Below are 56,279 nucleotides of genomic sequence, written 5' to 3' on the forward strand. Positions count from 1 at the left end.
GAGAACAACCATGATCACGAACGCCTGCGGGCCCCTTGCGTCCAGGGCACCGGAACCACCACGCCGTCACGCAACGTCACAACCGTGCGTGCCGCCTACGCGATTGCCCGGTTAAATTCGAAGACCCTCTATCGCGGCCCGGGCAACGGGGACGCGCACCGGAGGGCCAGCGGGCCCTCGGAAGATTCGATGACCCAAGAAGGAGCCCTCGTCGTCATGAATCGCCACGGTATGGTTTCGCTCATGTTGGCTGGCGCGTTGGCATCGGCCATGACTCTGGTGGTCGGTTCGCCGGCCAGTGCAAGCGCACCCCCTTCCTACCAGATCCCCAACGCTGCAACGGGGCTGTGTCTTGAGCCGGAGCAAGGGTCGATGGACCAAGGCGCAGCGATCGTGGCAGCCACTTGTGACATCAACTACGCCGGCCAGCGCTGGGCGTTCGTCTCCCTTGGCGGTACGAGATTTCAGTTCCGGAATCAACTGAACGGTCTGTGCCTGGACGCTCGGGGCGGCGCCGCCAACGGAACGCCGATTCAGCAGTGGACCTGCAACAGCATCAGCAATGAGATCTGGGACAGCGGTCACGCACCGTTGCCTCTTCCCGGACCCTTCGGCGGCAACCTCCCTCTGGTCTCCAGGGTGTCCGGCAGCAGTAGCCACTGCCTCGACGGAAATGTGCCGCTCAGCGGTTCGCCCGTGTATCTGTACCGCTGCAATTCGAGCCTCTACCAGCAGTGGCACTTCTGACAGCCCCTCAGAACGATGCCCGTATCGGTCAGCGGCGGGGTCGGCGCCCCTCGGCACAGCACCGGCATCCGGTCCTACGGCGGATCAGCTTGTGCTCTATGTCCTGAGCCGCTCGCGTTCGGTGATCGTCTCTGGGAGTTTGATGGTTTTGCCCACGTCATAGCGGGGTGCCGGTCGCCGGTTCTTCGAGCCGGGTGGCCGCCCTGGGCCCGGACGGCTCGGTTTCGGAGCACGGGCCGGGCAAGGCAGGTGAGCGCGGAGGTTCCTGCAACCCGCGGCGGACGCGGGCCGGGGTGAGCTACCGGGACCTGATCGTCGCAGCGCACAATCAGCTCAAGACCCCCGTGGTCTGGGTCTGGGACAATCTCAACGTCCACCTGGTCGACGAGCTCGCACTGTTCTTCGTGGAGAACGAGGAGTGGCTGACGGTGTTCCAGTTGCCGTCGTACGCTCCTGAGCTCAATCCGCAGGAGGGCGTCTGGTCGCTGGTCAAGCGCGGCCTGGCTGACTTCGCCGCCGCCAGCCTCGACCACCTGTCCCGCATCGTGAAGCGCAAGCTCAAGAAGGTCCAGTACTGCCCGGAACTGATCGACGGCTGCCTCACCGAGTCCGGGCTGATCATGAGTGCGGAATGATCGCCGGGCCCGCCACTGCGAGTTCAACCGCAGTAGACGTCGAGGATGAGTCGTACATGGCACGGAGCACTCCCGGTGTAGTGCCCGTTGGATCAGCCAGCCATCGCCACGCCTGCGGCGGACCTCTCCCCACCCTTCCTCCCTTTTCCGCCTGCGGGTGCGAGCGCACGCGCATGCACGTCGGCCCGCAACGGGGCGGGCAGGGGTGGAGTGGACCTGAGGGGGACGGGGCCGGAGGGGTGGGGGTTCGAAATGCTGCCGAGCTATTCGATGGGCCTCCTGGAACGTGAAGAGGCGATTTCGAACCGCCGCCCCGGAGGACCCGGCCCCCGCACCCCCCCCGCCGGCAGGCGTCACGCGCCGAGCGCGTCCGCCAGTGCGTTCAGCAGGTCCACCACACCCGCCGGCCCGTCGACGACGATGTCGGAGCGGGCCACGAGTTCGGCAGGGACCTCGCCGGAGGCGGTGCCGCTGCAGACGCGGACGCCCGGGAGCCCTTCGCCCCGTAGCCGTTCGACGGCGTCGAAGGCGGCGAGGTCGCCGAGGTCGTCACCGCCGTACAGCACGGAGCCGGCGCCGACCTCGCGGAGGTAGGTCGCGAGGGCGACGCCCTTGTCCATGCCCGGGGGCCGCATTTCCAGGACGAGGCGGCCCGGCTCGACGATGAGGCCGTGGCGGGCGGCCAGCTCGTCCAGGGGTCCGCGCAGGGCCTCGAACGCGGCTTCGGGATCGTCCGTGCGGCGGGTGTGGACGGCGACCGCGCGTCCCTTGTCCTCTATCCACGTGCCGCGCCAGGCACCGAACCGGTCGAGGAAACCGGGCAGTTCCGCCCGGAGCGCGTCGACCCCCGAATGGTCGCCGGCGGACCGTACCTCGCCGCTGGCCGCGTCCCAGCGTTCGGCGCCGTAGTGGCCGAGGACGACGAGCCGTTCCAGTCCGGTGACCCCGGCGAAGCCGCCGTACCGGACGGCGACGCCTGCCGGGCGGCCGGTGATCACGGCGACCGCTCCGAGCCGTGGAGCGAGCCGCGCGAGCGCGGGCACCGCCCCCGGGTGGGCGCGGGCGCTTTCCGGGTCCGGCACGATCGGCGCGAGCGTGCCGTCGAAGTCGAGAGCGACCACGGCACGTTCGGGCCTCGCGAGAATCGCCGCGAGGCCTTCCTTGCCGTCGGATGTGGTGGACGTCAGCAGGTGACTGCTCATGACACCGACCCTACCGAGGCGGCACCGGGGCACGACAGGCACACGGAAGCACGCGCGGCATTCAACCCACCGCCACTCCGAGCAGCGCCACTCCGAGCAGCGCCACTCCGGACAACGCCGGCACGAGCGGACCCGCGCTAGCGCCCATCCAACCCACCGCCACTCCGAACAACGCCACCCCGAACAACGCCCGCGCGAGCGGACCCGCGCTAGCGCGATTCGCGGCGGGCGTCGCGCGCGCGGCGCAGCCGGTTGACGGTGACCGGGTCGTGGACGAGCGCCCGCGGGTCGTCCAGCAGGGCGTTCAGGAGCTGGTAGTAGCGGGTGGGCGACATGCCCAGCCCCTCCCTGATGGCTCGCTCCTTCGCCCCGGGCCCGGCCCAGGTGCGGGCGGCCAGGTCGAGGACCGCCCGGTCCTGAGACGTCAGGCTCTCGCTCTCCACCCCGACCTCTCCATCCCGAACCCGACCTCCCCGCTGCCCGGTGCCCGCCGCCCGGTACCCGCTACTTGACCTTCTCGGACGCGTCCTGGTTCTCCGCGAACCGCTGCAGATCGCTGAGGACCGTCTTCGGGTCGCCGTGCACCGCGTTGCCGATGACCTTCTTCATCTGGTCGCTGACCGGTCCCCACGAGGTCTTGTTCACCGGGTAGAACTGGGCGGACGGCAGCAGGTCGATGAACTTGACCAGGTCCTTGTACTTGGGGTCCTTGCGCATCTTCTGCATCGCCGAGTTGGTCACCGGCAGCAGCCCGTACTCGTCGAGGAACTTGACCGAGTTCTCCGGGCTGTAGGAGAACTGCAGGAACTTGCCGATCTCGCCGCGGTGGCCGTTCTGCTTGAAGGCCATCATCCAGTCGGCGACGCCGAGCGTCTCGGCGATCCGGCCGCCCTGGCCGGGGATCTGCACGGCCTTGACCTTGATGCCCTTGGCCAGGGCCTGCTTGAGCAGCGTCGGGTGGCCGTTGATCATGCCGGCCTTGCCGGCCAGGAAGGCGTCGAAGACATCGCGGCGGTTCATCTTGGCCGGGTCGCTGCCGGTGAGACCGGGCTCGACCAGATTGCTCTTGAGCCACTGGAAGGCTTCGACGTTCGGCGCGGAGTCGAGGGTGTAGCTGCCGACGGTGTCGGTGTAGGAGCCCTGGTTGCCCAGCATCCACATCAGGGATTCGGCCTGCGCCTCCTCGGGACCGAGCGGCAGCCCGAACGGCATCTTGACGCCGAGGTCCTTCAGCTTCACCGCGTCGGCCCTGACATCGGACCAGGTCTTGGGGGCTTCCTTGATGCCGGCGTCGTCGAAGAGCGTCTGGTTGTAGAAGAACATCCGCGAGCTGGAGACGAAGGGGATGCCGTACTGGGTCCGGTTCATCTCACCCGCGGTGGAGAGCGAGGGGATGAAGTCGGCCTGGGTGCTGATCGGGAACAGCTCGTCGGCAGCGTAGAGCTGGCCCTTGGCCGCGTAGGCGGCGTAGGAGCCGATCTGGGCTATGTCGGGGGCCTGGCCGGCCTTGACCATCTCGGCGACCTTGGTGTCGACGTGGTCCCAGTCGACGACCTGGATGTCCATCTTGATGCCGGGGTTCTTGGCCTCGAAGGCGCGGCCGAGGTCGTCCCAGTACTTCTTGGAACTGGTGGCCGCGTCGGTCCCGTAGTCGGCCGCGACCATGTGCAGCGTGACATCGCCGCCGAGGGCGGCACTGCTGCCGCATCCACTGAGTGTCGTCAGAGCCAGCGCTGCCGCGATACCCGCTGCCGCCGTGCCCAGGAGTCGTCGCCGGTGCACCGTTGTCCTACCGCCTTCATCCGCCCGTCCCCGCGCGTTCCCGGGGACGTCAAGTGCCCGAGTCTGCCCGCGCTGCCCACCCAAGGTCTACACCACGGCTGTCTCGCTTCGGCAACGCCCTTCCCCTTCAGGCGGGACAGAAGGTACGGACCCCCGCACTCCCGGCGTTTCACCGGCCCATGAAGGGTGATCTTCATGACGTAAGTGGACTAGACCTTTCGAGGGGTAAAGGGGGAGACTGTCATCCGTGAGACACGTCATCGCGCTCGATGTAGGCGGCACCGGAATGAAGGCCGCCCTGGTCGGGGAGGACGGCACGCTTCTGCACGAAGCCCGCCGCCCGACCGGACGGGAACGCGGCCCCGAGGCCGTGGTCGCCGCCATCCTCGGTTTCGCCGCCGACCTGAGGGACCACGGAATCCGCGAGTACGGGGAGCCGGCCGCCGCGGCCGGCGTCGCCGTGCCCGGAATCGTGGACGATGTGGGCGGCATCGCCGTCTACGCCGCCAACCTCGGCTGGCGCGACATACCGCTGCGGGCCCTGGTCTCCGAACGGCTGGGCGGCATTCCCGTCGCCCTCGGGCACGATGTGCGCACCGGCGGCCTCGCCGAGGGCCGCATCGGCGCGGGCAAGGGCGCCGACCGGTTCTTCTTCCTCCCACTGGGCACCGGCATCGCGGGAGCCATCGGCATCGACGGCCGCATCGAGGCCGGCGCGCACGGCTACGCGGGCGAGATCGGTCACATCGTCGTCCGCCCCGGCGGACCGCTCTGCGGCTGCGGCCAGCACGGCTGCCTGGAGACCCTCGCCTCCGCCTCCGCCGTCTCCCGCGCCTGGGCCGCCGCCAGCGGCGACTCCGGGGCCGACGCCGCCGACTGCGCCAAGGCTGTCGAATCCGGCGACCCGCGGGCGCTGGCCGTCTGGCACAACGCGATCGCCGCGCTCGCCGACGGCCTGGTCACCGGCCTCACCCTTCTGGACCCGCGCGTCCTCATCATCGGCGGCGGTCTCGCCGAAGCAGGGGACACGCTCTTCGCTCCGCTGCGCGCGGCGGTCGAGGAACGCATCACTTTCCAGAAACTCCCGCTCATCGTCCCGGCAGCCCTCGGGGACACCGCCGGATGCCTGGGCGCGGGTCTGCTCGCCTGGGATCTTCTCTCCGTGGAGGTAACCGCCTGATGGCCCCCGTATCGACAACGCAGCGCACGGTACTGTCCGGTGCCCGTGTGGTGCTGCCGTCAGGCGTGGTGGAGAACGGCCGGGTGACCGTCGACGGCGGCCGTATCGCGGCCGGTGGGACCACAGAGGCCGCGGGCACCGCGGAGACCGGCACCTTTGATCTCAGCGGCCATACGGTCGTCCCCGGCTTCGTCGACATCCACAACCACGGTGGCGGCGGCGCGTCCTTCACCTCCGGGACCCCCGAGGAGATCCTCAAGGGCGTCAGGACCCACCGCGAGCACGGCACGACCACCGTCGTGGCGTCGACGGTCACCGGCGAGATGGACGTACTGGCCCAGCGCGCGGCGCTGCTGTCCGAGCTCGTCGAGCAGGGCGACCTGGCCGGCATCCACTTCGAGGGCCCGTTCATCTCGCCGTGCCGCAAGGGCGCGCACATGGAGTCGCTGCTGCGCGACCCCGACCCGGCCGAGGTCCGCAAGCTGATCGACGCCGCCCGCGGCACCGCCAGGATGGTCACCCTCGCCACCGAACTGCCCGGCGGCCTCGACTCCGTACGGCTGCTCGTCGAGCACGGCGTGATCGCCGCCATCGGCCACACCGACGCGACGTACGAGCAGACGATCGAGGCCATCGACGCGGGGGCCACGGTCGCCACCCATCTCTTCAACGCCATGCCCGGCCTCCAGCACCGCACGCCCGGCCCGATCGCGGCGCTGCTGGAGGACGAGCGGATCACGGTCGAGCTGATCAACGACGGCACCCACCTCCACCCGGCCGTCCTGGAGCTCGCCTTCGGCAGCGCGGGCGCGGACCGCGTGGCCTTCATCACCGACGCGATGGACGCGGCCGGTTTCGGTGACGGCCACTACGAGTTGGGCCCGATGAAGGTCGAGGTCAAGGACGGCGTGGCCCGGCTGGTCGAGAACGGATCGATCGCCGGTTCCACCCTCACCCTAGACACCGCCTTCAAGCGCGCCGTCACCATCGACCGGCTGTCGCTCGAGGACACCGTCCAGGCGATCTCGGTCAATCCGGCCCGGCTGCTCGGCCAGTACGACCGCATCGGCTCCCTGGAGCCCGGCAAGGACGCGGACCTCGTGGTGCTCAACGCGGCGTACGACCTGGTCGGCGTGATGCGCAAGGGCGAATGGATCATCCGGCCGTTCTGAGATGGATCACCGCCCGTCCTGAGGCCGGGTCGCTCGTGCGCAACGGCGGCCGGCCCGGGACTGGGCGGGCCGCCGTTCCTTTGCCATCATCGACGCGTGATCATCACCGTCACGCCGAACGCCGCACTGGACATCACCTACCGCGTTCCGCGCCTGCGCCCGCACACCACCCACCGGGTCTCCGAGCCCGTCGAGCGGCCCGGCGGCAAGGGGCTCAACGTGGCCCGCGTGCTCGCCGCCCTCGGCCACCGCACCGTCGCGACGGGCTTCGCGGGCGGATCCACCGGTGACGTCCTGCGCGAACGGCTCGCCGAGCTCGGCGCAGGCGGAACGGCTACTGGGGCGGGCACCGGCACCCGCGCCGACACCCGCGCCGGCTCCGTGGAGGACGCGCTCGTGCCGATCGCGGGCACCACCCGCCGCACCATCGGCATCGTCGACGACGCGACCGGCGACACCACCATGTTCAACGAGGCCGGTCCCACCGTCACCGCGGGCGAGTGGGCCGCGTTCCTCACCGGCTACCGCAAGCTGCTGGCCGGGGCCTCCGCCGTCGCGCTGTGCGGCAGCCTGCCGCCGGGCCTGCCCGTGGGCTCGTTCGCGGAGCTGATCCGTGAGGCCCGTACCGCGGGCGTCCCCGTCCTGCTGGACACCAGCGGCGAACCGCTGCGCCGCGGCCTCGCCGCCCGCCCGGATCTCATCAAGCCCAACCTCGACGAGCTCACGCAGCTCACCGGGTCCACGCAGCCCGCACAGGCCGCCGAGGAGGCCCGTAGGCGCGGTGCTCGCGCCGTGGCCGCCTCACTGGGCCCCGAGGGCATCCTGGCGGTGACGGAGGACGGCTGCTGGCAGGCCCTGCCCCCGGCCCGTCTTTCGGGCAATCCGACGGGCGCGGGTGACTCGGCCGTCGCCGGGCTGCTCTCCGGCCTCGTCGAGGGACTGGACTGGCCGGGGCGGCTGGCTCGCGCGATCGCCCTGTCCGCCGCGACCGTACTGGCGCCCGCGGCGGGCGAGTTCGACCGGGCGGCCTACGAGGAGCTGCTCGGGCAGGTCCGGGTGACCGCCGTCCCGCGGACCGCTTCCCGGCCCGCCACCACTTCCTGACCCGCTACTACCCGACCCGTTACTTCTTGACCTGGCCTTCCTTCAGCCACACCTGGTCGAGGTTGACGCCGCACTTGTTGCCCGGCGCGCAGGTGAGCGCGAGGGTGTTGGAACCCTTCTTGAGGTCCACCCACGCGTACGTGGTGTTCCCCCATGCCTTCGACCAGTCGGTGTAGCTGCCGTAATTGCGCATCTTCATCGGATTGGTGCGGGCCTTGCCGTTCTCACTGAGGGTGAGGCCGGCGTCCTCGCCCGCGTTGCCGTAGCTGACGAAGTACGTGTACGTACCGTCCTTGGGCACGTCGAAGGTCCAGGTGACGGACGCGCCGACGGTGGTCATGCCGCCCGCGTACGCGCCACCCGACGCCTTGGCGCCCGGCTGCTCGGTGCTCTTCACGGCCCCGCCGGACAGCCCGAGCGAAGCGGCGTCCACGACCTGGGAGGAGAACGTGGTGGGAGCGGTGGCGGACTGGCTCGGCGAGGCGGAGGCGCTCGTGGACGCCGAGGGAGTCGGGTTGTTCTTCGCCTCGTCCTGCTTCCCCGATCCACCCGTCATCGCATAGCCGATACCGACGGCTACGGCCACGACCACGGCGATCGCGCCGATCATCAGCCCCTTGCGGTTCGGACCCGGCGCGGGCCCGTCCCCGCCGCCGCGCGGTCCCGGCCCGTCCGGCGGACGCGGCCCGTAATGCGTCTGGGACTGCTGTGGCTGCTGGGACTGCTGTGGCACGTAGCCCTGGCCCTGACCCTGGTTCTGGCCCTGGTCGTAGCCGGACTGCTGCTGCGGGTAGCCGTAGCCGCCCTGCTGCGGACGGCGCTCGCCGACCCGCTGGACCTGGTTGTACGAGGTACGGGGCACGCCCGGCTGTGCCACCGTCGCGCCCTCTGGAGCTGCCGCCCCGGGAACCTCGCCCTCGCCGCCCTCCGAGCGGTACAAGTACGCGAAGGGGTCGTCGTTCTCAGAGGCGCCGTTATTGCCGGCCGTCATCCGCTGTTCACTCCCTAATTGCACATGCCCATCGAGGCGCGGGTGCACCCATGGCTCATGATCGATTAGTCCGCGGCGCGGTCACAAGGCCTGCGCTCTCGCTTCCGCAGCGTCGCGGGCGGACATGTTTGACCCACGGAACCCTACCCGGGTCGAGGGACTGCCCGCTCTGGCCTTCGACGCATCACCCGGTCGTTCCGGTTCCCCTGTGACAGGACGCACGTCCTACGGTGGTCCCGTGATCGACGACGACGGCTCCGGATGGACCGGCTGGCGGAACGCCACAGAACGCGCCCTCTACGGCCCCGGGGGCTTCTTCGTGCGGGAACGGCCCGCCGCGCACTTCCGTACCTCCGTGCACGCCTCCCCGCTCTTCGCACGGGCCGTCGCAGAACTGCTGCTCCGTGTGGACCGGGCCCTGTCCCGGCCGGACGAGCTGGCGCTCGTCGACATCGGCGCGGGGGCCGGCGAGCTCCTGACCGGCGTCCTGGGCGCCCTGCCGGACGACGTGGCCGCCCGGGTCAGGCCGCACGCCGTCGAGCGGGCCGCGCGCCCCGCCGGTCTCGACGACCGCGTCAGCTGGACCTCCGCTCCCCCGCGGGGCGTACGCGGGCTGCTGTTCGCCAACGAATGGCTCGACAACATCCCCGTCGACATCGCCGAGACCGACGAGGCCGGCGAACCCCGCTACGTCCTCGTACTCCCCGCCGACGGCCAGGAGCGCCTCGGCGGGCCGCTGCGTGACGAGGACGCGGCCTGGCTGCGGCGCTGGTGGCCGATCGCGGGAGCGCCCGGCGCCCGCGCCGAGATCGGGCAACCCCGCGACGCCGCCTGGGCGGCGGCGGCCGGGTCGCTGGACGCCGGGCTGGCCGTCGCCGTCGACTACGCCCATGAACGGGACGCGCGGCCCCCGTACGGCACCCTCACCGGCTTCCGCGACGGCCGCGAGGTGCCCCCGGTGCCGGACGGCTCCTGCGATCTCACCTCGCACGTCGCCCTCGACGCCGTCGCCTCCTGCGCCCCGCCGATCACCCCGGGTGTGACCTCGCCCACCACCGCGCTGATCACCCAGCGCGCCGCCCTCCGCGCTCTCGGCGTCTCCGGGGCCCGCCCGCCCCTCGCCCTCGCCTCCACCGACCCCCGCGGCTACCTCCGCGGCCTCGCCGCCGCCGGCGAGGCCGCGGAACTCACCGACCCCGGCGGCCTCGGCGCCTTCCGCTGGCTCGCCACCCCGGTCGGCGGCGCCTGCCACGGCCTGCTGACCGATGGGCCCTCCTGACCGACGAGCCCTGATCGACGCGGCCCCGACCGGTGGGCCGGCCGACGATCGGGAGGGACAGCCCGCCCGCAAGCGGGGCCGGAGGGCGGGCTGACAGAATGCCCCCCATGACGGAGACCACGATCGGCATCGGTGGCGCGGCCGAAGGCACCGACATGGTGCTGAACATCGGCCCCCAGCACCCCTCCACGCACGGAGTGCTCCGATTGCGCATCGTTCTGGACGGCGAGCGGATCATCACCGCCGAGCCGGTCGTCGGTTATATGCACCGCGGCGCGGAGAAGCTGTTCGAGGCGCGGGACTACCGCCAGATCATCATGCTGGCCAACCGCCACGACTGGCTGTCGGCGTTCTCCAACGAGCTGGGCGTCGTGATGGCCGTCGAGCGGATGCTCGGCATGGAGGTCCCGGAGCGCGCGGTGTGGACGCGCACGCTCCTCGCCGAGCTGAACCGGGTACTCAACCATCTGATGTTCCTCGGCTCATACCCCCTCGAACTGGGCGGTATCACCGCCGTGTTCTACGCGTTCCGGGAGCGCGAGGAACTGCAGAACGTCATGGAGGAGATCTCCGGCGGCCGGATGCACTACATGTTCAACCGGGTCGGCGGTCTCAAGGAGGATCTGCCGAACGGCTGGCTCGGCCGGGCCCGGCACGCGATCGCGCAGGTCCGGTCGCGGATGAGCCGCTTCGACGACCTGGTCCTGGGCAACGAGATCTTCCGGGGCCGTACCCGCGGCGTGGGCACGCTGTCGGCCGAGGCGGTGCACGGCTTCGGCGTGAGCGGGCCGATCGCCCGCGCCTCGGGCGTGGACTTCGACCTGCGCCGTGACGAGCCGTATCTGGCGTATGCGGAGCTGCAGGACACGCTGAAGGTGGTGACCCGCACCGAGGGCGACTGCCTGGCCCGCTTCGAGGTGCTGCTCGCCCAGACGCACAACGCCCTGGACCTGGCGGACGCGTGCCTGGACCGGATCGGCGAGCTGCCGCAGGGGCCGATCAACCAGCGGCTGCCCAAGGTGCTGAAGGCCCCGGAGGGCCACACGTACGCATGGACCGAGAACCCGCTGGGGCTGAACGGCTACTACCTGGTCTCGAAGGGCGAGAAGACCCCGTACCGGCTCAAGCTGCGCTCGGCGTCGTACAACAACATCCAGGCGCTGACGGTGCTGCTGCCGGGCACGCTGATCGCGGACATGGTGGCGATCCTGGGCTCGATGTTCTTCGTCGTGGGAGACGTCGACAAGTAGACCGGCGGCCGGGCGTACGCCCGGCCGTTACGACGTGGCCCGCAGCTCGCTGACGTCGATCTGCTCGGTCTCGTCGTGCACGGTGAGATCGATGACCTCGCCCGCGACCTGCGCCTCGTGTTCCGCGTAGGCCTCCTCGCCGACCACGTCGGCGAGGTCCTGCGCGGCGGCGGACTTCTGGGCGTTCTGGGTGCCGAAGAAGTCGAAGCCGCCGAGCGCGCGGCTGGCGGATCCGGAGCGGTGGGGGTGCGAGTAAGGCAGTACGGCGGCCGCCACAGCCGGTACGAGGCGGTGCTCACGGACCGGCAACGAGGCGGAGGCGCCCGTCCGCTCGGAGCGCGAGTGCACCGTGGACGGCTCCGCCGCCGCGTGCCGCCCCTGGGGCTCGTCGTCACCGCCGGCACCGTCCGAGCCGCCGGAGGCCGCGGCGTCGCGGCGCCTGGCCTCCTCGACGGTGCGCAGGGCCTGCTGACGGGCGGCGTTGCGGCCGAGGTTGAGCAGGGCCTCGTCCGCCTTGAGGAACGCGGCCGGGCTGATGGCCGAGGAGGCGATGGCCAGCGGTGCCTTGGCTGCTTCCAGCGCGAGCTGGCGGCGGCCTTCGAGGGCGCGGGCGCGCTCGCTCTCGGCGGTGGCGTAGCGGCGGAGCAGGGCGGCGTGTTCGGTGCGCAGCCGGCCCAGCTCGCCGCGCTTGGCGCTGAGCTTGGTGTCGAGGCGGACGCGCAGCTCCCGGGACTCGTCGAGGTCCATCTCGAGCTCGGCTATGCGTTCATCGGCGCGCCACTCGTCGCGGGCGCGTGCCGTGGTGAGGTCGGCGACCCGCCGTCCCGCCGCCCGGTCCCACGAGCGGGCCATGACCGCACCGCCGCAGGCGGCCGCCGCCGCTGCCGCGACGATCGCGCGGAGCACGACCGGATCGGCGCTCAGCCAGGCCGCGGCGACGCAGGCCACCGCGGACCCGGCGAACGTCAGCGGGGGCAGCAGCCGGTGCAGCGGGGGGGAATGGCGGTGGCGTCCACGTGGCATGGCTCGAAACTAGCGTGCGAATGGGACGCGTGGGACCCCGGAGTCCGATTTACCGCCGTGTCACCCACAACGGATGGGGCGACGAATACGGAGGGTATCCGGACCAACACCATGTGTTTCCGTCAATGCCCCCCGTGATCCGCCGCGTCCGGTTATGGATCTTGCCGTTCCGGAGCCTGTTCCGGGCCGGTCGCGCCGGCCGGGCCGGGTGCGTCAGCTCTTGATCAGATTCTTGGACTTCAGGTACGCGGCGGCGACGTCGGCCGGCTTCTGGCGCTCCGCGTCCACCTTCTTGTTGAGGTCGGTCAGATCGGCGGTGGTCAGCGCCGCGGTCAGCTTTCCGAGCACCGTGGCGATGTCGGCCGAGCCGGCGCCCTTGGCATTCACCACGGGAAGCAGGTTGTCCGCGTTCTGCAGCTTCTTGTCGTCCTCGAGGAGCACCAGGTTGAACTGGTCGAGCGTGGCGTCCGTGGTCGTGGTCAGCACCAGCTGGTCGGTCCCGTCCTTGACGGCCTGCTTGGCCTGCGGGGTGCCGACGCCCTTGGGGTCGATGCCGGTGATGTCGATGCCGTACTTGCTCTTCAGGCCCGGCGAGCAGAAGGGGCGGTCGGGGCATTCGTCCCCCGCGGCCAGCTTGACCTTGATCTTGGATGCCCCGAGATCGGAAAGGGTCTTGAGCTTGTGCTGGGCGGCGAAGTCCTTGTTGACGGCGAAAGCGTTCTGGTCGACGGCGGAACCGGCTTCGAGCACCTTCAGGCCCTTGGGCTCGGCGAACGTGCTGAGCGCCTTCACGGTGGACGTCACATCGGCGGAGGCGACCGGGGTGGCCTTGGGGCCGTTCTGCTTGGTGTTGAAGAATTCGGCGAGCGTCGCCGCGTACTCCGGCACGATGTCGATCTGGCCCTTTTCCAGCGCCGGTTCATAGAGCTCGCGGTTCTTGAGCGTCTGTACCGAGGTGGAGTAGCCGGCGTCCTTGAGGATCTGCGCGTAGAGCTCGGCGAGCACCGCGCTCTCGGTGAATCCGGCGGAGCCGATCACCAGCGAGCCCTTCTTGTCCCCGGACGGGGAGGACGTGCTGGAGCCGGACTTCTTCTCCAGGGTGTCGCCACCGCAGCCCGTAACTCCGGTGAGCAGCAGTGCGGCGGCAGCGGCCACCATGGTGACGCGCAGCGTCGGGTTCATCGGTTCTCCATCCAAAGGGCCCCGGTCGGGGTGGGTCTGGTCACGGTCACGGTCACGTCGAGCTGGGGAGAACGGCGGCCACCCGGGTGGGGTGACGGCGTCGCATCGGGTCGAGCAGCCACTGGAGTGCGATGAAGATGCCCTCGATCAGCAGGGCCAGTCCCGCCACGAGTACCGCTCCGGCCACCACCTGCGGGGTGATCTGGCGGTTGAAGCCCGCCGTGATGATCCGGCCGAGACCGCCGCCGCCCGCCATGGCGGCGATGGTCGCGGTGGCCACCACCTGGACCGCAGCGGACCGTACACCCGTCCAGATCAGCGGAAAGGCCAGCGGCAGCTCGACACTGAACAGCAGCTGACTGCCCGTCATCCCCATACCACGGGCGGCCTCGACGACATCGCGGTCGGCCTCGCGCATGCCGACGTAGGCGTTGGTCATCAGCGGCGGCACGGCGAACAGCACCAGCGCGATGATCGTCGGCCAGTCGCTGCCCGAGCCCATCGCGAACATCAGCAGCACCAGGATCGCGAACGTGGGCACCGCGCGGCCCACGTTGGAGATGTTCACCGCGATGGCCCCGCCCTTGCCGAGGTGGCCGAGGACGATGGCGATCGGCAGCGCGATCAGGCAGGCCAGCGCCAGGCACACGACCGTGAAGTACACATGCTCGCCGAGCCGGTGCCACACCCCGTCCGTGCCATGCCAGTTGGCGCTGTCGTTCAGCCAGTCCCAGGCTCCGGAGACCGCGTTCATCAGGCCGCCTTCCTGCTCCGCGCCCACGGGGTGAGCAGCCACTGCACACCCAGCAGCAGCACATCGGCCGCGATCGCGATGGCCACGCAGATCACCGAGGCGGTGAGCACCTGCGCCTTGAAGATGGTGTCGATCCCGGTGTAGATGAGATTGCCGAGACCGCCGTAGTTGATGATCGCCCCGACCGTGGTCAGCGCCACCGTCGAGACGGTCGCGATCCGCAGGCCGGCCATCAGCGCGGGCAGCGACAACGGCAGTTCCACCGCGAACAGCAGCCGCAGCGGCCCGTAGCCCATGCCGCGGGCGGCTTCCCGTACGTCCTCGGGTACGGATTCCAGGCCGGCGATGATGTTGCGCACCAGAATCGTCAGGGAGTAGAGCACCAGGCCGGTGATGACGACCGCCGGGGAGATGCCGAAGACGGGCAGCAGCAGCGAGAACATGGCCAGCGAGGGCACCGTGTACAGAACGGTCGCCAGTCCCAGCACCGGGCCCGCCAGCGGCTTCCAGCGCCGCGCGATCAGCGCGACCGGGAACGCGATGAGCAGCCCGAGGGCCACCGACACCGCCGTGAGCCACAAGTGCTGGACGGTCGCATCAGTCAGCTCATGGCTTCGCGTGCGCAGATATTCACCGCAGATCCAGTCGTTCGCCACCAGGCAGCTCTGCTTCGCCATGCCCCTCACCTCCCCGCTCCGGTCCGTACATCCGTCCGTACATCCGTCCGTATATTTGTCCCCAGGCAGCCCTGCGGCCGCCGCGTGGACCGACCCTATCCGGCGGCTGTGACAATCCGGCCAGTCCGCCATGCAGCTGCAATACTCCCGACACTTTTCCGGGCCGGAACCCGGGAAGAGTACGGTCTTGAGAACCCGTCAGTGAGGATTCCAGGCGCCGATGATCCGATTCGAGAACGTCACCAAGCGATACCCGGACGGCACGACCGCCGTCGACGACCTGTCGTTCGAGGTCGCGGAAGGCGAGCTGGTCACGCTGGTGGGACCGTCCGGCTGTGGCAAGACGACCACGATGAAGATGGTCAACCGGCTCATCGAGCCCACCTCCGGCCGGATTCTGGTGGAGGGAGAGGACATCGCCTCCATCGACCCCGTAAAGCTGCGCCGCCGGATCGGCTACGTCATCCAGCAGGTTGGCCTGTTCCCGCACAAGAGCGTGCTGGAGAACACCGCGACGGTGCCCGCGCTGCTCGGCTGGAAGCGTGCCAAGGCCCGTGAGCGCGCGGCCGAGCTGCTGGACCTGGTCGGCCTCGACCCGTCCGTGTACGGCGACCGGTACCCCGATCAGCTGTCCGGCGGGCAGCGGCAGCGGGTCGGGGTGGCGCGCGCGCTGGCCGCGGACCCGCCGGTGCTGCTGATGGACGAACCGTTCGGCGCCGTCGACCCCGTGGTGCGCGAGCGGCTGCAGTCGGAGTTCCTGAAGCTGCAGGCCACCGTCCGCAAGACCGTGCTCTTCGTGACGCACGACATCGAGGAGGCGGTCAGGCTCGGTGACCGGATCGCCGTGTACGGCAGCGGCCGCGTCGAGCAGTTCGACACCCCCGCCACGGTGCTGGGCGCTCCCGCCACTCCGTACGTCGCCGATTTCGTCGGTGCCGACCGCGGGCTCAAGCGGCTGTCCGTGACCGAGATCCAGCTCGCCGACCTGGAACAGCCGCCCACCGTACGGCTCGACGACCCGGTCGGGACCGCCGCCGCGCGGATGCGCGCGGAGGGCTCGCGCTGGGCGGTCGTCCTCGGCGCCGACGGCGCGCTGCACGGCTGGATCACCGTCGACGCGCTGCTCGGCAAGGGCTCCACGGTGCGTGACCACGCCCGTCGCATGGAGGCGTGGGTGCCCATCGGCGCGACGCTCAAGCGGGCGTTCAGCGCCATGCTGCAGTACGACGCGGGGTGGATCGCTGTCGTCGACGGCGATCACTTCCTCGGCGTACTGACGCCGGCCCGGCTGCACGAGGCACTGCGCCGCTCGATCGACGCGGACGCCCACGGCGCGGACCGCGCCGACGTCACGATCGAGACGATCGAACGGGCCGGCTAGGTCCTGTCCGGCCCTAGGCCGGCGGGATCACCGGCAGCCCCGCGGCGCGCCACGCCTGGAATCCCCCGTTCAGGTCCGTGGCGTGGTCCAGCCCCAGTTGCTGCAAGGAAACGGCGGCGAGGCTGGAGGCGTAGCCCTCGTTGCAGATCACCACGATCGTCAGATCGTGGCCGGTCGCCTCCGGGAGCCGGTGGTCGCCGAGCGGGTCCAGCCGCCATTCCAGTTCATTGCGCTCCACGACCAGCGCACCCGGGATGAGCCCGTCCCGGTCGCGCAGCGCCGCGTAGCGGATGTCGACCAGGACGGCGCCGTTCGCGGCGGCGTCGGCGGCGCCCTGCGCGTCGAGGCGCCGCAGCTTGGTCCTGACCCGGGCCAGGTGGTCGTCGATGCTCCGGGCGTGTTCGGGGACGGTCACCAGGTCTCCGGGTGTTCCACGACGTCGAGCCGCAGCGTACGGCCGTCACGGACGTAGCGGCGGATCAGCGGCAAAGGCGGGTAGTAGACGTGCACCGAGATCGCGTGCCGCTCGGCCGAGCGGTTGGCGACCTGGTGCACATGGTTGCGTCCGAAGGCCCGGCCCTTGCCGGCCGGCAGAGCGCGGGTCCTGTCCAGCCCCTCGGCCAGTTCCAGCGAGTGCCAGCCCTCGGACGGCAGGGGCACGGCCAGGGATTCCTCGGTCAGCTCGCCGCCCGCGGTCACGAAGGCGCCGTACGATCCCCCGTGGTCGTGCCAGCCGGTCTCGGTGCCGGGCGGCCAGCCGAGCAGCCAGGCCTCGGCGCCGCCGGGCCCTTCCAGCCGGATCCAGCTGCGGTCCAGGGGGTCGAGCGCGAGCTGGGCGACCTTTTCCGGGTCGGAGGCGATGGAGCGGACGAAATCGAGCAGTTCGGCCGCCGTGGGGGCCGATACGCGCGCGGGAGCGGATGCCGGCTCAGAGAAAGCCGCAGGAGCTGAAGGAGCGGCAGGAGCCGGGGAAACGAAGACAGACGCCGGTGCGGACAACGGAACCACCCTGGAAGGAGGCGTCGGCGCGGCACGGCGCCGTCCGGGAAACGGACGGCGGCGGCAGGCTACGACGCGAAGGTGAGCGGGGAGGCGGGGTTCAGCGTGAACCCGGACACACGCAGCCCGCGTACCGGACGAGGTCCAGGTGCACTCGCCGGTGAAGTCGCCGACCGATACCACTCACAGGAGGGACTGAATCACGCCGGCCGCAAGGCGGTCAACATTTCGTCTCAGATCCCGGTCGAGGCCTCGTCCGGATCCTCCGGCAGTTTGCAGACCCGCTCCAGGAAGATCGCGGCGGCGACGACCGCGAGGCCGGCCAGCACCGCGAGGCCCGCGTAGATCGCCTGGTCCCGGCGCGGCGGAATGTCGAACTGGTACATCAGCAGGAAGACGCCGGCGCCGCCGTACATCCCGGCGACCAGTGCGGCCACCAGTGCGCTCGCCTGTCCGAAGACCACCGCCCGCGCCGCCAGCAGCGGGTCGACGCCCTTGGCGTCCGGAAGGCGGTCGCGCTGGGCGCGCAGCCGGTTCCGCAGGGACAGCGCGGTCGCGGCGAGCACGGCCGCGATCAGCGCGAGCACGATGGACGCGGCCACCGGGATGCTCGGCAGGGTGCCGAGCGAGTCCCACAGCTTGGCTCCGGCCCAGGACAGCACCCCCGCCACCACGAACAGCCCCAGCAGCGTTCTGATGCGCAGCGCCTTCACCGAGTGTTCGCCCCTCACATGGTCCGTCTGTGGTCCGTCTGCTGTTGTCGTCGTGCCGGACGTGCCGGTAGGACCCGTCGTGCCGGTGGTGCTCGTCGCACCCGACCGCTTAACGCTTATTCGGGCAGCCTGAGTTCCACATCGACGCGAGCCTGTACGCCTTCGCGGCCGACGGCTGCCAGCAACTCTCCCACCTCGCCGTGGCCCGGGAGCTCCGCGGCGGGGTCGATGTCGTACCAGGGCGCGAGGACGAAGGCCCGCTGGTGTGCGCGCGGGTGCGGCAGCGTCAGCTCCGGATCGGCGGAGACGACGTCCTGGTAGGCGACGATGTCCACATCGATGGTGCGCGCGCCCCACCGCTCGTTGCGCACCCGCAGGAACGCCTCCTCGATCGCGTGGCCGCGCTCCAGCAGGGAGGACGGCGGCAGCGTGGTCTTCACCAGCACCACCGCGTTGAAGTAGTTGGCCTGGCTGCCGGGCTCGACGCCCCACGGCTCGGTCTCGTAGACCGGGGAGATCGCCTTGACGCGGACGCCCGGGGTGTCCTCCAGCGCGTCGATGGCGCCCTGCAGCGTCTCCAGCCGGTTGCCGAGGTTGCTGCCCAGCGCGATCACGGCCCGCTGGGGGTTGTGCAGCGTGGTGTCGGCGGCATCGACCTGCGCCACCACGGACGCCGGTACGGGCTGCACGGTGGGGTCGGAACTCACGGGCGCCTCCGGGTGATGGTGATGGTCACGTCGTCGAAGGGAACGGTGATCGGGGCGTCCGGCTTGTGCACCGTCACCTCGACCTCCTGGACCGCTTCGTGCTTGAGGCACTGGTCGGCGATGCGCTGGGCGAGGGTCTCGATCAGGTCGACCGGCTCGCCCTTGACGACGTCCACGACCTCCTCGGCCACCACGCCGTAGTGGACGGTCTTGGTCAGGTCGTCCGAGGCCGCGGCAGGAGCCGTGTCCAGGCCGAGCACCAGGTCCACGACGAATGTCTGGCCCTGTTCGCGCTCCCTGGGAAACACGCCGTGGTTACCGCGGGCCTTGAGGCCACGCAGCGCGACACGATCCACGAGATCACTCCTGCTGGTTGTGTAGGACAGACGGGCTGGGTCCCGCCATGTGTACGGGCTTGCCCGGAATCGAATCTACCCGCGACCACCGACAGCGCGTGCCGACGGGTCGTCCTGGGCCTGTCCTGCCCAGGTCAGGGCGGGCGGACTCCGGCCCTCTACCCACCCGTCGGGAAGCTACCCGTGCCGCGGCGAATACTTGGCGCGAACGAGTGACTGAACGGGGCAAGTGGGCCGAATGGCGGGCGCGCGGAGGGGTTGGCGGGGCGCGTTCAGGACGCGGCGCCCGGGCCCTCGCCGTCCTCGTCGTCCTCGTCGTCGCTGTCCGCCAGCACCGGCGACCCGTGGTGCACCCACAGCCGCCAGCCCTCCGATGTGCGCCGGAACACATTGGTGGCCACCACCAGGGCGCCGACCAGCGTCCCCGCCGAGCCGTCCTCCTCGGCCGGTCCCCCGGTCAGGATGTTCTCGGTGCAGGTCACCAGGGCGGTGTCGCCTTCGACCGCCACCTCGACATCGGTCAGGAAGAACTGGATGTACTCGGTGTTCGCCATGATCAGCGCGTACGAGCGCATCACCTCGCCGCGCCCGCGGAGCACCGGCCATCCCGGGTGCACCACCGAGACCGTCTCGGCCAGCGGCCCGGTCAGCACGATCTCTTCCAGCGCGTCCAGGTCGGAGGTCTCCACCGCGTCGTAGAACGCCTGGTTCGCCTCCTCGACCTGCGCGGCCTCCGCGGTACGAGGCGTCACGCGGCACCCACCGGGCGCGCGGCGCCCGCCGCGCCCGCGGTACCCGCCGCGCCTTCGATGGCCCGCGAGACGCGCACCGCGTCCGCGCTCGCGTGCACCTCGTGCACCCGCACCGCCCAGGCGCCCTCGCGCGCCGCGATCGCCGAGACCGCGGCCGTCGCCGCGTCCCGTTCCCTGGCCGGCGGCGGATCACCGGCCGACCCGGCCAGCACCCGCCCCAGGAACCGCTTCCGGGACGCGGCGACCAGCAGCGGGCGGCCCAGGGCGCGCAGCTGCCCGAGATGTGCCATCAGGGCGAGGTCGTGCTCGGCGTTCTTCGCGAAGCCCAGTCCCGGGTCCAGGATGATCCGGGCCGGGTCGATACCGCCGGCCACGGCCCGCTCGCAGCCTTCCCGCAGCTCCGCGACGACCTCTGCGACCACGTCCCCGTACACCGCCCGGTTGTTCATGTCGATGCTCTGCCCGCGCCAGTGCATGACCACGAACGGCACTCCTGCGTCGGCGACCACCGGGATCATCGCGGGGTCGGCCCCGCCGCCGCTCACATCGTTGACCAGCCGCGCCCCGGCCGCGACCGCCTGCTCGGCGACCGCCGCCCGCATCGTGTCCACGCTGACCAGGGCCCCCGCGGCGGCCAGCTCCCGCACCACCGGGATCACCCGGCGCAGCTCCTCGGCCTCCGCGACCCGCGCCGCTCCCGGCCGCGTCGACTCCCCGCCGACGTCGACGATGTCCGCGCCGGACGCGATGAGATCCAGGCCGTGTTTCACGGCCAGCTCCGGGTCGAACCACTGGCCGCCGTCGGAGAAGGAGTCCGGCGTGACGTTCACCACGCCCATGACCGCGCAGCGGTCCCACTCAGGAAGACCGTCCACGAAGCCCCGCAGCGTATTCATGGCCCAAGCGTAGGCCGTGTTGCGGACGTAGCGGGCCGGTCGGCTACTGGTCGCTCAGCCGGCCGCTCAGCCACTCCAGGGCGGGCGGGATCTCCCGCGCCCAGGTGTTGAAGTTGTGGCCGCCGCTGTCCAGGATGATCGACGACATCTTGGTCGGCGCCTTCGCGGCGTCGATGAACTTCAGCGTCTCCTGGTAGTTCGGCTCACCCTGCTTGCTGCTGGTCACCAGGAGGTTCACCGACGGGTGCGGGAGGTTCTTGAACCGCCAGGACAGGTTGTTCTGGCGTTCGAGCGTCTTGTCGCCGCCGAACAGGTCGCCGGTCGTCGGGTCGTGCGGCGCCTTGTAGTACGGGGACAGACCGACGGCGGTGGAGTACGCGTCGGGGTGCCGCATGGCGAATTTGAGGGCGCAGTAGCCGCCGGTGGAATCGCCCATGATCCCCCAGTTCCGGGCGTTGCCGCCGATCCGGTAGCGGCTGGACATGGCGGCACGCAGGTCCTTGGTGAAGAACGTCTCCGTCTGGGGGCCGCCGGGGATGTCCATGCACTCGGTGTCCCGCGGCGGGGCGACGGTGGGCCGCATCATGATCAGGATGGTCGGCTTGGCCTTGTGGTCCTTGACCTGCTGGTTCGCGATCGACGGGTACTTCATCTTCTTGAAGAGCGCCTCAGCCGTGCCCGGGTAACCGGTGAGGATCACCGATGCGGGGAAGGCGCGCTTGGCGTCCTGGAAGTACTCGGGGGGCAGATAGACGTACGCCGGGGTCGCGATCTTCGAGGCACCGCCCTGGAACTCCACCTTCTGGATCTGGCCCCCCACCCTCGGGACCGAGCCGCCGGGCACATTCACGTACAAGTTGTCGATCACCTGGAGCTGGTTGGCGGCGCCCCCCGCGTGGTTGACGACGACGCCCGGCTGCGACTCCTGGCCGAAGAGGTCGGCCCAGGAGGCGTAAAAACCGAAGGAGTAGTTTGCGGCCAGCCCCAGAGCTGCGATCATCGAGAACTGAGTGAAGAGCAGCATGCCGATCCGTCCCAGCACAGCTGGAATACTGCGCTTGGCCAGGCGCGGCCACAGCCAGACCGTGACCGCGAACAGCACTACGGCGGCTATGACCGCCAGGAGCAGGACCTTCTTACTGGTGAGACCCATGTCGAGTGACGTACTTTCCTGTCTGCGTCCCGGTTCCGGCTCGTTTTGACGGAACCCCGGGGCTGTTCTTCACGTCCTAGAGGGCGCAAATTGTTCATAACGAGAGCTGTTTGCGGAACATATCCCGCAATGTTGGGGCTTGGTGACCCATGTCTGTACAGGTAGATGGAGAACTCGGCTTCCGGGTTCCCTGGGCAGGTGCCCGTGTCTACTGATCGCGCTACCGCCGGAACCCGGCGACCGCGGCTTCTCCGTTCCTCCTCCGTCCCCGCGGTCGTCGGTACCGCCGGGGCAGTGGTGGGACTGCTCGACGTCGTCTCCGGCGTGTTCCCCGGCTTCCGCAATGGCCGGATGCACCACATGGCGATGGTGTTTCCCGGCACCATGAGCTCGCTCGCGGCCGCGGGGTCGGTGGTCACCGGCATCCTGCTGCTGATGCTGGCTCATGGCCTCAAGCGTGGCAAGGTACGCGCCTGGTGGGCCGCGGTGCTGCTGCTGCCCACGGGCGCGGCGACTCAGCTGATCTACCGGCACTCGATCTTCGGGACGGCGGTCTCGCTGGGGCTGCTGGCGCTGCTGATCGTCCACCGGGCCGAGTTCACGGCCCTGTCCGATCCGCGTACCCGCTGGCGGGCCGCGGCCAACTTCGTGCTGCTCAGCATCGTCGGCCTCGGACTCGGACTGCTGATCGTCAGTGCCCACCCCAGGGTCGAGATGGGCAACCCGAGCCTGATCGAGCGACTGCAGCACGTGCTGTACGGGCTCTTCGGCTTCGAGGGGCCGGTGAGCTATACGGGTGACCGGGCGTCCGATGTTGTCGCGTACTCCCTCGGTGGGCTCGGCTTCCTGATCGCCGGCACCACCGCGTATCTGATCCTGCGGCCGGCCCGGCCGGTCGCGGAGCTCAGCGGCGCCGACGAGGACCAGCTGCGCGAGCTGCTGGCCAAGCACGGCGCCCGCGACTCCCTCGGGCACTTCGCACTGCGCCGCGACAAGAGCGTGGTGTTCTCCCCGAGCGGCAAGGCCGCCGTCTGCTACCGGGTGGTGTCCGGCGTGATGCTCGCCAGCGGCGACCCCATCGGGGACGTGGAGGCCTGGCCGGGCGCCATCGAGCGCTATATGGAGCTGGCCAGGGCGCACGCCTGGATCCCGGCGGTCGTGGGCTGCAGCGAGACCGGCGGCGAGGTCTGGACCCGTGAGACCGGCCTCGACGCACTGGAGCTGGGCGACGAGGCCATCGTCCGCACCAGCGCCTTCACGATGCAGGGCCGTGCGATGCGCAACGTACGGCAGATGGTCAAACGCATCGAGCGGTCCGGCTACGTCTGCAAGGTGCGCCGGGTCCGCGAGCTGTCGGACGCCGAGCGCGAGCAGGTCCGGCTGGCCGCCGACGCCTGGCGCGGCACGGACACCGAGCGCGGCTTCTCCATGGCGCTCGGCCGCTTCGGCGATGTCGAGGACGGCGACTGCGTGGTCGTCACCGCCCACAAGGAGCGCGAGGACGGCGTCGAGTCGCCGCTGGGCGACCTGCGGGCCGTGCTGCACTTCGTGCCCTGGGGCAAGGACGGCATGTCCCTGGAGCTCATGCGGCGCGACCGCAGCGCCGACCCGGGGCTCAACGAGCTGCTGATCGTCGAGGCCCTGCAGCACGCGCCGGAGCTGGGCGTCGAGAATGTCTCGCTCAACTTCGCGATGTTCCGCTCGGCGCTCGCCCGCGGTGAGCGGATCGGCGCGGGACCGGTGCTGCGCGGCTGGCGGGGACTGCTGGTCTTCTTCTCGCGCTGGTTCCAGATCGAGTCGCTGTACAAGTTCAACGCGAAGTTCCAGCCGGAGTGGGTGCCGCGGTTCCTGGTGTTCCGCAACTCCCGCGATCTCCCGCGGATCGGCTTCGCCACCATGCAGGCGGAAGGCTTCGTGACGCTGTCGCTGCCCTTGCCGGACGCGCTCCAGCGCTTCCTGCCGGGCCGCGCCAAGCGGGCCGCGCACAGCGCGCCCAGCTACGCCAACGCCTCGGAACCGGAGAAGGCCGTCAAGATCGTCGCCTGACGCGGTTACCGACGTCACATCGCACGGACAGCGCCGGCCGGCGGCTGTGCGGCTCAGCGGCTCAGCGGCTCAGCGGCTCAGCGGCTCAGCGGCTCAGCGGCTCAGCGGCTCAGCGGCCGATGATCAGGCTCATCGCCTCGGAGCGGGTCGCGGAGTCGCGCAGCTGGCCCCTTACCGCCGACGTGATGGTCTTCGCGCCCTGCTTGCGCACCCCGCGCATCGTCATGCACATGTGCTCGCACTCGATGACGACGATCACGCCGCGCGGCTCCAGGATGCGCATCAGCGAGTCGGCGATCTGCGTGGTGAGCCGCTCCTGGACCTGCGGTCGGCGGGCGAAGACATCGACCAGCCGAGCGAGCTTCGACAGCCCGGTGATCTTGCCGCTGGAAGCCGGGATGTAGCCGACGTGCGCGACGCCGACGAACGGCACCAGGTGGTGCTCACAGCTGGACATCACCTCGATGTCCTTCACCAGCACCATCTCGTCGTGGCCGAGATCGAACGTCGTGGTCAGAACGTCCTCCGGCTCCTGCCAGAGGCCGGCGAATATCTCCTTGTACGCGCGGGCCACCCGGCTCGGCGTCTCCCGCAGGCCCTCCCGGTCCGGATCCTCGCCGACCGCGATGAGAAGCTCGCGCACAGCGGCCTCGGCGCGCTTCTCGTCGAATACGCCGATGGTCCCCTCACCATCCAGCGTCACCGGATCGGTCATCTGTGCCTCGTTCCTCGTACCGGCCTGCGGAAGCGCAGGAAGTTCAGGGTCTGCAACAGCGGAAGGCCGCGCCCCCAAGGTTAAAACCTTGGGAACGCGGCCTGCATTCCGGGATCAGCTTTCGATGATCAGCTTTCCGTGCCGCTGCCCGAGTCCTTGGGGAGTTCCACCGTCTCGGTGGGCTTCCCCATGACGACGGGGGTGGTCGCCGTGCTGCCGTTGGCGGGCTGGCTGCCGTTGGTCAGCGCCAGCTCCTTGGGCGAGAGCACCGGCGGGCGGGTCGACGGCGTACGGCGCGAGGACCCGGTCCAGGCCGGACGCGGCGGACGCCTGACGATGGCCTTGAAGATCTCGGCGATCTCCTCCTTGTTCAGCGTCTCCCTCTCCAGGAGCGCCAGAACCAGGTTGTCGAGAACGTCGCGGTTCTCGACCAGGATCTCCCACGCCTCGTTGTGCGCGGTCTCGATGAGCTTCTTGACCTCTTCGTCGACCAGCCCGGCGACCTCTTCCGAGTAGTCGCGCTGGTGACCCATGTCACGGCCCAGGAACGGCTCGGCGTTGTCCGAGCCGAACTTGATCGCGCCGAGCCGCTCGGTCATCCCGTACTGGGTGACCATCGCGCGGGCCGTCGCGGTCGCCTTCTCGATGTCGTTCGAGGCGCCGGTGGTCGGGTCGTGGAAGACCAGTTCCTCCGCCGCCCGGCCGCCCATCATGTAGGCGAGCTGGTCGAGCATCTCGTTGCGGGTCGTCGAGTACTTGTCCTCGTCCGGTAGGACCATCGTGTAACCGAGGGCCCGGCCGCGGGAGAGGATCGTGATCTTGTGCACCGGGTCGCTGTTCGGAGAAGCCGCCGCGACCAGGGCGTGTCCGCCCTCGTGGTACGCGGTGATCTTCTTCTCCTTCTCGGACATGATCCGGGTCCGCTTCTGCGGGCCGGCCACGACACGGTCGATCGCCTCGTCGAGGGTCTCGTTGTCGAGCAGCTTCCGGTCCCCGCGGGCCGTCAGCAGCGCGGCCTCGTTGAGCACGTTGGCCAGGTCCGCGCCGGTGAAGCCGGGGGTGCGGCGAGCGACGGCCCGGAGATCGACGTTCGGAGCGACCGGCTTGCCCTTGGCGTGGACGTTGAGGATCTCCAGCCGGCCCATCAGGTCGGGACGGTCGACCGCGATCTGCCGGTCGAAACGGCCCGGACGCAGCAGCGCCGGGTCGAGGATGTCCGGCCGGTTGGTGGCGGCGATCAGGATGACGCCGCCCTTCACGTCGAAGCCGTCCATCTCGACGAGCAGCTGGTTGAGCGTCTGCTCGCGCTCGTCGTGACCGCCGCCCATACCGGCACCGCGGTGCCGGCCCACGGCGTCGATCTCGTCGACGAAGACGATCGCCGGAGCGTTCGCCTTGGCCTGCTCGAACAGGTCACGGACACGCGAGGCGCCGACACCCACGAACATCTCGACGAAGTCGGAGCCCGAGATCGAGTAGAAGGGGACGCCCGCCTCACCCGCGACAGCGCGGGCCAGCAGGGTCTTACCAGTACCCGGCGGGCCGTACAGCAGCACGCCCTTGGGGATCTTGGCACCGACGGCCTGGAACTTCGCCGGCTCCTGCAGGAACTCCTTGATCTCGTGGAGCTCCTCGACCGCCTCGTCCGCCCCCGCCACGTCCGCGAACGTGGTCTTGGGGGTGTCCTTGGTGATCAGCTTGGCCTTGGACTTCCCGAACTGCATGACGCGGGATCCGCCGCCCTGCATCTGGTTCATCAGGAAGAGGAAGACCACGACGATCAGGACGAACGGCAGGAGCGACAGCAGAATGCTGACGAACGCGTTCTGCTTGGACGGCGAGACGGTGTAACCGTCGGGCAGCTTGCCGCCCGCGTCCGGCTTGGCGTCGACCTTGTCCTGGAGCGACGCGGCGATGGCAGTGCTCTGCTCGGCGCTGACATAGCTGGCCTTGAGCTTGGTGCCCAGGTCCTTGCCGCCGACCTTCGCACCGTCGACGAGCTCGACCTTGATCGTCTGCTCATCGCCGGTGGTGATCTCGGCGGACTTGAGAATGTTGTCCTTGCTGTGGATCGCTTGCACGACCTGGCCGGTGTCCACCGTCTTGTAGCCGCCGGAGGAGCCGACGACCTGCATGAGGACGACCACGGCGATGACAGCCAGTACGATCCACATGACTGGCCCACGGAAATAGCGCTTGACGTCCATCCATGCGGGGCGCGGACGCCCCGTCCCTCCTGCCACAGTGAGGCAGCGCGGCTCGATGGCCACGCGTGCATCCGGTGTATGACCCGACCTTCGGACGGTACCTCAGCATTGTCCACCGAGGCGGCCGCCGACCGTTAACAATCCCGGCTTCCCCTGCTTCAACGGCGGGAGACGGTACGGGGTTCCCCGTTGTCGGCACGGGCTGCGCCGAACGGGGACATCCTCGGATGAAAGGGGCGTCAGCCGCCGTATACGTGCGGGGCGAGCGTCCCGACAAACGGGAGATTGCGGTACTTCTCGGCGAAATCGAGTCCGTAGCCGACGACGAATTCATTCGGAATATCGAAGCCGGTGTACTTCACATCGATCTCGACCTTCGCCGCCTCCGGCTTGCGCAGCAGCGTGCAGACCTCCAGGGAGGCCGGGCCGCGCGAGCCGAGGTTGCTGATCAGCCAGGACAGCGTCAGACCGGAGTCGATGATGTCCTCGACGATCAGCACATCGCGGCCGGCGATGTCAGTGTCGAGATCCTTGAGGATGCGGACGACGCCCGAGGACTTCGTGCCGGCGCCGTAGGAGGAGACCGCCATCCAGTCCATCGTGACGTTGGTGGACAGCGCACGCGCCAGGTCCGCCATGACCATCACCGCGCCCTTGAGCACGCCGACGATCAGCAGGTCCTTCCCGGCGTAGTCCTTGTCGATCTTCGCGGCAAGCTCGGCCAGCTTGGCGTCGATCTCTTCCTTGGTGATGAGCACCTTTTCGAGGTCGGCGCCCATGTCGTTCTCGTTCACCTGTGTTGGTTCCTCAAGGTCTACGACGGCGAGAAGAACAGTCTGCCATTGCGCCGCCGGGCCTCGACGCCGCCCGGCAGGTTGAGGCCCTTCTGCCCCCGCCAGTCGGTGACCAGCCGGTCGACCTCCTCGATGTGGCGGGCGAAGAGGAAGCCGGGCGGGGAGCCCGCGGCGATGACCGCGCGGCGCAGTACGCGGCGGCGGACGGCGGCGGGAAGAACGTAGAGCCGGTCCGCGTCCAGGGTGCCGTCGCCGTCGGCGACGTCGCGCTCGGCGGTGGCCGCCCACTGGTCCAGGGCGTCGGCGTCGTCACGGGAGAGCTGGGCGGTGCGGGCGAGCGCCTCGATGACGCCCTTGCCGAGGGACTTCTCCAGCACCGGCAGCGCCTCGTGGCGGACCCGGGAGCGGGTGTACGCCGGGTCGTGGTTGTGCGGGTCCTCCCACACGTCGATGCCCTGGGCCAGGCAGCCCTTGCGCACCGTGTCGCGGTCGAGCAGCAGGAACGGGCGGCGGTAGCGGCCCCCGGCGCCCGACACGGCGGCCATTCCGGACAGCGAGCGAGTGCCGGAGCCGCGGGCGAGGCCGAGCAGCACCGTTTCAGCCTGGTCGTCCCGGGTGTGGCCGAGCAGGACGGCGGCAGCGCCGCGGGCGTCGGCGGTCGCGTCCAGGGCGCCGTAGCGCGCATCGCGCGCGGCGGCTTCGGGGCCGCCCTGGCGGCCGACGGTGACGCCGACGACGTCGACGGGGTCGAGCCCGAGGCCGCGCAGGCGCGCGGCGACTTCGAGGGCCCGGCCGGCCGAGCCGGACTGCAGCCCGTGGTCGACGGTGACGGCTCCGGCGCGCACGCCGAGCTTGGGTGCCTCGAAGGCGAGCGCGGCGGCGAGGGCCATCGAGTCGGCGCCTCCGCTGGCGGCGGCGAGGATGAGTGGGTTCGGGGTCGGGGTGGCGGTGAGGACGTCGTGAAGTACGCGGCGGACCGCCAGGCGTATCGCGGCGACCGTGGGGTGGGGACCCATGTCCGGTTCCCTCCTGGGGAGGTTCTGAGGGGTGATAACGCAGGGTAGCTAGATGGTGACAGAAGCTGGGGCAGTACCCGAGCATCGCACGCCTTACCCTGCGCTTACGGTCCCTCGGACGGGTGAACCAGGAGGCGTTGGGTGGTCACGGTTCGCTACGGCGGTGCACCCTTGCGACCCAGTCGGCCGGTTTGGCGATCTCCAGCTTGGTGGGGAGCGTGTTCGGTGACGTCCAGATCCGGTTGAAGCCGTCCATGCCGACCTCGTCGACGACGGACCGCACGAAGCGCTCGCCGTCCTTGTACTGGCGCAGCTTCGCGTCCAGGCCCAGCACCTTGCGCAGCACCTGGTCCAGCCGCCCGGCGCCGCTGGCCCGGCGCTGCTGGAACTTCTCGCGGATCTCCGCGACGGTCGCCACGACATCGGGGCCGACGCCGTCCATCACATAGTCCGCGTGTCCTTCGAGCAGCGACATGACGGCGGTGAGGCGCGCGAGGATCTCCCGCTGGGCGGGGGTCTGCACGAGGTCGACCAGGCTGCGGCCCTCGTCGGGCTCTTCCTCCTCCTTGGCGCCACCGCCGCCGGCGAAGGACTGCGCCGCCTCCCTGATCCGTTCGATCACGGTGGAGGCGTCCATGTCGGTCTCACCGAGGAATGACTGGATCTCGCCCTCGATGTGGTCGCGCAACCACGGCACGGCGCTGAACTGGGTGCGGTGGGTCTCCTCGTGGAGGCACACCCACAGCCGGAAGTCGTGGGGGTCCACGTCCAGTTCGCGCTCGACGTGCACGATGTTCGGCGCGACCAGCAGCAGCCGGCCCGCGCGGGACTCCCCCGGGCCGGGGACGGCGGGTCCGGCCGGCAGCTCGCGCGTCGGGGGCGCGAACGTCTCGTACTGGCCGAGCACCCGGGACGCCATGAAGGACAGCAGCATCCCGACCTCGACGCCGGTGACCTTGCCGCCGACCGTGCCGAGCGCGGCGCCGCCCAGGCCGCCGGGGCGCCGGGCCTGCATCTTGCCCAGCAACGGCTTGAGGACCTCCCGGAATCCGGCGATGTTCGCCTTCACCCAGCCCGTCCGGTCCACGATCAGCACCGGTGTGCCGTTCGTCTGCGCGGCGGCGTCCCCGTACATGCGGGTGAACAGCCGCACATGCTCCTCGGCGGCCTGTGCGTGCTTGCGCAATTCGGCCACGATCGCCCGCGCCTCGTCCCCGCTCACCTCAGGGCCCGGCCGCATCAACCGCTGCGCGGTCGCCACTGCGAGGTTCCAGTCGACCATGTCGGCACCACCGATGCTCGTCATGCCTTCACGGTACGTTGCCGCTCCCGCTTTGGGACCGGGTCCTCAATCGCCGGACGGGCTGAATTCAGCCCGTCCGGCGATTGAGGACAGCGTGGCCGGAGGACGCGTAACCCGGGGAACCGCCGGTCACGGCACCTGGCAGCCGCAGGCGGCGAGGGCGGACGCCAGACGGTCGAGGGCGGATTGGGCCGCGGTCGCGGAGGTGGTGCCCTGGGTGAGGAAGGCGAAGGTGAGGAGCCGGCCGTTGGCGGCGACGACGGTGCCGGTGATGGCGTTGACGCCGGTGAGGGTGCCGGTCTTGGCGCGGATGAGGCCGGCGCCGGAGGCGGGACCGCCGCGGAACCGGTCGGCCAGGGTGCCGGAGAAGCCCGCGACGGGCAGGCCGGTGAGGATGGTGCGCAGTTGGGGATGGCCGGGGCCCGCGGCCAGGGCGAGGAGCCGGGCGAGCTGTTCCGCGGACAGCGCGTCGGCGCGGTTGAGGCCGCTGCCGTCGGTCAACTCGGCCCCGGCCAGGGGCAGCCCGAGCCGCCCCAGGGCCGCGGTGACGGCCTGCTGGGCGCCCGCGAAGCTCGCGGGGAGGTGCGCGGCGATCGCGGTCTGCCGGGCGAGGGCCTCCGCGATGTCGTTGTCGCTGTTCGTCAGCGCCCGCTCGACGAGATCGGACAGCGGGAGGGATTCGGCCGTGGCGAGCTTCGTGCCGGACACGGCGGCGGCCGCCTCGGCCGGGGTGCCGGTCACCGTGATGCCCCGGGCGCTGAGCAGCGTCGCGAAGGAGGCGGCGGTGTCGGCGGCCGGGTCCGTGGATCGGTCGGCGGGGCCGTGGTCGCTCTTGTCGAGGCGACCCTCGTTGAGCATCAGGGACGTGACCGGCGCGATGTTCTCGTTGCGGCCTATGGGGTGCATGGCGGGGCCGGAGTAGAGCGAGATGTCGTAGCCGAGCGCGGTGGTGGTCGTGGAGCGGGCCTTGAGGGCGCGGGCGGTGTCGTCGGCCAGAGTGCGCAGGGCATCGGTGGTGAGGGTGGGATCGCCGCCGCCGACGAGCACGGTGCCGTGCGGGCCGGTGGCGAGGACGGTCGTGGCGATCCGGTGGTCGGGGCCGAGGACGGAGAGCGCGGCGGCGGCGGTCGCGATCTTTATCGTCGAGGCCGGCACCGAAGGGGTGGCGGCGCCGGAGCCGTACAGCAGCTTGCCGGTGGCGGCGTCGATGACGGCGCCGGTGCGCAGCGGGCCGAGGGCCGGATCGCGCAGCAGCGGCGCGAGCCGGGCGGCGAGTCCCGGCTGGGTGGGGAGCGACCCCGGATCCGTGGCGGGTGCGGCGAGCACTTTGCCGGCGGAGGGCGGCGCGGCTTCCGCGGGCGGCTGTCTTCGGGGCGCGTCGGTGTGCCTGCTGTCCGGCTGGTGGCCCCCGGAGGCGGCGGCCGTCCGTTCCGCCGTACGCTGGCCTGACTCCCACGGTCCGGCCACGGCCACCGTCGCGAAGGAAACGGCCAGTCCGACGGCGGCCGACCCCGCCACAACCTGCCATGTTCTGGCGTCAGGCACCCCCGACCAGCCCCTTTCGCGACCACACACCTGCGTGGGAGACACTTAATCACCAGAAGTATGTGCTGATCATGGAGGAGTAGGGCCTTGGAGTTCGACGTCACGATCGAGATCCCGAAGGGTTCCCGGAACAAGTACGAGGTGGACCACGAGACCGGTCGTATCCGCTTGGACCGCCGCCTCTTCACCTCGACCAGTTACCCGGCCGACTACGGCTTCGTCGAGAACACTCTCGGCGAGGACGGCGACCCGCTGGACGCGCTGGTCATCCTCGATGAGCCGACGTTTCCCGGCTGCCTCATCAAGTGCCGCGCCGTCGGTATGTTCCGCATGACCGACGAGGCGGGCGGCGACGACAAGCTGCTGTGCGTGCCGGCGTCCGACCCGCGGGTGGAGCACCTGCGTGACATCCATCACGTGTCGGAGTTCGACCGCCTGGAGATCCAGCACTTCTTCGAGGTCTACAAGGACCTGGAGCCGGGCAAGTCCGTCGAGGGCGCCAACTGGGTCGGCCGCATCGAGGCCGAGGCGGAGATCGAGGCGTCGTACAAGCGCCTGAAGGACTCGGGTCAGGTCCACCACCAGCACCACTGAGCGCTGTCCTCAATCGCGGACGGGCTGAATTCAGCATTCAGCCCGTCCGGCGATTGAGGACCAACCGCGTCGCGGCCCGCGTCAGAACCCGCGGGTGCGCTTCGCGGCGCGGCGGCGGGCCGGGTCGGCGGAGCCCGGGGTCTTGAGGAACATGCGGGCGATCTCCCCGCCGAGGTTCACGCCGATCGCGATGGCGAGAGCGAGGGCCGCGGCCTTCGACAGCGACGCGAGACCCTGATTCGGGTGATTCTGGGTGAAGGCGAGCAGCCCGAAGTACGTCGCGGAGCCGGGCAGCAGCGGGCCGATCGCGGCCGTGACGTACGGCAGGACCGACGCGTACCGGTAGCGGGCCATCAGCTGGCCGAAGAGACCGACGAGGCCGGCCGCGGCGGCGGTGGCGGCGACCGGGTTGGCTCCGATCTGCTGGTGGAGCGCCCCGTAGACCGTCCAGGCGACGCCGCCGTTGAGGGTGGTGAGCAGCAGCACCCCCCGCTCGCACTGCAGCAGCACCGCGAAGGCGAGGGTGAGGGCCATCGCGGCCGGCAGCTGCACCAAGGGGCGGTCATAGACGCCCAGCGCCTGTTCGGGGTCGAAGACGGCGCCCAACTGCACTCCCACGTACAGCACGATCGTGACGCCGACGACGATGCCCACCACGAGGTACATGACCTCCAGCAGGCGCGCGGACGCGGTGATGTAGAAGCCGGTCAGGCCGTCCTGGACACCGGCGACCAGGGCCCGCCCCGGCAGCAGCGCGAACAGTCCGCCGGTGATCACCGCGGACGCCTGGAGGTTGGTGGCGCCCGGCAGATGGTCCGCGTAGAGGTTGATGACGATGCCCATCGCGGCGGCCGGCATCGCGGCGGCCGCGAACTGGTAGAACTCCGGCAGTCCGCGCCCCGCGCACAGCCAGGCGAGCCGGTCGCCGAGCATCGCGGCCAGCGCCGCCGCGAAGAAGATCACCGGCCCACCGCCGACCAGGATGCTCGCCGAGCCGGCCAGCAGTCCGGCGGCGCCGGTCAGCACCCAGCCGCTGTACGGGTGCCGGTTGCGGCGGATCGTGGCGAGGCGGCCGTACGAGTCCTCCAGCGTCGCCTCATGCGCGGTGATGTCGTCCACGAGCTGGAAGACGGCCGCCAGGCGGGTGTAGTCGGTGCCCCGGCGGCGCACGGTACGGCTCGCGCTGACCGGCGGCTCGACGAGGGACGGCTGGTACGAGATGCCCAGCAGCGTGAACGTGACGGTGGGTTCCACCCGCGCCAGGCCGTAGGCGTGCGCGACACCGAACATCGCCGCCTCTACGTCCTCGGCACCCTCGCCGCCCGCGAGCAGCAGCTCGCCGATACGCAGGGTGAGGTCGAGCACGCGCGGCACCGGCGGCCCGGTCTCCGGCCTTTCCACGAGCAGCTCGGGGATCGGGCGCTCGGTGACGGGCATCCGGACCATCTCGCGCATCCGGTCCTGCCAGGGGACGACGCCCTTGGTGAGCCGTATGACGGGGATCCCCTCGGGGGGTGTGAACGCGTTCCCCGCTCCGCCGTGGGCAGCGGCGGAGGCGGGAGCGGTGAAGGCGGAGCCTTCCGCATCGGGCACGGCCGGGAGCTCCACCCCGGTCGGTGCCGCGAACTCCGAGGTCGTCGAACCGTCCTGCTCGGGGGCAGGCGGCAGCGGTACGCCCGCTGGCGGCGTGAACTCGGAGCGCGCCTCGTCCGGGTCCGGCTTCTCATCGTCCGACACGTTGACCGATCACCTCCGGTGATCAGTGTGCAGGGCCCGCGGCACGGACGGCGATTCCGCCCCGGCACGTCGGCGGCGGCGGACGGCGCCCGGCTGTTGCCCGTGCTGCCGCCCCGGCTACTTCGCCCGGTGGCGGCCGCCGCGCGCGCTGGTGGGGGGCGGCGGGGGAACGTCGGAGGGCGGCCGGGGGCCTTCCTTCTTCGATTTGGCGCGGGCGCGGAGGAACTCGATGGCGATGGGGACGACGGAGACGAGGACGATCGCGATGAGGATCAGTTCGATGTTCTTGTGGACGAACGCGATCTGGCCGAGCCAGTAGCCGAGCAGGGTGACGCCGCCGCCCCAGAGCGTGCCGCCGATCACGTTGTAGGTGACGAACGTCCGGTAGTTCATGCGGCTGACGCCCGCGATGATCGGCGTGAACGTGCGGACGATCGGTACGAAGCGGGCCAGCACGATCGACTTGGGACCGTGCTTCTCGAAGAAGGCATGGGCCTTCTCGATGTTCTCCTGTTTGAAGAGTTTGGAGTCCGGCCGCCGGAAGAGCGAGGGGCCGACCTTTCGGCCGAAGAGGAAGCCGACCTGGTCACCGGCGATCGCGGCGACCACGACCAGCAGCATGACCAGCCACAGCGGGGTCTTGAGGGTGCCCCCCGAGACCAGCAGTCCGGTCGTGAAGAGGAGCGAGTCCCCGGGCAGGAAGAATCCGATCAGCAGGCCCGACTCTGCGAAGACGATCAACAGCACGCCCCACAGGCCGAACGAGTTGATCAGGTGGTCGGGATCGAGCCAGCTGGGCCCGAGGGCGAGGTTCGTCACTGGTCAAAAGTACCAACCGAAACCGTGCGCCCCCTGTGCGCGGCGGCGGACCCGGTCCGTGCGGCGCAGGACGGGCAGATCGCGGAGGCGCAGGACGGGTAGATCGCGCCAACCGTCTTGGCCGAAACGTTCCCCAACGCGGGGACAGTGCATTACGTTCTCCGCAAAGCCACCCGTGCACCACTGGCAAGTCTCCCTTCGCAGCATCTGAACCTTCTGGCGGATCCTGTTATGACTCGCGCCATATCCCTGCACGAAATTTCAAAGTTCTATCCGAAGCAGCTCGTTCCGGCCGTCGACCGGTTCTCGCTGGAGGTCGCGCCCGGTGAGTTCCTGGTGCTGCTCGGGCCGTCCGGCTGCGGAAAATCCACCGTGCTGCGCATGATCGCCGGGCTGGAGGACGTCAGCACCGGCGAGCTGCTGCTGGACGGCGAGTACGCGAACGACCTCGCACCCGGCGACCGCCGGATGGCGATGGTGTTCCAGAACTTCGCGCTGTACCCGAGCATGACCAGCCGCCAGAACATCGGATTCCCGCTGCGCTTCGAGATGCCCGGCGAGGACCAGAATCCAAGGGTCGAGGAGACCGCGCGGATCCTGGGGATCGAGGAGATCCTGGACCGCTACCCGGGGCAGCTGTCCGGCGGCGAGCGGCAGCGGGTCGCGATGGGCCGGGCCATCTCCCGGCACCCGTCGGTGTTCCTGATGGACGAGCCGCTGTCGAACCTGGACGCCAAGCTCCGTTCCCACCTGCGCGCGGAGATCGCCCGGCTGACCCGCGGAATGGGCGTCACCACCGTGTATGTGACGCATGATCAGGCGGAGGCCATGTCGCTCGGCGACCGGGTCGCGGTGATGCGCAGCGGGGTGCTGCAGCAGGTCGGCACACCGCGCGACACGTACCACCTGCCGGTGAACGTGTTCGTCGCCGCGTTCATCGGGACGCCGCGGATCAATCTGCTGCAGGCCACGGTGCTGGCGCCGCTGGGCGGCGGCATGTGGATCGACTTCGGGCGGCAGCGCCTGGGACTGCCGGAGCCGCTGAGCCTGGACCACCAGATGCTGCGGATCCAGCAGGGCCGGCACATCATCGTCGGGCTGCGCTCCGAGGCGGTGCGGATCGCGGCGCCGAGCAACGCGCACGCGGGCGAAGTGGTGCTCAGCGGCATCGTCGAGCATGTGGAGTACCAGGGGCACGAGTGCCTGGTGCATCTGAACACCGGGGCGAGGCCCGCGATCGTGCCGGAGCTGGAGGCGCCGCGGCTGCCCGCGCAGCGCTCCCGCTCCGCGGCACGGCGGGCGGCCGCGGGACCGGGCGGGCTGGGGAAGCTGGCGCGCAAGGCCGCGGGACGGTTCCCAGGACTGCTGCAGGACCCGGAGGGCAACGGCGCGGTGAAGGTACTGGACCCGCCGCCGGCCGACCGCGCGGAGCAGCCGACCGGAGACCTGGTCGTCCGTACCGGGCCCGACATCCGGGTGCGGCCCGGGGACCGGGTGCCGCTGCTCGTGGACCTGGCGCACCTCTACATCTTCGACAACACGGGCCGCCGGATCTGCCCCGCGCCCTCGGAAGAGCCGCGACTGGAGTAGTCCGGCGTGCGAAGGCCGCCCGCAAGGGTCACCGTTCCCTCATGGGTATCGAAGATTTCGGCGGCGGCCAGTCACAGCAGTCCGACGTCCTGGTGGTGACCACGAACGACGCCCCCGGGTACCGGGTCGAGCAGGTGATCGGCGAGGTGTTCGGGCTGACCGTGCGCTCCCGGCACCTGGGGAGCCAGATCGGCGCGGGGCTCAAGTCGATGATCGGCGGCGAGCTGAAGGGTCTGACGAAGACCCTGGTGCAGACGCGTAATCAGGCGATGGAGCGGCTCGTCGAGCAGGCGCAGGCGCGCGGGGCGAACGCGGTGCTGACGATGCGCTTCGATGTGACCGAGGCCGCCGAGGTGGGCACGGAGGTGTGTGCGTACGGCACCGCCGTGGTGCTGGTGAAGGAGTAGGGCTCACACGTTGCGGACCGCGTTGGCGAGGATCGCGTCGCGGAGGTACGCCGCCAGGCCCGGCCTGACCGCCTCGTAGGTGGCGGTGAAGCGCTCGTCGGCGACGTACATCTCGCCGAGCCCGGTGTGGATCTCGTACGTGCAGTCGTAGAAGAAGCGGCAGATGTGCTGACGGTGCTCCTCGGCGAGGTCCATCGCCTGCTCGGAGTCCGGTCCGGCACCGGTGTCCATGGCGGCGGCGAGCCGCGAGTTGACGCCGTCGACGTCGGCCTTGATCCGCAGCCAGTCCTCCTTGGTGTACGACGCCGCCTTGCGCTGCGACTCCTGGTACGCCTCCGTGCCGCCCCAGCGCTGCTCGGCCTCCTCCGCGTAGTCATCGGGGTCGAACTGCCCACCGAAGACCTCGAACTTCTCCTCGGGTGTGAGGTTGATGCCCATCTTCTTCGCCTCCATGGCTCTTTCGACGGCCGCGGCCATCTCCTGCAGTCTGGTGATCCGCGCGGACAGCAGATCGTGCTGGCGGCGCAGGTGCGCCGATGGGTCGGCGGCCGGGTCGTCCAGCAAGGTGCCGACCTCGTCCAGCGGAAAGCCGAGTTCCCGGTAGAACAGGATCTGCTGCAGCCGGTCGAGGTCGGCGTCGGCGTAACGCCGGTGGCCCGCGTGGCTGCGGCCGCTCGGGGTGAGCAGCCCGATCTCGTCGTAGTGGTGCAGGGTCCGCACGGTGACGCCGGCGTAGCCCGCGACCTGCCCTACGGAGTAACTCATCGCTTCTCCGCTCCTCTCGTGCTCGCGTGATTTCTCCGCTTGCGTGATCCACGGTGACGCCTCACGTCGCGTGAGGTGCAAGTGGCACACTTGTTCGCATGCTGGGGATAACTGATCTTTCGACGTACTTGGCGGGGCTCGCCCTGATCATCCTGCTGCCGGGGCCGAACTCGCTGTACGTGGTCTCGGTCGCGGCCCGCCGCGGGCCGCGCACCGGCTACCGGGCGGCGGCCGGGGTGCTGTGCGGGGACGCCGCGCTCATGACGCTGTCGGCGTGCGGTGTGGCGTCGCTGCTGCAGGCCAGCCCGGTGGCGTTCACGGTGGTCAAATTCGCCGGGGCCGGGTATCTGACCTGGCTCGCGGCGGCCATGATGCGCGGCGCGTGGGCGCTGTGGCGCGGGCGGGCCGAGCGGAAGCAGCCGGCCGGCGCCGAGGGCGGCGCGGCCGGCGGCGCGGCGCAGGAGAAGGCGGAGCGGCCGTTCCGCAGGGCGCTGGTGATCAGCCTGTTCAACCCGAAGGCGATCTTGTTCTTCGTCGCCTTCTTCGTGCAGTTCGTCGACCCGGGGTACCCGCATCCGGCGCTGTCGTTCCTCGCGCTGGGCGCGTGGGCGCAGCTGTTCAGCATCACCTATCTGACGGTGCTCATCTTCAGCGGCACGTATCTGGCGGCGACGTTCCGGCGGCGCAAGCGGCTGACGGCGGGGCTGTCGGCGGGGGCCGGCGCGCTGTTCCTGGGCTTCGCGGCGAAGCTGTCACTGGCCAGTACGGGTTGAGCCTCCGGACGGGCGCGGCGGGCCCGATCGCCGTATCGTCCCGAGGGAAGGAGGCACCACGATGACCACCCCCGTGAATGTTGCCATTGAGAGGGCCAACGCCTGATGCCGCTGCACAAAGGAACCGGGGACTCGCGCCCGCTCGCGGTCAATCCGTTCTTCTACGGCGACGCCGACCCTGTCGCCAGCATGCGCACCGCCCCGCCCAAGCACCGGCTGCCGGACGGGCCGATGTCGCCGCACGCCGCCTATCAGCTGGTCCATGACGAGCTGATGCTCGACGGCAACTCACGGCTCAACCTGGCGACGTTCGTCACCACCTGGATGGAGCCGCAGGCCAATGTGCTGATGGCCGAGTGCGCCGACAAGAACATGATCGACAAGGACGAGTATCCGCGCACCGCCGAGCTGGAACGGCGCTGCGTGGCGATGCTCGCCGACCTGTGGAACGCGCCCGACCCGGCGGCGGTCGTCGGCTGCTCGACGACCGGCTCGTCGGAGGCGTGCATGCTCGCCGGCATGGCGCTCAAGCGCCGCTGGGCGAAGCGCAATGCGGACCGCTATCCGGCGACGGCCCGCCCCAACCTGGTCATGGGCGCGAATGTGCAGGTGTGCTGGGAGAAATTCTGCGCGTTCTGGGAGGTCGAGGCACGCCTGGTGCCCGTGGAGGGCGACCGGCTGCACCTGGACGCCGCGTCCGCCGTGGCGCTGTGCGACGAGAACACCATCGGGGTCGTCGCCGTACTCGGCTCGACCTTCGACGGGTCGTACGAGCCGGTGGCGGAGATCTGCGCGGCTCTCGACGCGCTCCAGGAGCGCACGGGCCTTGATGTGCCGGTCCATGTGGACGGCGCCTCCGGCGCGATGGTCGCCCCCTTCATCGACGAGGACCTCGTCTGGGACTTCCGGCTCCCCCGCGTCGCCTCGATCAACACCTCGGGCCACAAGTACGGGCTGGTCTACCCGGGCGTCGGCTGGGCCCTGTGGCGCGACCGGGACGCGCTCCCCGAGGAGCTGGTCTTCCGCGTCAACTACCTCGGCGGCGACATGCCGACCTTCGCGCTCAACTTCTCCCGGCCGGGCGCGCAGGTCGTGGCGCAGTACTACACGTTCCTGCGGCTGGGCCACGACGGCTACCGCGCCGTGCAGCAGAGCAGCCGGGACGTCGCGATGTCACTGGCCGCGCGGATCGAGGCGCTCGGCGGCTTCCGGCTCATCACCAAGGGCGACCAGCTGCCGGTCTTCGCCTTCACCACCGCCGACGACGTGAAGAACTTCGACGTCTTCGACGTGTCGCGGCGGCTGCGCGAACGCGGCTGGCTGGTGCCCGCGTACACGTTCCCGCCGGACCGGGAGGAGCTGGCCGTTCTGCGGGTCGTCTGCCGCAACGGCTTCTCCCAGGACCTCGCGGACCTGCTCGTCGAGGAACTCGCCCGGCTGCTGCCCGAACTGCGGCAGCAGCGCGAACCGCTGGACCGCCCGGCGGACGTCGCGACGGCCTTCCACCACTGACGTCGCTCGTGGGCCGGCGCCTGCGGCAAGGCGCCCCGCTCAGCGGTAGGTGACGGCCAGTACGGCCATGTCGTCCGTGCCGTGGCCGCCGGACCATGTCTCGACATCGCTCACCAGGGCGTCGATGACGTCCTGCGGCCGCTGGAAGGGACCGCGGCCGGCCAGCCGCTCGGCGGGGTCGTAGAACACCCCGGCCCCGTCGCGCGCCTCGGTCACCCCGTCGGTGACCAGCAGCAGGGTGCCGCCGGGCGGCAGCCGGTGGACGTCGGGCCCCGAACGGCGGCCGCAGAGGCCGCCGATGCCGAGCGGCAGGTCTGGCTCGGCGGCGTCCAGGGCGCGGACCGTGCCGCCGACCAGCAGATACGGGGCCGGGTGCCCCCGGTTCAGCAGCCGCAGCGTGCGGTAGTCCGGGGAGAACTCGGCGAGGAGCGCCGTCGTGAAGCCCTCCGTCCGGTCCTCACCCGACCGGCGGATGCCTTCGCGGACGAGAGCGTGCTCCAGCCGTTCGGCCAGCTCCAGCAGGTCCGGCGCCTGTTCGGCCGCCTCCCGGAAGGCGCCGAGCACCACCGACACCGCCCCGACCGCGCCCAGCCCCTTTCCGCGCACGTCTCCGATCAGCAACCGGATGCCGTACGGGCTGTCCTCGGCCGCGTACAGGTCCCCGCCGATCCGCGCCTCGCTCTGCGCGGCGCGGTAGCGGGCCGCGATGTCCAGCGGGCCGATGTGGCGGGGCGGGGTGGGCAGGATCGCGCGCTGGGCGGCTTCCGACACCGTCCGTACGGTGTCCAGTCGGCGGCCGTAGCGGGCGATCACCCGGTTCACCACGAGACCGATGACTCCCGCGAGCAGCACATTGACGATCTCCGTGACCCCCGGCGCATGGCCGAACGTGCCGTGCCGCACGGTCAGTCCGGTGGCCGTCGCCAGGGCGAGGGCGGAGAGCGCGAGGGTGGACCGGAACGAGAGCGTCGCCCCCGCGGCCACGCAGGCCACGGCCAGCAGCGGACCGCCGTGGTAGTCGGCCGGCGTGAGCAGGTCGAAGCCGGCGCCGATCAGGACGAGGGCCGGGGCGGCGAAGCGGATGTAGCCGGGCCCGCTGGCGGAAAGGCGGTCCACGCGGCCTCCGTCATCGCTCACGATTCATGGCGCACGCGTCATCGCCCACGCGTCGTCGCTCATGCACGACCGCCGGAACGGGGTCTGATACGAGATCTTATGTCCACTTTTGCGGGAATGCGGAGTGGCGGCCCTTCGGGCACCGTGGACGGAGGGACAGAACTCTCACTACGCCGGGAGACCGCCATGACCGACCGTACGTACCGGGTGACCGAGATCGTGGGCACCTCTCACGAAAGCATTGACGCCGCGATCCGCAATGGGATCCACCGGGCGTCGCAGACGCTTCGCGCGCTCGACTGGTTCGAGGTCACCCAGATGCGCGGCCACATCGTGGACGGCGAGATCGAGCACTACCAGGTGGGACTGAAGGTCGGCTTCCGCCTGGAGGACAGCGAGTAGCCGGAGGCACGGCCAGGTACGGCGCCGGTACGGCCGGGCACGGACAGGCGCTGACGGCCACGGCCGGGCACGGGCCGGCCGACCCGGAGCGGGCGGCGGGCGTACCGCCGGCCGCTCCGGTGCCGCCCTCCTGGTGGGGAGCGGCCGTGACCGTCACCGGGAGACCGTCCCGGGATCCGATGACGGTCACGGAGCCGTCGGCCGCGGTGAGGTCCGCGGCCAGAAACGGGACCCACCGCGGCTGCGGCAGGCGGAGGGTGCACGGCTCGGCGGACATCGACCGGTCGGTGAGAACCATTGCCTTATTTGATGCTTATCTAACGTTTTGCCCGTTTCCTGACCACGGAAAGTAACCATTCGCCGTAGCGGAACCCCGCGGTGTCGACCGAATGGCGGAGGGTGCGCGGCTCACGGCGTGTCCCGGGGGCCATGACGGCGGCGGCACGGAGATGATCCTCCGATGCCAGGAACCGCCTCCGTCCGCAGGCCGGCCGCCATGTCGGCGGCCGTCCTGCTCTTCACCGGGCTGCTGACGTTGCTGACGCTGCTGCCGGGCGGCACGCAGCCGGCGCGGGCCGACGACCGGATCGGGACGGTGGCCGGCGAGGTGGACGACATGTACCGGCAGGCCGCCGAGTCCACCACCGCGTACGAGCACGCCCGGCGGGCGGCGGACCGGCAGCGGGTCATGGCCGCCCGGCTGCGGCAGGAGGTCACGCTCGGTCAGCGGCGGTTGGCCGGGCTGCACGACACCATCGGCCTGGTGGCCCGGCTGCAGTACCGGTCCGGCGGGCTGTCGGCCGCCGCCGCGCTGCTGCTGGCCGATTCGCCCGAGGCCCTGCTCGACCAGCTGGGCCGCCTCCGCAAGGGGGACGAGGCCGTGGCGGGCCTCCTCTCCACCGCGACGACGACGACCGCGCGCCTGGAGCTGGACCGGTCGGCGGCCGACCGGGCGCTCGTGGCACTGGACCAGGAGACCGCCCACCAGGACGGTCTGAAAAAGGAGATCAAGACCAAGCTGGGGCGGGCGCGCGAGCTGCTGCGGCGGCTGGAGGCGGCCCGGTCGGCCCGGTCGGCCTCCCCACAGGACTGCGCGTACGCGATCCCCGAGGAGATGCCGGAACCCGGCACGGCCGCCCGGTCGCACACCCCCTGGGTCACCCCGGTCGAGCGCTACACCCTGTCCGCCGGCTTCGACGCGCCCGGCGAGCACTGGGCGAACCGTCACACCGGCCAGGACTTCGCCGTGCCCGAGGGCACTCCGGTCCGCGCCATCGGCGCCGGAACGGTCGTCGAGACGACCTGCGGTGACGGATTCGGCAACCAGATCGTCGTACAGCACGGCAACGGGTACTTCTCGCAGTACGCGCATCTGTCGCTGATGCAGGTCCGGGTCGGCCAACGGGTGCTGCCGGGCCAGCAGATCGCGCTGTCGGGCAGCACCGGCAACTCCACGGGACCGCATCTGCACTTCGAGGTGCGGGTGACGCCCCAGCTGGGATCGGGGGTGGATCCCGTGCCGTGGCTGCGCGCGCACGGCGTCCGCGTGGTGCCCGTGGCAGGGCCGGAACCGGCTCCCCCGTTCCTCCCGGCGCCGGTCCTTTCACTGCCGGTCCTTTCACTGCCGCCCCTCACCCCACCGTCCCTCACACCGAAGGCTGCTCCTGCCCCGTGAGCACCCGCGCCGCCAGGACCGCCACGTCGTCCTCGACGGCCTGCTCGACAAGACGTTCCAGGACCAGGTCGAGGAGGTCGTCGAGGTTGCCGTCCGACGGAAGGCGCAGCGCGGCGAGCCTGGCCAGTGACTGGTCGATGTCCTCCCCCCGGCGCTCGACGAGTCCGTCGGTGTAGAGGAGCAGCACCCAGCCGGGGGTGCATCGCCCCTTGACCAGCTGGTATCCGCCGAACCCGGTACCCAGGGGCGGGCCGGTGGGGATACGGATCAGGCCGACGTGACCGTCAGGTCCGAAGACCGCGGGCGGTAGATGTCCGGCGCTGGCGTACGAGCAGACGCCGCGGACCGGGTCCATCAGGACGAGCAGACAGGTGGCGGGCCGGCCGGCGCCGGTCCCGGCGATGAGGGCGTCAAGGCGTTCCAGGATGTGGTGCGGGGGGTGGTCGTCGGCGGCCACGACGCGCAGCATCGCGCGGTAGTGGCTCATGTCGACGGCCGCCTCCACGCCGTGCCCCATGACATCACCCATCGCCAACAGCGTTCTGCCGCCCGGTAGTTGGACCGCGTCGTACCAGTCGCCGCCGACCAGCGCGCTGGTGCCCGCCGGAAGGTAGCGGAACGCCACCTCGATGTTCGGGTGCGGGCTGCTCGGCTCGGCCAGCAGTGCGCTCTGCAGGCCGAGCGCGATGTCGTGTTCGCGGGTGAAGCGGCGGGCGTTGTCGAGGCTGATGGCCGCGCGTCCTGCCAGGTCCTGGGCGACGACGACGTCCTCGTCCGTGAAGGCGGGCGAGTCCCCCGCCCGCACCAGCGACACCGTGCCGATCGGGTGGCCGCGCGCGGCGAGCGGTACGACCAGCGCGGAGTGGATCCCCGCCGCCCGGTAGGCGGCGACACGCTCCGCGCTGGGCGCCGACCGGACCAGTTCCTCGTCGGACAGCAGATTCTGCTTCAGCGGCTTGCCGCTCTCCAGACAGCGCGTGATGGCCGAGCCCGCCTGGTAGTCCACGTACTCCCCCGGCACACCGAACATCTGCACGCGCTCGCTCAGCGCCGGTACGGACGACAGCGCGGTCCTGCGCATCCGCAGCACCCCGGGCGGCGGCGGGCGGCGGCCGCCCTCGCCCGGCGCGACCGGCAGCACCTCCACGCTGGCGACGTCGGCGAGCAGCGGCACCAGGAAGTCCGCCAGCTCTCCGCAGGTGGCGTCCGTCTCCAGGGTCGTACCGATCCTGGTCGCGGCGGCGTCGAGCAGGACGAGCCGCTCGCGAGCCTGCTCCAGATCGCGCTGCTGCTGCCGCGAGGCGGTCACCTCCAGCACGATCCCGACGATCCCGATCACCACGCCCTCCGCCTCCAGACGGTTGTAGGCGCCGTGCCAGTACCGGCGTTCCAGGCCCGACGGCACCTGGGTGTGGCCGCTGGAGGTCACCTCGCGCGGCAGCCCGTCGGCGAGCACGGCGCGCAGCACGTCCTCGCGGCCGTCTATGCCGGGCAGCACCTCGGCGATGGTGCGGCCCAGGTGCTCCTCTGCGGGCACGCCGTTGATCCGGGCCAGCGCCGGATTGACGTACACGTAGCGCAGGCCGGGGTCCAGGATGCCCACGCCCGCCGACGTGCCCTCCAGGATTCCGCGCAGAACGACGTTCGAGTCCGCATCGGCGTCAGGGTGCACGCGCCCGCCTCCCTCGCCGTCAGTCCGTCACCGCAGGCGGGACCGCCCGGCCACCATCCATCGTCTGCCGCCGCGCGCCGATCCGCATCCGTAGCGGGCCCCACCCCCCATACGGCCCAGCTCCAGTGGCGGGACCGCTCCGGGCAGCTGATCCTTTTGTCTTTAAGGCGGGGGATTCCACGTGATGTGTCCCCGGCTCGCTCGTCGCCGCGATCTCGGGAGCCCGTCATGAGCCAGGCAGTACTCACGCCGTCACCCACGCCGTCCAGTCCGCCGCCACCCGCGGCCCATCGGCCGGCCGGCGCGATGACCCTCATCGCGAACGACGCGGAGGGCCTCCTGTGAGCCCGAGTCTCGACCAGCTGCACCGCTGCTCGGTCGCCGTGGACATCGGCGCGGCCAGGACCCGCGTCTACCTCAAGAACGGCGGCGTGGTCGTCGACGAACCCAGCGTAGTCGCCATCGACATCAGGACCGGCGCGCTGATCGCGGTCGGTGCGCGCGCCGATCAGATGGACGGGCGCACACCGGATCACATCCGGGTCGTACGGCCGGTGTCGGGCGGCACCATCGTCGACATCGCCATGGCCCAGCGGATGCTGCGGCACCTGCTCGGCGACAAGCTCCGCAAGCCCTGGCGCCGGATGCCGACGATGCGCGCCGCCGTCTGCATGCCCCACGGCAGCAAGCCGCTCGCCCAGCGCGCCGCCACCGAAACGCTCTTCGGGCTCGGCGCCCGCAAGGTCGAACTCGTCGACACCCTGATCGCCGCGGCGGTCGGCTGCGGGATGCCGGTCGAGCACCCCGAGGCCACCATGATCGTGGTGTGCGGGGCCGGCACCACCCAGATCGCCGTCCTGTCGCTCGGCTCCATCGTGGCCGCGGAGACCGTGCCGGTGGGGGGCGACGCCATCGACCATGCGGTCGTGCAGCACCTGCGCAATCAGCACGAGCTGATGCTCCCCAGCCAGTCCGTACGCCCGCTGCACCATGTGCTCAGCAGTGTCGGCCCGATCATCGGCAGCACCGAGGTGTACGGCCGCGACGTCTCCAGCGGCCTCGCCCGCACCGTACTCGTCGACACGGACGGCGTCCGGCACGCCATGCGCACCCCGCTCACCGCCGTGGTCGACGCCATCGGCATCGTCCTGCGCCGTTGCCCGCCCGACCTGGTGGCCGACCTCGCCGACCGCGGCATCATGCTCGCGGGCGGCAGCGCGCTCATGCCGGGACTCGACGCCATGCTCCGCCAGGCCACCGGCGTCCCGGTCCACATCGCGGAACGCCCGGACGTCTGCGCCGTCCAGGGCCTGGGGGCCATGATCGAAGGCCGAGTCCGCCCGATGGCCCTGGCCCCGCTCACGGCCTGATCGCGGGCCGCTGCCCTCACGCGCCGGCCGGGCTGGAAAATCCAGCCCGGCCGGCGCTTGAGGCCGTACGGACTACACGTCGAGTGTGATCCGGCCGCCGGATGTGGCGGAGCGGGAGACACAGATGAGCATGTTCGTGTCCGAGCGGCGAGCGGCGACGCTGCCCGCGTGGGCGACCTCCCCGGTGAGGACCGGCAGACGGCAGGTGCCGCAGAAGCCCTGGCGGCAGGAGTAGCCGGTTTCCGGGCGCTGTTCGGCCAGTACGGAGAGCGCGGAGCGATCGGCGGGGACCGGGAGTACCGGCCCGTCCGGGCCGAGCCGGATCTCGAACGGGGTGCCGTCCACCACCGGGGCCGCCGAGAACCGCTCGAAGTGGAGCCCGGTGGCGCCGGTCGCGGGAAACGCGTCGCGGAGGGCGGCGATGAGGGGCGGGGGTCCGCAGAAGTAGACGGAGGTGCCGGGTCCCGCCCCGGCGAGGAGCAGGTCGGGGGTGGGCACGCCGTCGGCGTCGTCGGTGCGGACGGTGACCCGGGCCGGAGCGCCACCGGCCGTCTCGATGGCGTCGATCTCGTCCAGGAAGGGCAGCGTGGCACGGCTGCGGCCGGTGTAGACGAGCCGCCAGTCGGCGCCCATCGCGGCGGCGGCCTGGACCATGGGCAGGATCGGGGTGATGCCGATGCCGCCCGCGATGAAGAGGCAGGCGCCGCCCGGCGCGTAGGCGAAGGCATTGCGCGGGCCGTGGGCCCGCAACTCCGCGCCGGCTGACAGCTGTTCGTGGATCTCACGGGAGCCGCCGTCCCCCTTCTCGATCCGCCGCACGGCGATCCGGTACGTGGTCAGGTCGGTGGGATCCCCGCACAGCGAGTACTGGCGGCGGCGCCCCGACGGCAGGTCCAGGTCCAGGTGCGCGCCCGGGTGCCAGCCGGGCAGCGGGCCGCCGTCCGCCGCCGCGAACCGCAGACTGACGACGTCCTCGGCCTCGTGCCGCACCTCGGTCACGACGAGCCGCAGCGAGCGGTCCACCGGGACCGGCTCGCGGCGCTTACGGCGGGCGCTCTGCCGCAGCAGGAAGGGCGTGACGCGCGCCATCAGGGCGAGAACGGGGTCGGGCCGGGGGTCGGTGGCGCTGCGCGGCGGTGGCGTCCGCAGGTCGTACTCGGTGCTCACGTTCGGTCCTTCAACAAGGTCAGCGGTGTGCGGCACGGGCGGCGGGCGAGGCGGCGAGGTAGGCGACCGCCTGGGTCGTCGAGCCGTAGTGCGACGGGTGATAGCCGGGCCGCAGATAGCCGAAGTACAGCCGCACCAGGCTCATCGGGCTCGGGAGCACGCCCTTGCGCGCGCCCCGGAACCAGTCGCGGAAGCGCGGCTTGTCGCGGCCCGCGATGCGCTCGGGATCGGCGGCCATCAGGTAGCGCAGGCCCCGGATCCACCAGTAGACGAGGACGGGGAAGGCGACGACATGGGCGCGGACCCGGTTGCGGTAGCGGCCGTCGAGGTGGGTGAACAGGTCGTAGGCGACCGCCCGGTGCTCGACCTCCTCCGCGCCGTGCCAGCGGTACAGGTCGAGGATCTCGGGGTTGTGCCGGGTGCGGTCGATGGCGTCGGCGTTGAGGATCCAGTCGCCGAGGTACGCGGTGACGTGCTCGATCGCCGCGATGATCGCGATCCGGTCGATGATCCAGCCCTGCGCCGCCTTGCCGGTCAGGTCGCGGTCGCCGAGCATCCTGCTGAAGAACCAGCGGAGTTGCCGGGTGTAGGGGGCGGTGTCGAAGCCGACCTCCTTGAAGTGCGTGAGGACGGTCTGGTGGGAGGCCGAGTGGGTCGCCTCCTGGCCGATGAACCCGATGACGTCCTCGCGCAGCCGGTCGTCCTTGATCATCGGGACGGCCTGCTGGAAGACGGTGATGAACCAGTCCTCACCCTCGGGCAGCAGGATGTTCAGCACGTTCGCGAAGTGCGTGGTGAAGGGGTCGTCGTCGAGGTAGTGCATGGGCAGGTCCGTCCAGTCCCACTGGACATCGCGGGGGGTGAGAACCAGGTTGTCCGGCTCGGTCGCGGTCATTCCTGCCCTGCCTTCCGTGCGGTCTGTACGTTCCGTGTTTCCGGCGCTGACGCGTTCGCCAAAGCGTTCTGTGTGCGGTCGACGAGCCGCGCCGTGAACTCCGCGACCAGGTCGGGGCGGAAGGCCGGCAGCCAGTGGCCGCCGTCCACGACATGGATCTCGGTGTCCGGCGCCCAGTCGGTGATCTGGGTCTGCCAGGGAACGAGGACGAACATGTCGCGCCTCGGCGCGAGCACCTGCGCAGGCAGCCCGGCATGGCGGAGCCGGGGCCGGAGCGTGCGCGGCAGCACATTGGCCCGGTAGAGCTTGAGTCCCGCGCGGTTGCGGGCGGCCAGCCCCCGGCCGTAGCAGCCGTAGCCCTCGGGCGGCTCACCGGTCTCCAGCCGCCGGGCGGCCTTCGTCACGGCGTCCAGCAGCCCCGCGCGACAGGCGAGTTCCGCGATGCCGGGCAGGTGGAAGAAGCCGACGTACCCGGAGGCGAGCGACTGCCGGGTGACGTTCCACAGCTTGCGCGGGCCGGGGCGCAGCTGCGCCCGGAACCAGCGGCCGGTGTGGTCCAGATCCGGACCGGATATCGAGGTCAGCGACGCGAAGCGGTGGGCGGTCTCCGGCACGGTCACCGTGTGCCAGCTCTGTACGGAGCCCCAGTCGTGCGCCAGTACGTGCACGGGCGCGTCCGGGCTGACCGCGTCGGCGACGGCGGTGAGGTCGGCGGCGAGCTGCGGGAGGCGGTAGTCCTCGTTGCGGCGCGGCACGTCGGAGGCGCCGGAACCGCGCACGTCGTACGTCACGACGTGGAATCGGTCCGCGAGCCGCCGCACGACCCCGTCCCACACACGGTGGTCGTCGGGGAAGCCGTGCACGCATACGACCGTCGGGGCGGTCGGTTCGCCGTGTTCGTGAACGGCCAGCCGGACGCCGTCCGAGGCCGTGACCCATCGCTGCGACATGGCGGTCACGATGGCAGCTTGTTGACGCCTTGTCTACTAGTGGGTAGGTCTTGTTCCCGGCTTGTTCCGCCCGGCCGTTGCCCCATTGAGATGCTTCCGCAATTCCTCCGATGCCTCCGGACCGCACCCCAGGCCGTCCCATTGGCAAAGGCCGACGAGTCCGAGGGGGACCGCATGAAGCGGGAATCGAAGCGGAACATGAACCGGTACGGGAAGCGGTACGGGAAGCGGTACGGGAAGCGGTACGGGAAGCGGTACGGGAAGCGGTACGGGAACGCGCGTCATGTCGCCGTGGCGGCGGTGGTGGCCGGCGGGCTGCTGCTCGCCGGATGCAGCAGTGGAACCCCTGACGCGTCACGGAACGGCGGCCGCAACAACGTCCCCGCCCCACCGGCGCCCGCGCCACCCAACCTGAAAGGGGGCCCGGCCGCCACGCCGAACGCGAACGGCACGGACGGCGCCGCAGCGGCCGACGAAAAGGACGGCGCGCAGAAGCGCGCACCGGCGCCCAGCTACCTGTCCACGTTCGCGCTGGACGTCGACACCGCCTCGTACGGCTACGCCAAGCGCACCCTGGCCGGCGGGCGGCTGCCCGCGGCCGCCACCGTGCGGCCGGAGGAGTTCGTCAACAGCTTCCGGCAGGACTATCCCCAGCCCGAGGGCGACGGCTTCTCCGTCACCACCGACGGCGCCCGTACCGACGGGGCCGGCATCGACCCGACCGGCACCGGCGGCGTCACCAACGACGGGGCCCGTCGCGACGGCGAGGGCGGCTGGTCGCTGCTGCGCGTCGGTCTCGCCACCCGTGCCGCCCAGTCGGAGTACCGGCCGCCCGCCGCCCTGACGTTCGTCGTGGACGTATCGGGCTCGATGGCCGAGCCCGGCAGGCTCGACCTCGTCAAACAGGCCCTCGGCAGTTCCATCGACACGCTGCGCCCGGAAGACTCCCTCGCGATCGTCACCTTCAGCGGCGACGCCACGGTCGATCTGCCCATGACCCGGCTGGGCGACACCGGGAGCCGTGGCCACATCCACTCGGTCGTCGACGGCCTGGAACCGCGCGACGAGACGAACCTCGCCGCAGGCGTGCAGGTCGGCTACAACGAGGCGGTCAAGGCCGCGCGGCCCGGCGTCACCAACCGCGTCGTCCTGCTCTCCGACGGCCTCGCCAACTCCGGCGACACCACCGCCGCAGCGATCCTCGACCGGATCGGGACCGCGCGGCGCGACAACGGCATCACCCTCTTCGGTGTGGGTGTGGGCAGCCAGTACGGCGACAAGCTCATGGAACAGCTCGCCGACAAGGGCGACGGCCACACCACGTACGTCTCCGACCCGGCGGCTGCCCGCGCGCTCTTCACCGAGCAACTGCCCGCCAACGTCGATCTGCGGGCCCGCGACGCCAAGGCGCAGGTCGCCTTCGACCCGCAGAATGTCATCGAATTCCGGCTGATCGGCTTCGACGACCGGGCCGTCGCCAACGGCGACTTCCGCAACGACAAGGTCGACGGCGGCGAGGTCGGCCCCGGCCACACCGTCACGGCTCTCTACGCCGTCCGCCTCAAGCCGGGGGCCGCGGGCCACGTCGCCACCGCCACCGTCCGCTGGCTCGATCCCTCCACCCGGGCCCCGCACGAGCAGACCGGCAGCATCGAGGCCGCCGCGCTCGCCGCACCGCTCTGGACCTCGGCCGCCAAACGCCTCCAGGTCGACGCCACGGCGGCCTACTTCGCCGACTGGCTCCGCACCCGCGCCGGCGGCTCCCCCATCCCGGGCTCCCCCGGCCTCTCCGCCCTCAGCCGGCAGGCGACCGCCCTGGCCACCTCCACCGAGGACCCCGCCGTACGCGACCTGTCCCAGGCCGTCCAGCGGGCGCAGCGCCTGGCGGGCTGACGCGCTGACGGGCTGACGGGCTGACGGGCTGACGGGCTGACGGGCCAATGCAAGGACGGCACGGCCACCCCGCCGTCGCTACCGGTCGCCGCCGAGGACGGCGCAGTCGGCGGCGGCGGTGCCGTGGGTCCAGCCTTCGGGGTCGCGGCCCTTGATGCGGTGGGAGGTGGTGGTCGGGAACATCCGCGTCGTGGTGTCGCGGACCGCGAGATCGCGCGCGGCGAGAGCGGGAAGGAGCCGGTCGGCGGGAAGGCCGGCCTCGTGGGTGGCCTGCTCGGTGGCGTCGGCGAGGCGTTCGCGGATGCGGCCGGCGTAGGCGACGAGGAAGGACTGCCGGAAGTCCTTCGACCGGGAACCACCGTGCCGGGCCTTGCCGTTGCGGCCCCGCGAGTCTGCGCCGGGGGCCCGCAGCATGGCGGCGTCCGCCTGGACGAGCAGCGAGGTGTAGAGCAACTCGACGGCTTCCAGGTCGGGTTCGAAGCCGACGACCGTGGAGAAGCCGAAGTCGCCCGCCCAGACGGCCTGGCAGCGGTTTGCCGCCGCCACGGCGTCGAGGAGCAGCGCCTTGGCGGCTTCGTAGGGATGGTCGATCCCGATACGGCAGGCACCGGGTCCGCCCGTACCGCCCGCGCCCCCGCCGGAGTCGGCGATGAGGGCTTCGTCGATGCTGTGCCGGGCCATGAGCTGCTGGGCTTTCGAGCTGAGTGCCTCGGCTTCCTCCGGGAAGTCGGTGGATTCGGCCTTGGCGAGCAGCGCGCGGATCCGGCCGAGCATGGCGGGCGCGTGGCGGGCGGCGTCGGTGCCGGCCGCCGGGACGGGCGCCGCCGCGGGGGTGATGCGGGGCAGCCGTCCGAGGAGTCGCAGGAGTTCCAGGACGGAGACGGCGGCGGAGAACCGATCGAGCCGTTCGCGCCGGCCGTGGGCGTCGAGGAGGGTGCCGTCGCCGTTCCAGGGGCCGGTCGCGTCCAGCTCGCGGAGCTGCACGGACCAGCGCGGGTCGCGCGGCGGGGCGGTGGCGGGGGCGGTGCGGGCTTCGGCGGCGATCAGGTCGGCGGTGAGCCGGGCGTGCCCGTCCGTGAGCCGGCGGCGGGCGATGCGCACCAGGTCGGCGGGTTGCCAGCCACGGGTCCAGCAGGCCCGTACGAGCCGGTCGGTGAGGGCGATCAGCGCGCGGCTCGCGGCGTCGGCGCCGTCCGGGCCGGCGGAGCCGCCGGCGGCGGCCAGTGCCGAAGCGCCCAAGTCGATGGCGTCCTCGGCGTCGGCGTCCGCCGCGTTGAGCGCACCGAGGTACGCCTGCTCGATCACGTTTTCCATGCCGTCTTCCGCATCGTCCTGCGCATCGTCCTGCGCTGCGTCTTCCCCTGCGTCCCGCAGCTCTCCCACAGGACCAATTCTGCGGGAGCCCGCAGCCCTACTCGCCCTGGGCCGTCTCCACGATCTCGTGCAGGTCGGTGGCGCCCTCGACGGCCGCGGCGGCGGACAGCAGAAGACAGCCGGCGAGCAGGGCCGCGACGAGCCGGGGGCCGCGGGAGCGCCGGAGGTCGACGGGCGGCACGGCGTGCAGGAGGGCCGCGACGCGGCGCGGGACGGGGCCGGTGCTCATGGCGAGCGCGGCGCTGGGGCGGCCGGAACTGACCGTGCGGGCCGCGAGGGCGGCGCGGCCGACGGCGCGTGCCGCGAGGCGGCGGTCACCGATGGCGGCGGCGGCGGATTCGTCGGCCCAGCGTTCCAGGGCGTACGAGAGCGGGGCGCGCAGGCCCCGCAGCAGGGGGTGGCAGGTGGCGGCGAGGGCGGCGACGACGATGAAGAGGTGGTGGCGGCCCACGAGGTGGGCGCGCTCATGGGCGAGCAGCGCTTCGCGCTCACCGGGCGCCAGGGCGCGCAGCATGCCAGTGGTGACGACGATCCTGCCGGGGCGCCCCGGCAGGGCGTAGGCGTCGGGGTCGCTGTCCTGCAGGACGGCGAGTTCGCCCGCGGGCACGCAGGCGCGGGTGGCGGCGTGGGCGCGGGCCATTTCGGCGCGGTAGCGGCGTATGGCGAGGATCACGGCCCCCGCGCAGGCGGCGAGCAGGGCCGCGGCGACGCAGGCGGCGGGAACGGTGACGTCGAATCCGTCGGACCCGGCACCGATCAGCGGCAGCGTGAGGTGGCCGAGGGCGGCCACCGGCGGCAGCAGGAGGGCGCCCTGGGCGACCAGGAGCGCCAGGGCCACGGTGCTAGTCACGGCCAGGACGGCGGCGGTGCAGGCCAGCAGCCAGGCGGCGGCGCGCGGTGCGAGCCCCGCCGCGAGCCGGCGGGCGAGGGGGACGGCGAGCAGCGGTATCAGCAGCGGCGGGATGACGTCGGGGTTCACCGGGGCCCGCCCCCCGCCGGACCGGCCGGACCGTCCCGGCCGTCCTGGCCGTCCGGACCCGGCTCCGCGTCGTCCAGCAGGGCGCGGAGCAGCTGCTCGTCGTCCGAACTCAGCTGGGACACGAAGCGGGCCAGTACCGTCCCCCGGTCGTCCTCCTTGTCCAGCTCGGTGCGCATCCGCCGGGCGGCGAGGCCCGGCGAGTCCTGGGTGGGCGTGTACGCGTAGCCGCGGCCGGACCGGGTCCTGGCGACGGCGCCCTTGTCGTGCAGGCGGGCCAGGATGGTGGCGACGGTGGTGCGGGCGAGGGCACGCCCGAGGTCGCGCTGGATGTCGGCGGGGGTGAGCGGGCCGCCGGCGGACCAGAGCGCCGCCAGGACGCTCGCTTCCAGCTCGCCCGGCGGGCGCCGCGCCGGATGTGTCTCTGGCAAGGAACGCCCCTTCCACCTGGTTCGTCTACAGTGCTGTAGACCGTCTACGCGACTGTAGTCGGCCGGGTGCGGCGCAGATCGCCCCCGCAACCCATTATGGGAGGGCCCTCCGCCAATGCCCGTGCCCCTGGCCATGCCCCTGCTGGACACCGTTCCCCAGGCGGTACCACTGGCAGTCAACGTTCTCGACGCCAACGACCTGCTGGCCACGTTCGGCCCGATCGGCATCGCCGTAGTGCTGTTCGCAGAAACCGGCCTGCTCATCGGTTTCTTCCTGCCCGGGGACTCGCTGCTGTTCACCGCCGGGCTGCTGTGCGTTCCCGGCGCGTCCGATGTGCTGCATCTCTCGCTCTGGCAGGTCCTCGTCGCCGCGGCGGCCGGTGCGCTGGCCGGTGCGCAGACCGGCTACTGGATCGGCAGGCGCGGCGGCCCCCCGCTGCTCGCCCGGATCCGCAATCCCCATCTGCACGGTGGCGTCAGCAGGGCGGCTGAGCTGCTGGAGCGGTACGGGTATGCCAAGGCCGTGGTCCTCGCGCGCTTCGTACCCGTCGTCCGTACCGTGCTGAATCCGATGGCCGGCGTGCTGAACGTGCCCGCGCGCACCTTCGCCCTCTGGCAGATCATCGGCGGCCTGGTCTGGTCGGTCGGCCTCGTGCTCGGCGGCTACGCGCTCGGCTCCTCGGTGCCGCATGTCGACAAGTACCTGCTGCCGATGGTCGCGCTCATCGTCATCGTCTCGCTCACCCCGCTCGCGCTCGAGGTGTACCGCTCACGTGGCCGTGCCAAGGCCGAAGCGGGCGCGGACGCCCTGGAGGGCCGGTGACCTCCCAGTTCGACGCGGGTCTCTACACCTGGATCACCGATCTCGCCCAGCGCGTCCCGCGACCGGTCGACACCCTGATCCGGGTGGGGAGCGACTACGGACTCGCGGTGTTCGCCGTCCTCATGCTCATCATCTGGTGGCGGGCCCGGCGGGGCAGCGCGGCCCGGATGGCGACCGCACTGTCCGTTCCGATCGCCGTCGTCGTCGCCTACGCCGTGAACGACGTCATCAAGATGATCTTCGATGAGCAGCGGCCGTGCCAGACGCTGCACACCGTCACCGTCGAGACCTGCCCGGCGCCCGGCGACTGGTCGTTCCCCAGCAACCATGCCGCCATCGCCGCGGCGGCGGCTGTCGCGATACTGCTCGTCGACCGGCGGCTCGGACTCATGATCGCGGTACCCGCCGCACTGCTCATGGCCGCGTCCCGGGTCTGGATCGGGGTGCACTATCCGCACGACGTGCTCGTCGGCGTGGTCGTCGGCGCGCTCGTCGCCTGGCCGGTCGTCCACCACGCGCACCGCGCCGCCCCTGTCGTCGAGCGACTGCGCGGCACGCGGCTGAGGCCGCTGCTCAGAGCGGTCTAGCAGCCGGTTCATCCTCAGGCGCCGGACGGGCTGAATTCAGCCCGTCCGGCCAGGCCCATCCGGTCCGCCCGTTCAGCGTCACCGGCTCCGCCCCCGCCCGTTTCCCAACCGTCCGTCACGGAGATGCTGGCACCGGGTGACTACGAGGTGTGCGCGGTGCCGGCCGCCCCGGGAGCGGGCACGGCGTCGGCGGGGGCCGAAGCGGTGGCGGTGCCGGTGACCGTGGAAGCGGTGGCTGCGGTCGCGGAGGCGTCATCGGCCTTCAGCGCACGCGCCTCGGACTTCAGGATGCGCATGGACTTGCCCAGACCGCGGGCGGCGTCGGGCAGCTTCTTGGAACCGAACAGCATGATCAGAACCAGCGCTACCACGATCAGGTGCCACGGCTCGATCGCGTTTCGCAACACGGGGATCCTCGCTTCGCGTAGAGATGTGCCAGGCCAAGGGAGCTGCCTGAAGATATGCGTCGACTGTCGCATTGTCACCCGAACGCGGGTCCAATCAGCCCCTCAGTGCTCAAAGCATCGGCAAAGGCTGGGCGTACATCCGATGGCTACGGATCGCGGCGGCGGCGCGCACCCCCTCGCGCTGCAGGCTGGGAGCCCTTGAGCGACCAGTGATCCACGGTGACCTCGACCAGGCTCTTGCCGTGCCCGTCGTCCACGGTCGCATGGGCGAAACCGTCCGTGGCGTCCGCGTCGCCGAGGTGCAGCCCTGCCGGGACCAGCCGCTTGAGGGTGGCGGCGATCTCGGCACCGGACGGGGAGGACTTCGCCCCGGCACTGCCGGGCGCGGTCTCCGGCACCTTGAGCGGCGGGAGGGCGTCGAACACCGGCTGCCAGATCTCCGCGTTCACCAGCGCGGTCAGCTGCGCGGGAGTCAGCGGCGGGTCGATCCGGGTGTCGGGCGCCCCCTTCTCGGCCGGCGAGTTCCACTCCTGCGCGTCGACGACGCGGCCGTCGCGGGTGGTGAGGGTGGCGCGCCAGTTCTTGGTGTCCACGCGGCGGTCGGGGTACTCGTAGCCCTTGAGCAGGATCAGTACGGATCCGTCGGCGAGCACGGTCGTGTCGCACGCGTCGAACGGCACATACGTGCGGTCCGGGCACTTCGTACCGCCCTCCCTCTGCCCGGCGGCCACCCGGTTCAGGCTGACGGTGACGAGCCCTGTGCCCTTCCCGTCGTTGAACACC

Annotated in this window: 55 protein-coding genes and 1 pseudogene (1 of these 56 running past the window's edge); 20 read left to right on the top strand and 36 right to left on the bottom strand. The window is 71.0% G+C overall.

What is annotated here, in order from left to right; genetic code table 11:
• The coding region (locus QMK24_RS21130) for an RICIN domain-containing protein (RefSeq protein ID WP_283468071.1) at window positions 1-747 on the top strand (747 nt) is incomplete at its 5' end.
• Window positions 748-843: 96 nt separating this feature from the next.
• Here QMK24_RS21130 and QMK24_RS21135 read toward each other — a convergent pair.
• Window positions 844-1,045: pseudogene (locus QMK24_RS21135) on the bottom strand (NF041680 family putative transposase); the annotation flags it as partial.
• 46 nt (window positions 1,046-1,091) lie between these two features.
• Here QMK24_RS21135 and QMK24_RS21140 point away from each other — a divergent pair.
• The gene (locus QMK24_RS21140) at window positions 1,092-1,382 is read left to right on the top strand and encodes a transposase (protein WP_502989158.1); all 291 of its coding nucleotides are present in this window, start codon (window positions 1,092-1,094) and stop codon (window positions 1,380-1,382) included.
• A gap of 353 nt (window positions 1,383-1,735) precedes the next feature.
• On the opposite strand, the gene otsB is transcribed toward QMK24_RS21140, so the two are convergent.
• From otsB to QMK24_RS21155, 3 genes are all read right to left on the bottom strand, one after another.
• Window positions 1,736-2,584 carry a trehalose-phosphatase gene (otsB, locus tag QMK24_RS21145; RefSeq protein ID WP_283468077.1) on the bottom strand — a complete coding sequence of 283 codons (849 nt, stop codon included), beginning with the start codon at window positions 2,582-2,584 and terminating at the stop codon, window positions 1,736-1,738.
• Window positions 2,585-2,793: 209 nt separating this feature from the next.
• Window positions 2,794-3,027 carry a DUF3263 domain-containing protein gene (locus tag QMK24_RS21150; RefSeq protein ID WP_283468078.1) on the bottom strand — a complete coding sequence of 78 codons (234 nt, stop codon included), beginning with the start codon at window positions 3,025-3,027 and terminating at the stop codon, window positions 2,794-2,796.
• 61 nt (window positions 3,028-3,088) lie between these two features.
• Window positions 3,089-4,366, bottom strand: coding sequence for an extracellular solute-binding protein (locus QMK24_RS21155; protein ID WP_283468079.1), 1,278 nt, complete (start codon window positions 4,364-4,366; stop codon window positions 3,089-3,091).
• 247 nt (window positions 4,367-4,613) lie between these two features.
• On the opposite strand from QMK24_RS21155, the gene QMK24_RS21160 reads away from it, so the two are divergent.
• The 3 genes from QMK24_RS21160 to QMK24_RS21170 all read left to right on the top strand — a co-directional run bounded on the left by QMK24_RS21160 (window position 4,614) and on the right by QMK24_RS21170 (window position 7,822).
• A complete protein-coding gene (locus QMK24_RS21160) occupies window positions 4,614-5,546 on the top strand; it encodes an ROK family protein (protein ID WP_283468080.1) in 933 nt (310 codons plus the stop codon).
• Window positions 5,546-6,718: an N-acetylglucosamine-6-phosphate deacetylase gene (gene nagA / locus QMK24_RS21165; RefSeq protein WP_283468081.1), complete on the top strand. Its 1,173-nt coding sequence runs from the start codon at window positions 5,546-5,548 to the stop codon at window positions 6,716-6,718. Before QMK24_RS21160 ends, nagA begins: the two co-directional genes overlap by 1 nt.
• Window positions 6,719-6,814: 96 nt before the next feature.
• Window positions 6,815-7,822, top strand: coding sequence for a 1-phosphofructokinase family hexose kinase (locus QMK24_RS21170; protein ID WP_283468082.1), 1,008 nt, complete (start codon window positions 6,815-6,817; stop codon window positions 7,820-7,822).
• A 19-nt stretch (window positions 7,823-7,841) separates the two neighbouring features.
• Here QMK24_RS21170 and QMK24_RS21175 read toward each other — a convergent pair whose 3' ends face one another.
• Complete coding sequence (locus QMK24_RS21175) at window positions 7,842-8,813, bottom strand: carbohydrate-binding protein (RefSeq protein ID WP_283468083.1); 972 nt, start codon at window positions 8,811-8,813, stop codon at window positions 7,842-7,844.
• Window positions 8,814-9,051: 238 nt separating this feature from the next.
• Here QMK24_RS21175 and QMK24_RS21180 point away from each other — a divergent pair, with 238 nt between their 5' ends.
• Together QMK24_RS21180 and QMK24_RS21185 are read left to right on the top strand one after the other, a co-directional pair.
• Entirely contained in the window at window positions 9,052-10,092 is a 1,041-nt protein-coding gene (locus QMK24_RS21180; protein WP_283468085.1) for an SAM-dependent methyltransferase, read from the top strand.
• A gap of 98 nt (window positions 10,093-10,190) precedes the next feature.
• Window positions 10,191-11,342, top strand: a complete 1,152-nt coding sequence (locus QMK24_RS21185) for an NADH-quinone oxidoreductase subunit D (protein WP_283468086.1) — start codon at window positions 10,191-10,193, stop codon at window positions 11,340-11,342.
• A 27-nt stretch (window positions 11,343-11,369) separates the two neighbouring features.
• On the opposite strand, the gene QMK24_RS21190 is transcribed toward QMK24_RS21185, so the two are convergent.
• From QMK24_RS21190 to QMK24_RS21205, 4 genes are all read right to left on the bottom strand, one after another.
• Window positions 11,370-12,365: a hypothetical protein gene (locus QMK24_RS21190; protein ID WP_283468088.1), complete on the bottom strand. Its 996-nt coding sequence runs from the start codon at window positions 12,363-12,365 to the stop codon at window positions 11,370-11,372.
• A gap of 213 nt (window positions 12,366-12,578) precedes the next feature.
• Window positions 12,579-13,523: an ABC transporter substrate-binding protein gene (locus QMK24_RS21195; RefSeq protein ID WP_283468170.1), complete on the bottom strand. Its 945-nt coding sequence runs from the start codon at window positions 13,521-13,523 to the stop codon at window positions 12,579-12,581.
• A 76-nt stretch (window positions 13,524-13,599) separates the two neighbouring features.
• Window positions 13,600-14,301, bottom strand: a complete 702-nt coding sequence (locus QMK24_RS21200; protein ID WP_283468089.1) for an ABC transporter permease — start codon at window positions 14,299-14,301, stop codon at window positions 13,600-13,602.
• Window positions 14,301-14,978 (bottom strand): ABC transporter permease, encoded by a 678-nt coding sequence (locus QMK24_RS21205; RefSeq protein WP_283468090.1) that lies wholly within the window; start codon window positions 14,976-14,978, stop codon window positions 14,301-14,303. The genes QMK24_RS21200 and QMK24_RS21205 overlap by 1 nt, the downstream gene beginning before the upstream one ends.
• Before the next feature lie 220 nt (window positions 14,979-15,198).
• On the opposite strand from QMK24_RS21205, the gene QMK24_RS21210 reads away from it, so the two are divergent.
• The gene (locus QMK24_RS21210) at window positions 15,199-16,359 is read left to right on the top strand and encodes a betaine/proline/choline family ABC transporter ATP-binding protein (protein WP_283468091.1); all 1,161 of its coding nucleotides are present in this window, start codon (window positions 15,199-15,201) and stop codon (window positions 16,357-16,359) included.
• A gap of 13 nt (window positions 16,360-16,372) precedes the next feature.
• Here the strand turns inward: QMK24_RS21210 and QMK24_RS21215 are convergent, their stop codons facing one another.
• The 8 genes from QMK24_RS21215 to QMK24_RS21250 form a co-directional block, all read right to left on the bottom strand.
• Window positions 16,373-16,774, bottom strand: coding sequence for a rhodanese-like domain-containing protein (locus QMK24_RS21215; protein WP_283468092.1), 402 nt, complete (start codon window positions 16,772-16,774; stop codon window positions 16,373-16,375).
• Window positions 16,771-17,358: a cupin domain-containing protein gene (locus QMK24_RS21220; protein ID WP_283468093.1), complete on the bottom strand. Its 588-nt coding sequence runs from the start codon at window positions 17,356-17,358 to the stop codon at window positions 16,771-16,773. Before QMK24_RS21220 ends, QMK24_RS21215 begins: the two co-directional genes overlap by 4 nt.
• Window positions 17,359-17,591: 233 nt before the next feature.
• Window positions 17,592-18,071 carry a DUF3180 domain-containing protein gene (locus QMK24_RS21225; protein ID WP_283468171.1) on the bottom strand — a complete coding sequence of 160 codons (480 nt, stop codon included), beginning with the start codon at window positions 18,069-18,071 and terminating at the stop codon, window positions 17,592-17,594.
• A gap of 116 nt (window positions 18,072-18,187) precedes the next feature.
• Window positions 18,188-18,778 (bottom strand): 2-amino-4-hydroxy-6-hydroxymethyldihydropteridine diphosphokinase, encoded by a 591-nt coding sequence (folK, locus tag QMK24_RS21230; protein WP_283468094.1) that lies wholly within the window; start codon window positions 18,776-18,778, stop codon window positions 18,188-18,190.
• Window positions 18,775-19,134, bottom strand: a complete 360-nt coding sequence (gene folB / locus QMK24_RS21235) for a dihydroneopterin aldolase (RefSeq protein WP_283468095.1) — start codon at window positions 19,132-19,134, stop codon at window positions 18,775-18,777. The genes folK and folB overlap by 4 nt, the downstream gene beginning before the upstream one ends.
• Before the next feature lie 272 nt (window positions 19,135-19,406).
• On the bottom strand, window positions 19,407-19,886 hold the full coding sequence (locus QMK24_RS21240) for a nuclear transport factor 2 family protein (protein ID WP_283468096.1): 480 nt from the start codon (window positions 19,884-19,886) through the stop codon (window positions 19,407-19,409).
• Window positions 19,883-20,782, bottom strand: coding sequence for a dihydropteroate synthase (gene folP, locus QMK24_RS21245; RefSeq protein ID WP_283468097.1), 900 nt, complete (start codon window positions 20,780-20,782; stop codon window positions 19,883-19,885). Before folP ends, QMK24_RS21240 begins: the two co-directional genes overlap by 4 nt.
• A 43-nt stretch (window positions 20,783-20,825) precedes the next feature.
• Window positions 20,826-21,935, bottom strand: coding sequence for an alpha/beta hydrolase (locus QMK24_RS21250; RefSeq protein ID WP_283468098.1), 1,110 nt, complete (start codon window positions 21,933-21,935; stop codon window positions 20,826-20,828).
• Window positions 21,936-22,100: 165 nt separating this feature from the next.
• On the opposite strand from QMK24_RS21250, the gene QMK24_RS21255 reads away from it, so the two are divergent.
• Window positions 22,101-23,981, top strand: coding sequence for a phosphatidylglycerol lysyltransferase domain-containing protein (locus QMK24_RS21255; protein WP_502962633.1), 1,881 nt, complete (start codon window positions 22,101-22,103; stop codon window positions 23,979-23,981).
• Window positions 23,982-24,090: 109 nt separating this feature from the next.
• On the opposite strand, the gene folE is transcribed toward QMK24_RS21255, so the two are convergent.
• From folE to dacB, 6 genes are all read right to left on the bottom strand, one after another.
• A complete protein-coding gene (gene folE / locus QMK24_RS21260) occupies window positions 24,091-24,696 on the bottom strand; it encodes a GTP cyclohydrolase I FolE (protein WP_283468102.1) in 606 nt (201 codons plus the stop codon).
• 128 nt (window positions 24,697-24,824) lie between these two features.
• Complete coding sequence (gene ftsH / locus QMK24_RS21265) at window positions 24,825-26,903, bottom strand: ATP-dependent zinc metalloprotease FtsH (RefSeq protein ID WP_283468104.1); 2,079 nt, start codon at window positions 26,901-26,903, stop codon at window positions 24,825-24,827.
• A gap of 239 nt (window positions 26,904-27,142) precedes the next feature.
• Complete coding sequence (gene hpt / locus QMK24_RS21270) at window positions 27,143-27,682, bottom strand: hypoxanthine phosphoribosyltransferase (protein ID WP_283468172.1); 540 nt, start codon at window positions 27,680-27,682, stop codon at window positions 27,143-27,145.
• A 35-nt stretch (window positions 27,683-27,717) separates the two neighbouring features.
• Window positions 27,718-28,713 (bottom strand): tRNA lysidine(34) synthetase TilS, encoded by a 996-nt coding sequence (tilS, locus tag QMK24_RS21275; RefSeq protein ID WP_283468106.1) that lies wholly within the window; start codon window positions 28,711-28,713, stop codon window positions 27,718-27,720.
• A gap of 145 nt (window positions 28,714-28,858) precedes the next feature.
• The gene (locus QMK24_RS21280) at window positions 28,859-30,019 is read right to left on the bottom strand and encodes an Rv3626c family coenzyme F420 biosynthesis-associated protein (RefSeq protein ID WP_283468107.1); all 1,161 of its coding nucleotides are present in this window, start codon (window positions 30,017-30,019) and stop codon (window positions 28,859-28,861) included.
• Window positions 30,020-30,145: 126 nt separating this feature from the next.
• On the bottom strand, window positions 30,146-31,561 hold the full coding sequence (dacB, locus tag QMK24_RS21285) for a D-alanyl-D-alanine carboxypeptidase/D-alanyl-D-alanine endopeptidase (RefSeq protein ID WP_283468109.1): 1,416 nt from the start codon (window positions 31,559-31,561) through the stop codon (window positions 30,146-30,148).
• Window positions 31,562-31,648: 87 nt separating this feature from the next.
• On the opposite strand from dacB, the gene QMK24_RS21290 reads away from it, so the two are divergent.
• Window positions 31,649-32,155, top strand: coding sequence for an inorganic diphosphatase (locus QMK24_RS21290; protein WP_283468110.1), 507 nt, complete (start codon window positions 31,649-31,651; stop codon window positions 32,153-32,155).
• Window positions 32,156-32,236: 81 nt separating this feature from the next.
• On the opposite strand, the gene QMK24_RS21295 is transcribed toward QMK24_RS21290, so the two are convergent.
• Both QMK24_RS21295 and QMK24_RS21300 read right to left on the bottom strand, forming a co-directional pair.
• Window positions 32,237-33,892, bottom strand: coding sequence for a threonine/serine exporter family protein (locus QMK24_RS21295; RefSeq protein WP_283468111.1), 1,656 nt, complete (start codon window positions 33,890-33,892; stop codon window positions 32,237-32,239).
• A 117-nt stretch (window positions 33,893-34,009) separates the two neighbouring features.
• A complete protein-coding gene (locus QMK24_RS21300) occupies window positions 34,010-34,711 on the bottom strand; it encodes a DedA family protein (RefSeq protein WP_283468113.1) in 702 nt (233 codons plus the stop codon).
• A 231-nt stretch (window positions 34,712-34,942) separates the two neighbouring features.
• Between QMK24_RS21300 and QMK24_RS21305 the strand changes: the two genes are divergently transcribed.
• Together QMK24_RS21305 and QMK24_RS21310 are read left to right on the top strand one after the other, a co-directional pair.
• Complete coding sequence (locus QMK24_RS21305; RefSeq protein ID WP_283468114.1) at window positions 34,943-36,301, top strand: ABC transporter ATP-binding protein; 1,359 nt, start codon at window positions 34,943-34,945, stop codon at window positions 36,299-36,301.
• A gap of 41 nt (window positions 36,302-36,342) precedes the next feature.
• Window positions 36,343-36,708, top strand: coding sequence for a YbjQ family protein (locus QMK24_RS21310; protein WP_283468115.1), 366 nt, complete (start codon window positions 36,343-36,345; stop codon window positions 36,706-36,708).
• Window positions 36,709-36,711: 3 nt separating this feature from the next.
• On the opposite strand, the gene QMK24_RS21315 is transcribed toward QMK24_RS21310, so the two are convergent.
• Complete coding sequence (locus tag QMK24_RS21315) at window positions 36,712-37,473, bottom strand: MerR family transcriptional regulator (protein ID WP_283468116.1); 762 nt, start codon at window positions 37,471-37,473, stop codon at window positions 36,712-36,714.
• 98 nt (window positions 37,474-37,571) lie between these two features.
• On the opposite strand from QMK24_RS21315, the gene leuE reads away from it, so the two are divergent.
• Both leuE and gad read left to right on the top strand, forming a co-directional pair.
• The gene (gene leuE / locus QMK24_RS21320) at window positions 37,572-38,246 is read left to right on the top strand and encodes a leucine efflux protein LeuE (RefSeq protein WP_283468117.1); all 675 of its coding nucleotides are present in this window, start codon (window positions 37,572-37,574) and stop codon (window positions 38,244-38,246) included.
• A gap of 105 nt (window positions 38,247-38,351) precedes the next feature.
• Window positions 38,352-39,758 carry a glutamate decarboxylase gene (gene gad / locus QMK24_RS21325; RefSeq protein WP_283468118.1) on the top strand — a complete coding sequence of 469 codons (1,407 nt, stop codon included), beginning with the start codon at window positions 38,352-38,354 and terminating at the stop codon, window positions 39,756-39,758.
• Window positions 39,759-39,797: 39 nt separating this feature from the next.
• Here gad and QMK24_RS21330 read toward each other — a convergent pair whose 3' ends face one another.
• Window positions 39,798-40,874, bottom strand: a complete 1,077-nt coding sequence (locus tag QMK24_RS21330) for a PP2C family protein-serine/threonine phosphatase (RefSeq protein ID WP_283468119.1) — start codon at window positions 40,872-40,874, stop codon at window positions 39,798-39,800.
• A gap of 186 nt (window positions 40,875-41,060) precedes the next feature.
• On the opposite strand from QMK24_RS21330, the gene QMK24_RS21335 reads away from it, so the two are divergent.
• Window positions 41,061-41,276, top strand: a complete 216-nt coding sequence (locus QMK24_RS21335) for a dodecin (RefSeq protein WP_283468120.1) — start codon at window positions 41,061-41,063, stop codon at window positions 41,274-41,276.
• A gap of 460 nt (window positions 41,277-41,736) precedes the next feature.
• Complete coding sequence (locus QMK24_RS21340; protein WP_283468121.1) at window positions 41,737-42,951, top strand: M23 family metallopeptidase; 1,215 nt, start codon at window positions 41,737-41,739, stop codon at window positions 42,949-42,951.
• Here the strand turns inward: QMK24_RS21340 and QMK24_RS21345 are convergent.
• A complete protein-coding gene (locus QMK24_RS21345; protein ID WP_283468122.1) occupies window positions 42,923-44,623 on the bottom strand; it encodes a SpoIIE family protein phosphatase in 1,701 nt (566 codons plus the stop codon). The genes QMK24_RS21340 and QMK24_RS21345 overlap by 29 nt on opposite strands.
• A gap of 341 nt (window positions 44,624-44,964) precedes the next feature.
• Here QMK24_RS21345 and QMK24_RS21350 point away from each other — a divergent pair, with 341 nt between their 5' ends.
• Entirely contained in the window at window positions 44,965-45,993 is a 1,029-nt protein-coding gene (locus QMK24_RS21350) for a rod shape-determining protein (RefSeq protein WP_283468124.1), read from the top strand.
• Between the two features lie 72 nt (window positions 45,994-46,065).
• Here QMK24_RS21350 and QMK24_RS21355 read toward each other — a convergent pair whose 3' ends face one another.
• Genes QMK24_RS21355 through QMK24_RS21365 form a run of 3 tightly spaced genes read right to left on the bottom strand, consistent with a single transcriptional unit; the run spans window position 46,066 to window position 49,005 of the window.
• Window positions 46,066-47,160 carry a PDR/VanB family oxidoreductase gene (locus QMK24_RS21355; protein ID WP_283468125.1) on the bottom strand — a complete coding sequence of 365 codons (1,095 nt, stop codon included), beginning with the start codon at window positions 47,158-47,160 and terminating at the stop codon, window positions 46,066-46,068.
• A gap of 19 nt (window positions 47,161-47,179) precedes the next feature.
• A complete protein-coding gene (locus QMK24_RS21360) occupies window positions 47,180-48,055 on the bottom strand; it encodes a metal-dependent hydrolase (protein WP_283468126.1) in 876 nt (291 codons plus the stop codon).
• Window positions 48,052-49,005: an alpha/beta fold hydrolase gene (locus QMK24_RS21365; RefSeq protein WP_283468173.1), complete on the bottom strand. Its 954-nt coding sequence runs from the start codon at window positions 49,003-49,005 to the stop codon at window positions 48,052-48,054. The genes QMK24_RS21360 and QMK24_RS21365 overlap by 4 nt, the downstream gene beginning before the upstream one ends.
• Window positions 49,006-49,203: 198 nt before the next feature.
• Between QMK24_RS21365 and QMK24_RS21370 the strand changes: the two genes are divergently transcribed.
• The gene (locus QMK24_RS21370; RefSeq protein ID WP_502962634.1) at window positions 49,204-50,898 is read left to right on the top strand and encodes a vWA domain-containing protein; all 1,695 of its coding nucleotides are present in this window, start codon (window positions 49,204-49,206) and stop codon (window positions 50,896-50,898) included.
• Window positions 50,899-50,976: 78 nt separating this feature from the next.
• Here the strand turns inward: QMK24_RS21370 and QMK24_RS21375 are convergent, their stop codons facing one another.
• The 3 genes from QMK24_RS21375 to QMK24_RS21385 form a co-directional block, all read right to left on the bottom strand.
• A complete protein-coding gene (locus QMK24_RS21375) occupies window positions 50,977-52,212 on the bottom strand; it encodes a DUF2786 domain-containing protein (protein WP_283468129.1) in 1,236 nt (411 codons plus the stop codon).
• Between the two features lie 97 nt (window positions 52,213-52,309).
• A complete protein-coding gene (locus tag QMK24_RS21380) occupies window positions 52,310-53,251 on the bottom strand; it encodes a M56 family metallopeptidase (protein ID WP_283468132.1) in 942 nt (313 codons plus the stop codon).
• Window positions 53,248-53,679 (bottom strand): BlaI/MecI/CopY family transcriptional regulator, encoded by a 432-nt coding sequence (locus tag QMK24_RS21385; RefSeq protein ID WP_283468134.1) that lies wholly within the window; start codon window positions 53,677-53,679, stop codon window positions 53,248-53,250. The genes QMK24_RS21380 and QMK24_RS21385 overlap by 4 nt, the downstream gene beginning before the upstream one ends.
• Before the next feature lie 115 nt (window positions 53,680-53,794).
• On the opposite strand from QMK24_RS21385, the gene QMK24_RS21390 reads away from it, so the two are divergent.
• Window positions 53,795-54,502 carry a DedA family protein gene (locus tag QMK24_RS21390; RefSeq protein ID WP_283468136.1) on the top strand — a complete coding sequence of 236 codons (708 nt, stop codon included), beginning with the start codon at window positions 53,795-53,797 and terminating at the stop codon, window positions 54,500-54,502.
• Window positions 54,499-55,089 (top strand): phosphatase PAP2 family protein, encoded by a 591-nt coding sequence (locus tag QMK24_RS21395; RefSeq protein ID WP_283468137.1) that lies wholly within the window; start codon window positions 54,499-54,501, stop codon window positions 55,087-55,089. Before QMK24_RS21390 ends, QMK24_RS21395 begins: the two co-directional genes overlap by 4 nt.
• A gap of 140 nt (window positions 55,090-55,229) precedes the next feature.
• Here the strand turns inward: QMK24_RS21395 and tatA are convergent, their stop codons facing one another.
• Entirely contained in the window at window positions 55,230-55,496 is a 267-nt protein-coding gene (gene tatA / locus QMK24_RS21400) for a Sec-independent protein translocase subunit TatA (protein ID WP_283468138.1), read from the bottom strand.
• Between the two features lie 146 nt (window positions 55,497-55,642).
• Window positions 55,643-56,279 carry the 3' portion of a hypothetical protein gene (locus QMK24_RS21405; RefSeq protein ID WP_283468139.1) on the bottom strand. 449 nt of this gene lie beyond the right edge of the window, so 637 of the gene's 1,086 nt are visible here — the last part of the coding sequence; its start codon lies off the right edge, out of view; it ends in the stop codon at window positions 55,643-55,645.

The sequence above is a fragment of the Streptomyces sp. PH10-H1 genome (genome assembly GCF_030063355.1).
Taxonomy (GTDB): domain Bacteria; phylum Actinomycetota; class Actinomycetes; order Streptomycetales; family Streptomycetaceae; genus Actinacidiphila.

Bases quoted from the DNA above. Each gene is read 5' to 3' on its own strand.
- QMK24_RS21255 (WP_502962633.1), top strand. From the start codon at position 22,101: ATGGAGAACTCGGCTTCCGGGTTCCCTGGGCAGGTGCCCGTGTCTACT.
- QMK24_RS21365 (WP_283468173.1), bottom strand. From the start codon at position 49,005: ATGTCGCAGCGATGGGTCACGGCCTCGGACGGCGTCCGGCTGGCCGTT.
- QMK24_RS21185 (WP_283468086.1), top strand. From the start codon at position 10,191: ATGCCCCCCATGACGGAGACCACGATCGGCATCGGTGGCGCGGCCGAA.
- QMK24_RS21250 (WP_283468098.1), bottom strand. From the start codon at position 21,935: ATGGGTCTCACCAGTAAGAAGGTCCTGCTCCTGGCGGTCATAGCCGCC.
- QMK24_RS21200 (WP_283468089.1), bottom strand. From the start codon at position 14,301: ATGAACGCGGTCTCCGGAGCCTGGGACTGGCTGAACGACAGCGCCAAC.
- QMK24_RS21315 (WP_283468116.1), bottom strand. From the start codon at position 37,473: ATGAGTTACTCCGTAGGGCAGGTCGCGGGCTACGCCGGCGTCACCGTG.
- QMK24_RS21175 (WP_283468083.1), bottom strand. From the start codon at position 8,813: ATGACGGCCGGCAATAACGGCGCCTCTGAGAACGACGACCCCTTCGCG.
- QMK24_RS21310 (WP_283468115.1), top strand. From the start codon at position 36,343: ATGGGTATCGAAGATTTCGGCGGCGGCCAGTCACAGCAGTCCGACGTC.
- ftsH (WP_283468104.1), bottom strand. From the start codon at position 26,903: ATGGACGTCAAGCGCTATTTCCGTGGGCCAGTCATGTGGATCGTACTG.
- nagA (WP_283468081.1), top strand. From the start codon at position 5,546: ATGGCCCCCGTATCGACAACGCAGCGCACGGTACTGTCCGGTGCCCGT.
- hpt (WP_283468172.1), bottom strand. From the start codon at position 27,682: ATGGGCGCCGACCTCGAAAAGGTGCTCATCACCAAGGAAGAGATCGAC.
- tilS (WP_283468106.1), bottom strand. From the start codon at position 28,713: ATGGGTCCCCACCCCACGGTCGCCGCGATACGCCTGGCGGTCCGCCGC.
- QMK24_RS21190 (WP_283468088.1), bottom strand. From the start codon at position 12,365: ATGCCACGTGGACGCCACCGCCATTCCCCCCCGCTGCACCGGCTGCTG.
- QMK24_RS21340 (WP_283468121.1), top strand. From the start codon at position 41,737: ATGCCAGGAACCGCCTCCGTCCGCAGGCCGGCCGCCATGTCGGCGGCC.
- QMK24_RS21370 (WP_502962634.1), top strand. From the start codon at position 49,204: ATGAACCGGTACGGGAAGCGGTACGGGAAGCGGTACGGGAAGCGGTAC.
- QMK24_RS21280 (WP_283468107.1), bottom strand. From the start codon at position 30,019: ATGACGAGCATCGGTGGTGCCGACATGGTCGACTGGAACCTCGCAGTG.
- gad (WP_283468118.1), top strand. From the start codon at position 38,352: ATGCCGCTGCACAAAGGAACCGGGGACTCGCGCCCGCTCGCGGTCAAT.
- otsB (WP_283468077.1), bottom strand. From the start codon at position 2,584: ATGAGCAGTCACCTGCTGACGTCCACCACATCCGACGGCAAGGAAGGC.
- leuE (WP_283468117.1), top strand. From the start codon at position 37,572: ATGCTGGGGATAACTGATCTTTCGACGTACTTGGCGGGGCTCGCCCTG.
- QMK24_RS21305 (WP_283468114.1), top strand. From the start codon at position 34,943: ATGACTCGCGCCATATCCCTGCACGAAATTTCAAAGTTCTATCCGAAG.
- QMK24_RS21375 (WP_283468129.1), bottom strand. From the start codon at position 52,212: ATGGAAAACGTGATCGAGCAGGCGTACCTCGGTGCGCTCAACGCGGCG.
- folE (WP_283468102.1), bottom strand. From the start codon at position 24,696: ATGACCGATCCGGTGACGCTGGATGGTGAGGGGACCATCGGCGTATTC.
- QMK24_RS21335 (WP_283468120.1), top strand. From the start codon at position 41,061: ATGACCGACCGTACGTACCGGGTGACCGAGATCGTGGGCACCTCTCAC.
- QMK24_RS21205 (WP_283468090.1), bottom strand. From the start codon at position 14,978: ATGGCGAAGCAGAGCTGCCTGGTGGCGAACGACTGGATCTGCGGTGAA.
- folP (WP_283468097.1), bottom strand. From the start codon at position 20,782: ATGAATACGCTGCGGGGCTTCGTGGACGGTCTTCCTGAGTGGGACCGC.
- QMK24_RS21210 (WP_283468091.1), top strand. From the start codon at position 15,199: ATGATCCGATTCGAGAACGTCACCAAGCGATACCCGGACGGCACGACC.
- QMK24_RS21390 (WP_283468136.1), top strand. From the start codon at position 53,795: ATGCCCGTGCCCCTGGCCATGCCCCTGCTGGACACCGTTCCCCAGGCG.
- QMK24_RS21195 (WP_283468170.1), bottom strand. From the start codon at position 13,523: ATGGTGGCCGCTGCCGCCGCACTGCTGCTCACCGGAGTTACGGGCTGC.
- QMK24_RS21360 (WP_283468126.1), bottom strand. From the start codon at position 48,055: ATGACCGCGACCGAGCCGGACAACCTGGTTCTCACCCCCCGCGATGTC.